The 56240-nt window shown below is 66.3% G+C and carries 57 protein-coding genes and 1 tRNA gene (1 of these 58 running past the window's edge); 32 read left to right on the top strand and 26 right to left on the bottom strand.

Annotated features, from left to right (window positions below):
- The 4 genes from MJ603_RS18830 to MJ603_RS17815 form a co-directional block, all read right to left on the bottom strand.
- Nucleotides 1-560 carry the start of a beta-galactosidase trimerization domain-containing protein gene (locus tag MJ603_RS18830; RefSeq protein WP_243065110.1) on the bottom strand. The gene continues 1534 nt to the left of window position 1, outside the view, so 560 of the gene's 2094 nt are visible here — the first part of the coding sequence; it begins with the start codon at nt 558-560; the stop codon falls past the left edge of the window.
- Nucleotides 557-1375 carry an alpha/beta hydrolase gene (locus MJ603_RS17825; protein ID WP_243065109.1) on the bottom strand — a complete coding sequence of 273 codons (819 nt, stop codon included), beginning with the start codon at nt 1373-1375 and terminating at the stop codon, nt 557-559. The genes MJ603_RS18830 and MJ603_RS17825 overlap by 4 nt, the downstream gene beginning before the upstream one ends.
- Nucleotides 1372-2421: a hydroxyacid dehydrogenase gene (locus MJ603_RS17820; RefSeq protein WP_243065108.1), complete on the bottom strand. Its 1050-nt coding sequence runs from the start codon at nt 2419-2421 to the stop codon at nt 1372-1374. Before MJ603_RS17820 ends, MJ603_RS17825 begins: the two co-directional genes overlap by 4 nt.
- A 148-nt stretch (nt 2422-2569) precedes the next feature.
- Nucleotides 2570-3658 (bottom strand): LacI family DNA-binding transcriptional regulator, encoded by a 1089-nt coding sequence (locus MJ603_RS17815; protein WP_243065107.1) that lies wholly within the window; start codon nt 3656-3658, stop codon nt 2570-2572.
- Nucleotides 3659-3808: 150 nt separating this feature from the next.
- Here MJ603_RS17815 and MJ603_RS17810 point away from each other — a divergent pair, with 150 nt between their 5' ends.
- The 5 genes from MJ603_RS17810 (at nt 3809) to MJ603_RS17790 (ending at nt 13449) form a co-directional block, all read left to right on the top strand.
- A complete protein-coding gene (locus tag MJ603_RS17810; protein WP_243065106.1) occupies nt 3809-4813 on the top strand; it encodes an ABC transporter permease subunit in 1005 nt (334 codons plus the stop codon).
- Nucleotides 4810-5787: a carbohydrate ABC transporter permease gene (locus MJ603_RS17805; RefSeq protein ID WP_243065105.1), complete on the top strand. Its 978-nt coding sequence runs from the start codon at nt 4810-4812 to the stop codon at nt 5785-5787. Before MJ603_RS17810 ends, MJ603_RS17805 begins: the two co-directional genes overlap by 4 nt.
- An 81-nt stretch (nt 5788-5868) precedes the next feature.
- Entirely contained in the window at nt 5869-7437 is a 1569-nt protein-coding gene (locus tag MJ603_RS17800) for a DUF3502 domain-containing protein (RefSeq protein WP_243065104.1), read from the top strand.
- 7 nt (nt 7438-7444) lie between these two features.
- On the top strand, nt 7445-9070 hold the full coding sequence (locus MJ603_RS18825) for a family 43 glycosylhydrolase (RefSeq protein ID WP_243065103.1): 1626 nt from the start codon (nt 7445-7447) through the stop codon (nt 9068-9070).
- Nucleotides 9071-9204: 134 nt separating this feature from the next.
- Nucleotides 9205-13449: a discoidin domain-containing protein gene (locus tag MJ603_RS17790; RefSeq protein WP_243065102.1), complete on the top strand. Its 4245-nt coding sequence runs from the start codon at nt 9205-9207 to the stop codon at nt 13447-13449.
- A gap of 87 nt (nt 13450-13536) precedes the next feature.
- Here the strand turns inward: MJ603_RS17790 and MJ603_RS17785 are convergent, their stop codons facing one another.
- Entirely contained in the window at nt 13537-14583 is a 1047-nt protein-coding gene (locus tag MJ603_RS17785; RefSeq protein ID WP_243065101.1) for a sigma-70 family RNA polymerase sigma factor, read from the bottom strand.
- A 27-nt stretch (nt 14584-14610) separates the two neighbouring features.
- On the opposite strand from MJ603_RS17785, the gene MJ603_RS17780 reads away from it, so the two are divergent.
- The gene (locus tag MJ603_RS17780; RefSeq protein ID WP_243065100.1) at nt 14611-15300 is read left to right on the top strand and encodes a dihydrofolate reductase family protein; all 690 of its coding nucleotides are present in this window, start codon (nt 14611-14613) and stop codon (nt 15298-15300) included.
- Nucleotides 15301-15330: 30 nt separating this feature from the next.
- Here MJ603_RS17780 and MJ603_RS17775 read toward each other — a convergent pair whose 3' ends face one another.
- From MJ603_RS17775 to MJ603_RS17760, 4 genes are all read right to left on the bottom strand, one after another.
- Nucleotides 15331-15717, bottom strand: a complete 387-nt coding sequence (locus MJ603_RS17775; RefSeq protein ID WP_243065099.1) for a group 1 truncated hemoglobin — start codon at nt 15715-15717, stop codon at nt 15331-15333.
- On the bottom strand, nt 15710-16429 hold the full coding sequence (locus MJ603_RS17770; RefSeq protein ID WP_243065098.1) for a hypothetical protein: 720 nt from the start codon (nt 16427-16429) through the stop codon (nt 15710-15712). The genes MJ603_RS17775 and MJ603_RS17770 overlap by 8 nt, the downstream gene beginning before the upstream one ends.
- A gap of 14 nt (nt 16430-16443) precedes the next feature.
- Nucleotides 16444-17646, bottom strand: a complete 1203-nt coding sequence (locus MJ603_RS18820) for a globin domain-containing protein (protein ID WP_243065097.1) — start codon at nt 17644-17646, stop codon at nt 16444-16446.
- 101 nt (nt 17647-17747) lie between these two features.
- Entirely contained in the window at nt 17748-18209 is a 462-nt protein-coding gene (locus MJ603_RS17760) for a MarR family winged helix-turn-helix transcriptional regulator (protein ID WP_243065096.1), read from the bottom strand.
- A 136-nt stretch (nt 18210-18345) separates the two neighbouring features.
- On the opposite strand from MJ603_RS17760, the gene MJ603_RS17755 reads away from it, so the two are divergent.
- On the top strand, nt 18346-19257 hold the full coding sequence (locus tag MJ603_RS17755; protein ID WP_243065095.1) for an alpha/beta hydrolase: 912 nt from the start codon (nt 18346-18348) through the stop codon (nt 19255-19257).
- 6 nt (nt 19258-19263) lie between these two features.
- Here MJ603_RS17755 and MJ603_RS17750 read toward each other — a convergent pair whose 3' ends face one another.
- Together MJ603_RS17750 and MJ603_RS17745 are read right to left on the bottom strand one after the other, a co-directional pair.
- On the bottom strand, nt 19264-19590 hold the full coding sequence (locus tag MJ603_RS17750) for a CHY zinc finger protein (protein WP_243065094.1): 327 nt from the start codon (nt 19588-19590) through the stop codon (nt 19264-19266).
- Entirely contained in the window at nt 19587-20051 is a 465-nt protein-coding gene (locus tag MJ603_RS17745) for a MarR family winged helix-turn-helix transcriptional regulator (protein ID WP_243065093.1), read from the bottom strand. Before MJ603_RS17745 ends, MJ603_RS17750 begins: the two co-directional genes overlap by 4 nt.
- Nucleotides 20052-20148: 97 nt before the next feature.
- Here MJ603_RS17745 and MJ603_RS17740 point away from each other — a divergent pair, with 97 nt between their 5' ends.
- The 4 genes from MJ603_RS17740 to MJ603_RS17725 all read left to right on the top strand — a co-directional run bounded on the left by MJ603_RS17740 (nt 20149) and on the right by MJ603_RS17725 (nt 23323).
- The gene (locus MJ603_RS17740) at nt 20149-20562 is read left to right on the top strand and encodes a hypothetical protein (protein ID WP_243065092.1); all 414 of its coding nucleotides are present in this window, start codon (nt 20149-20151) and stop codon (nt 20560-20562) included.
- Entirely contained in the window at nt 20559-22154 is a 1596-nt protein-coding gene (locus tag MJ603_RS17735) for a multicopper oxidase family protein (protein ID WP_243065091.1), read from the top strand. Before MJ603_RS17740 ends, MJ603_RS17735 begins: the two co-directional genes overlap by 4 nt.
- 84 nt (nt 22155-22238) lie before the next feature.
- A complete protein-coding gene (locus MJ603_RS17730; protein WP_243065090.1) occupies nt 22239-22676 on the top strand; it encodes a VOC family protein in 438 nt (145 codons plus the stop codon).
- 5 nt (nt 22677-22681) lie between these two features.
- Entirely contained in the window at nt 22682-23323 is a 642-nt protein-coding gene (locus MJ603_RS17725) for a helix-turn-helix domain-containing protein (RefSeq protein WP_243065089.1), read from the top strand.
- A 43-nt stretch (nt 23324-23366) separates the two neighbouring features.
- Here the strand turns inward: MJ603_RS17725 and MJ603_RS17720 are convergent, their stop codons facing one another.
- The gene (locus MJ603_RS17720) at nt 23367-24152 is read right to left on the bottom strand and encodes a metalloregulator ArsR/SmtB family transcription factor (protein WP_243065088.1); all 786 of its coding nucleotides are present in this window, start codon (nt 24150-24152) and stop codon (nt 23367-23369) included.
- Nucleotides 24153-24177: 25 nt separating this feature from the next.
- Nucleotides 24178-24645 carry an SRPBCC domain-containing protein gene (locus MJ603_RS17715; protein WP_243065087.1) on the bottom strand — a complete coding sequence of 156 codons (468 nt, stop codon included), beginning with the start codon at nt 24643-24645 and terminating at the stop codon, nt 24178-24180.
- 157 nt (nt 24646-24802) lie between these two features.
- Here MJ603_RS17715 and MJ603_RS17710 point away from each other — a divergent pair, with 157 nt between their 5' ends.
- Nucleotides 24803-26512, top strand: coding sequence for a DapH/DapD/GlmU-related protein (locus tag MJ603_RS17710; RefSeq protein ID WP_243065086.1), 1710 nt, complete (start codon nt 24803-24805; stop codon nt 26510-26512).
- 7 nt (nt 26513-26519) lie between these two features.
- Here MJ603_RS17710 and MJ603_RS17705 read toward each other — a convergent pair whose 3' ends face one another.
- Nucleotides 26520-27104, bottom strand: a complete 585-nt coding sequence (locus tag MJ603_RS17705; protein ID WP_243065085.1) for a TetR/AcrR family transcriptional regulator — start codon at nt 27102-27104, stop codon at nt 26520-26522.
- Nucleotides 27105-27173: 69 nt separating this feature from the next.
- Between MJ603_RS17705 and MJ603_RS17700 the strand changes: the two genes are divergently transcribed.
- The 3 genes from MJ603_RS17700 (at nt 27174) to MJ603_RS17690 (ending at nt 30539) form a co-directional block, all read left to right on the top strand.
- Nucleotides 27174-28106: an alpha/beta fold hydrolase gene (locus MJ603_RS17700; RefSeq protein ID WP_243065084.1), complete on the top strand. Its 933-nt coding sequence runs from the start codon at nt 27174-27176 to the stop codon at nt 28104-28106.
- Between the two features lie 117 nt (nt 28107-28223).
- Nucleotides 28224-28793 (top strand): PadR family transcriptional regulator, encoded by a 570-nt coding sequence (locus MJ603_RS17695; RefSeq protein ID WP_243065083.1) that lies wholly within the window; start codon nt 28224-28226, stop codon nt 28791-28793.
- 3 nt (nt 28794-28796) lie between these two features.
- Nucleotides 28797-30539 carry an ABC1 kinase family protein gene (locus tag MJ603_RS17690; protein ID WP_374230961.1) on the top strand — a complete coding sequence of 581 codons (1743 nt, stop codon included), beginning with the start codon at nt 28797-28799 and terminating at the stop codon, nt 30537-30539.
- Nucleotides 30540-30598: 59 nt separating this feature from the next.
- Here MJ603_RS17690 and MJ603_RS17685 read toward each other — a convergent pair whose 3' ends face one another.
- On the bottom strand, nt 30599-31822 hold the full coding sequence (locus MJ603_RS17685) for a DNA polymerase domain-containing protein (RefSeq protein ID WP_243065082.1): 1224 nt from the start codon (nt 31820-31822) through the stop codon (nt 30599-30601).
- A 171-nt stretch (nt 31823-31993) separates the two neighbouring features.
- Between MJ603_RS17685 and MJ603_RS17680 the strand changes: the two genes are divergently transcribed.
- Together MJ603_RS17680 and MJ603_RS17675 are read left to right on the top strand one after the other, a co-directional pair.
- Nucleotides 31994-33412 carry an HNH endonuclease signature motif containing protein gene (locus MJ603_RS17680; protein WP_243065081.1) on the top strand — a complete coding sequence of 473 codons (1419 nt, stop codon included), beginning with the start codon at nt 31994-31996 and terminating at the stop codon, nt 33410-33412.
- 4 nt (nt 33413-33416) lie between these two features.
- Nucleotides 33417-33812, top strand: a complete 396-nt coding sequence (locus tag MJ603_RS17675; protein ID WP_243065080.1) for an SRPBCC family protein — start codon at nt 33417-33419, stop codon at nt 33810-33812.
- On the opposite strand, the gene MJ603_RS17670 is transcribed toward MJ603_RS17675, so the two are convergent.
- Together MJ603_RS17670 and MJ603_RS17665 are read right to left on the bottom strand one after the other, a co-directional pair.
- Nucleotides 33784-34968, bottom strand: coding sequence for an MFS transporter (locus MJ603_RS17670; RefSeq protein ID WP_243065079.1), 1185 nt, complete (start codon nt 34966-34968; stop codon nt 33784-33786). The two genes, MJ603_RS17675 and MJ603_RS17670, sit on opposite strands and share 29 nt — an antisense overlap.
- A 103-nt stretch (nt 34969-35071) precedes the next feature.
- Complete coding sequence (locus MJ603_RS17665) at nt 35072-35422, bottom strand: UBP-type zinc finger domain-containing protein (RefSeq protein WP_243065078.1); 351 nt, start codon at nt 35420-35422, stop codon at nt 35072-35074.
- A gap of 107 nt (nt 35423-35529) precedes the next feature.
- Between MJ603_RS17665 and MJ603_RS17660 the strand changes: the two genes are divergently transcribed.
- Complete coding sequence (locus tag MJ603_RS17660) at nt 35530-36087, top strand: hypothetical protein (protein ID WP_243065077.1); 558 nt, start codon at nt 35530-35532, stop codon at nt 36085-36087.
- 13 nt (nt 36088-36100) lie between these two features.
- Here MJ603_RS17660 and MJ603_RS17655 read toward each other — a convergent pair whose 3' ends face one another.
- Both MJ603_RS17655 and map read right to left on the bottom strand, forming a co-directional pair.
- A complete protein-coding gene (locus MJ603_RS17655; protein ID WP_243065076.1) occupies nt 36101-37306 on the bottom strand; it encodes a hypothetical protein in 1206 nt (401 codons plus the stop codon).
- 46 nt (nt 37307-37352) lie between these two features.
- The gene (map, locus tag MJ603_RS17650) at nt 37353-38117 is read right to left on the bottom strand and encodes a type I methionyl aminopeptidase (protein WP_243065075.1); all 765 of its coding nucleotides are present in this window, start codon (nt 38115-38117) and stop codon (nt 37353-37355) included.
- A 66-nt stretch (nt 38118-38183) separates the two neighbouring features.
- Between map and MJ603_RS17645 the strand changes: the two genes are divergently transcribed.
- The 4 genes from MJ603_RS17645 (at nt 38184) to MJ603_RS17630 (ending at nt 41188) form a co-directional block, all read left to right on the top strand.
- On the top strand, nt 38184-38480 hold the full coding sequence (locus MJ603_RS17645) for a helix-turn-helix transcriptional regulator (protein ID WP_243065074.1): 297 nt from the start codon (nt 38184-38186) through the stop codon (nt 38478-38480).
- A 20-nt stretch (nt 38481-38500) separates the two neighbouring features.
- The gene (locus MJ603_RS17640) at nt 38501-38950 is read left to right on the top strand and encodes a hypothetical protein (protein WP_243065073.1); all 450 of its coding nucleotides are present in this window, start codon (nt 38501-38503) and stop codon (nt 38948-38950) included.
- Between the two features lie 76 nt (nt 38951-39026).
- On the top strand, nt 39027-40427 hold the full coding sequence (locus MJ603_RS17635) for an LCP family protein (RefSeq protein ID WP_243065072.1): 1401 nt from the start codon (nt 39027-39029) through the stop codon (nt 40425-40427).
- A 122-nt stretch (nt 40428-40549) separates the two neighbouring features.
- Nucleotides 40550-41188, top strand: coding sequence for an FMN-dependent NADH-azoreductase (locus MJ603_RS17630; protein ID WP_243065071.1), 639 nt, complete (start codon nt 40550-40552; stop codon nt 41186-41188).
- Nucleotides 41189-41222: 34 nt separating this feature from the next.
- Here MJ603_RS17630 and MJ603_RS17625 read toward each other — a convergent pair whose 3' ends face one another.
- The 4 genes from MJ603_RS17625 to MJ603_RS17610 all read right to left on the bottom strand — a co-directional run bounded on the left by MJ603_RS17625 (nt 41223) and on the right by MJ603_RS17610 (nt 44857).
- The gene (locus MJ603_RS17625) at nt 41223-43031 is read right to left on the bottom strand and encodes an MFS transporter (protein ID WP_243065070.1); all 1809 of its coding nucleotides are present in this window, start codon (nt 43029-43031) and stop codon (nt 41223-41225) included.
- Between the two features lie 256 nt (nt 43032-43287).
- Entirely contained in the window at nt 43288-43815 is a 528-nt protein-coding gene (locus MJ603_RS17620) for a methylated-DNA--[protein]-cysteine S-methyltransferase (protein WP_243065069.1), read from the bottom strand.
- An 80-nt stretch (nt 43816-43895) separates the two neighbouring features.
- Nucleotides 43896-44417 carry a hypothetical protein gene (locus MJ603_RS17615; protein ID WP_243065068.1) on the bottom strand — a complete coding sequence of 174 codons (522 nt, stop codon included), beginning with the start codon at nt 44415-44417 and terminating at the stop codon, nt 43896-43898.
- A gap of 26 nt (nt 44418-44443) precedes the next feature.
- Nucleotides 44444-44857, bottom strand: coding sequence for a DUF4383 domain-containing protein (locus MJ603_RS17610; protein WP_243065067.1), 414 nt, complete (start codon nt 44855-44857; stop codon nt 44444-44446).
- 135 nt (nt 44858-44992) lie between these two features.
- Here MJ603_RS17610 and sigK point away from each other — a divergent pair, with 135 nt between their 5' ends.
- Complete coding sequence (sigK, locus tag MJ603_RS17605; RefSeq protein WP_243065066.1) at nt 44993-45583, top strand: ECF RNA polymerase sigma factor SigK; 591 nt, start codon at nt 44993-44995, stop codon at nt 45581-45583.
- Nucleotides 45580-46386 carry an anti-sigma factor domain-containing protein gene (locus tag MJ603_RS17600; RefSeq protein ID WP_243065065.1) on the top strand — a complete coding sequence of 269 codons (807 nt, stop codon included), beginning with the start codon at nt 45580-45582 and terminating at the stop codon, nt 46384-46386. Before sigK ends, MJ603_RS17600 begins: the two co-directional genes overlap by 4 nt.
- Nucleotides 46387-46417: 31 nt before the next feature.
- Here MJ603_RS17600 and MJ603_RS17595 read toward each other — a convergent pair whose 3' ends face one another.
- A complete protein-coding gene (locus tag MJ603_RS17595) occupies nt 46418-48127 on the bottom strand; it encodes a cytochrome c biogenesis protein DipZ (RefSeq protein WP_308220616.1) in 1710 nt (569 codons plus the stop codon).
- A gap of 219 nt (nt 48128-48346) precedes the next feature.
- On the opposite strand from MJ603_RS17595, the gene MJ603_RS17590 reads away from it, so the two are divergent.
- The 4 genes from MJ603_RS17590 to MJ603_RS17575 all read left to right on the top strand — a co-directional run bounded on the left by MJ603_RS17590 (nt 48347) and on the right by MJ603_RS17575 (nt 52278).
- Entirely contained in the window at nt 48347-49000 is a 654-nt protein-coding gene (locus MJ603_RS17590) for a fasciclin domain-containing protein (RefSeq protein WP_243065064.1), read from the top strand.
- Between the two features lie 216 nt (nt 49001-49216).
- Entirely contained in the window at nt 49217-50605 is a 1389-nt protein-coding gene (locus MJ603_RS17585) for an FAD-binding oxidoreductase (RefSeq protein ID WP_243065063.1), read from the top strand.
- 101 nt (nt 50606-50706) lie between these two features.
- The gene (locus MJ603_RS17580) at nt 50707-51228 is read left to right on the top strand and encodes a DinB family protein (RefSeq protein ID WP_243065062.1); all 522 of its coding nucleotides are present in this window, start codon (nt 50707-50709) and stop codon (nt 51226-51228) included.
- 9 nt (nt 51229-51237) lie between these two features.
- Nucleotides 51238-52278, top strand: a complete 1041-nt coding sequence (locus MJ603_RS17575; protein ID WP_243065061.1) for a serine hydrolase — start codon at nt 51238-51240, stop codon at nt 52276-52278.
- A gap of 41 nt (nt 52279-52319) precedes the next feature.
- Here the strand turns inward: MJ603_RS17575 and MJ603_RS17570 are convergent, their stop codons facing one another.
- A complete protein-coding gene (locus MJ603_RS17570) occupies nt 52320-53504 on the bottom strand; it encodes an acetyl-CoA C-acyltransferase (RefSeq protein WP_243065060.1) in 1185 nt (394 codons plus the stop codon).
- A gap of 70 nt (nt 53505-53574) precedes the next feature.
- Between MJ603_RS17570 and MJ603_RS17565 the strand changes: the two genes are divergently transcribed.
- The gene (locus MJ603_RS17565) at nt 53575-54258 is read left to right on the top strand and encodes a hypothetical protein (protein WP_243065059.1); all 684 of its coding nucleotides are present in this window, start codon (nt 53575-53577) and stop codon (nt 54256-54258) included.
- A gap of 9 nt (nt 54259-54267) precedes the next feature.
- Here MJ603_RS17565 and MJ603_RS17560 read toward each other — a convergent pair whose 3' ends face one another.
- On the bottom strand, nt 54268-54642 hold the full coding sequence (locus tag MJ603_RS17560; RefSeq protein WP_374230960.1) for a GNAT family N-acetyltransferase: 375 nt from the start codon (nt 54640-54642) through the stop codon (nt 54268-54270).
- 2 nt (nt 54643-54644) lie between these two features.
- Between MJ603_RS17560 and MJ603_RS17555 the strand changes: the two genes are divergently transcribed.
- The 3 genes from MJ603_RS17555 (at nt 54645) to MJ603_RS17545 (ending at nt 56174) form a co-directional block, all read left to right on the top strand.
- Nucleotides 54645-55403 (top strand): dienelactone hydrolase family protein, encoded by a 759-nt coding sequence (locus tag MJ603_RS17555; RefSeq protein WP_243065057.1) that lies wholly within the window; start codon nt 54645-54647, stop codon nt 55401-55403.
- Between the two features lie 11 nt (nt 55404-55414).
- Nucleotides 55415-55873, top strand: coding sequence for an HIT family protein (locus MJ603_RS17550; protein WP_243065056.1), 459 nt, complete (start codon nt 55415-55417; stop codon nt 55871-55873).
- Nucleotides 55874-56101: 228 nt separating this feature from the next.
- Nucleotides 56102-56174, top strand: a tRNA-Arg gene (locus MJ603_RS17545).
- The last annotated feature ends 66 nt before the right edge of the window (nt 56175-56240 follow it).

The raw sequence follows: 56240 nt of genomic DNA, 5'->3' as shown, positions 1-56240 counted from the left end.
AACCACCAGAGGTAGTGCGAGCGTCCCTCGGCATCGAAGCTGGGCTTCGGGATCGGATCGAACATCGTCTGCATGATGACGCGTCCATCGGGGGAGCGCCGCATGCCGTCGCCATAGAGGCGCAGCAGACCCCGAACGTGCTCGACCATCGTCGCCTGCGCAACCGGCGACCAGTACTTGTACGTGCCCATCGGTGTGCCATCTGGCCGCACGGACTGCTCGCCGCGCACCGGCGGCACGTCGCGGATGCCCGGGTACAGATTGTCTCCACAGAGGTACAGCGCGAGACACGTGTAGTCCATGCCGTGGCGGGCGGCCTCGGCCATCATCAGTTCCTGCATACCGACGTACTGGCTCGCGGTCTCGCCGCGGTAGCGGGCGAAGAGGTCCTCCCACGGTTTGGAATCCAGGTTGATGGAGGTGAACCCCAGGCCGGCGATGTCGCGGATGCCGCGGCGCACGGCATCCGCGTCGGAATAGAACGGCTCGAAGAAGTTGCCGAACCACATGCTGATGAACGGACGCTCGGCGTGCTCCGACGTCGACTCGCTCGCGTTCACGGCGCCGGCACCACACGGTCGAAAAAGTCGTTCGCGATCGTGTGGAACCGGTCGCGGGCATCCCGGCGGATGAAGTGCGACGCGCCATCGACCACGGTGACGTCGGCGCCGAGCGAGCGCGCGATGGCGCGGTGGTCGGCCGTGATGCCGATGGCGAGCGTTCCGGTCACGATGCGCACCGGCACGGATGCCTCGGCCAGGTCAGAAAGGAGGGTCGTCCAGGCGCGCGTCGGGATGACGTCGCCGTTCAGCACGAGCGAGACATCCATGCGTTGCTTCGCCAGAGACCACTCCTCGAGCTCATCGAGCGGCCATCTCGGGAACCGGGCCGTGATCTCGGCGCGGCGCTCGGCATCCGTCATCGCCTGTTGCCGTTCGAGTGATGCGGCCGCGTCGACCGCGACCTGCCTGTCTTGGTGCGGTGTCACGGGAAGGCGCCAGAACGGATCTTCCAGCAGCACCCCGGCGAGGCCCGACGGCTCAGCGGCGGCGGCCGCGGCCGCCACGGAGCCGCCCGCGGAGTGGCCGAAGAAGACGAGCGGATCGCCCTCGAGCAGAGGGGTGAGCGTGTCGATCAGGTCGTCGACGATCACGTCGCCCGGATGCCGCAATAGCAGCTCGGGCGTCCACCGGGGCGAGAGCCCGTGGCCACGCGGGTCGACCGACAGTACGCGGAACCCGCTTTCGGCCCAGTGCTGTGCCGTGATGCGCAGGGTGCCGGCCGACTCGGCGAGGCCCGGCACGGCGATGATCGTGCCACGCCGTCCACCAATGGGAGCGTGCTCCTCGACGTACAACTCGGGCGACTCGGTCACGGAAGAACCTCGGGAAAGGCGAGCGGTCGGCCCTGCACGATGCGCTCCAGCTCCGTGGCAACGTGGTCGCCGAGCCGACGAATCTCCGTGCCCATCGAGCCGGAGATGTGCGGAGTGAGAAAGACGTTGGGCATGGTGAAGAGTTCGTGGTCGTGTGGCAGCACCTCGGGGGTGGTGACATCGAGGATCGCCTCGATGCGACCGGTGCGCAACTGGGCGAGCAGTGCATCCTGGTCGACGATTCCACCGCGCGAGGTGTTGATCAGCGTTGCGCCGTCGCGCAGCTGTGCCAACAGCTTGGCGGTGATCATGCCTTCGGTCGACGCATTGAGCGGTGGATGCAGCGTGACGACATCGCTCGTGCGCATCAGTTCGTCGAGGCCGACGCGTTGCACCCCCAGGCGCTGCGCGTCGGTGGCCGACAAGTACGGGTCGTACACCTGCACGCGGAGATCGAGGTCTCTGAGTCGTTCGATCACGATGCGGCCGATGCGCGAGGCGGCTACGACGCCGACGACCTTCTCGCGGTTGCCCGCGTGCGGGAACTCGAGTTCTCGGTCGATCGGCGCCCGGCGGTCGCGATAGAGGTGGCGCGCCCCGAAGGTCTGTTTGTTCGCGAGCACGATCATCGCGACGGTGAATTCCGCGACAGGGATCGCGTTCAACCATCCGGCATTCGAGACTTGGATGCCTCGCTCGCGTGCGCTCTGAGGCAGCAGTGTCGACCCTTGACCGCCTGCGTAGAGCAGGTAGCGCAAGCGTGGCGCGTGATCGAGGTCGGCGTCGCTGAGGCCAGGTGCCCCCCACGCAGCGATCAGCACCTCGGCGTGTTCGAGCGCGTGGCGGGCGTCCGGGTGGTCGAGACCGGTGAACGGGATCGTCTGCAACGGCCTCACCCCGTCGATGCGCAACGCCTCGAGACCGTTGCCGAAGAGGTGTTCAGCGAGCTCAGGCGGGCTCATGGTCATGGCGAAGTCGATCGTCGACCTTGGTGCGCCGGCGAAGGCGGATGCCGCCGACGTCGTGCTTCCCGGAGCGCTCGTCATTGAAACCTCATCGATCGGTGTTGTCGTCTGCGGAGTTGTACCCGCCGCATTGAAACTAGTTACAAATGCAATGGAGCGCAACTGAGCGACCCGATCCGAGCGATCTCTCGACGACGCGCCCTCCGTGGGTGGCGAGACCGCGAGGTCGCTAGGCCTGCGCTGGGGACGTCGTCGAGCCTCTGCGCACGAACGACGGCTGCAGGAGCACGTTCTCGGCCGGTTCCAGTCCGAGCGCGATGCGTGCTGCTCGCACTCCGACCTCGAAGAACGGCGGATGCACCGTGGTGAGTCCTGGGGTGAGGTCGCCCACGATGGGCACGTCGTCGAATCCGACGATCGAGAGGTCCTCGGGAATGCGCAGACCGAGCGACCGTGCCGCGCGATAGGTGCCGACCGCGATGTTGTCCGTCATCGCGACGATCGCCGTAGGCCGGATCGGCAGGGATAGGAGTTCACGCGCGGCCGCCTCGCCGGCATCTTCGTTATTTGCGGCATCGTGAACGAGGTTCGTTGGATGCGGCAGATGGTTGCGTTTCATAGCCGCGCGGTAGCCGTCGATCCGAAGCTCGGCGGTGGTCATGCCTTTGCCCTCGCCCAGATAGCCGATGCGGGTGTGGCCGAGCCGCACCAGCTCGTCCACACCGGTTCCGACGCCGGCGCGATGGTCGTAGTCGACGCTGACGATGCCCGGCGCGGTCGCCACTGGTGGCCGACCGCAGAGCACAAGCGAAGCATCCACGTCGGCGAGGTCCTTCGCATAGCCGGAGACCCGCGCGTCGAACTCCGCGTTGGATTCCGTCGAACCCACGTATAGAACGGCGCGCGTGCGTTGTTCCCGCAGGGTCGCGATGAGATCGCTCTCGCGTTGTCGATCTCCTTCGGTCGTCGAGATCAGCAGTAGGTGGCCGTTCGCGGTGGCGACGCTTTCGGCACCCGCCGCGAGTGATGCGAAGGTCGGGCCGATCATGGAGCGAACGACGAAGGCCACGGTTCCCGGGCCACGGCCGGTCATCGCTCTGGCGAGTCCGTTCACCACGTAGCCGAGCTCGTCGGCCGCGGCAAGCACCTTCGCTCGGGTGTCGGCGTGCACGCTGCTGCTGCCGCCGAACACACGTGATGCGGTCGCGGGGGAGACCCCCGCTCGCGCGGCGACGTCGCGCAGATTCGCGCTGCCTACGCGGGCCGGTCCTCGGGATCCGCCCTGACGCGTGCCGCGCGGCGTGTCGGTTGTGGGCATGGTGGGGATCGTACTCGGCCCCTCGATGCTCGGCGTGCACATTCGAGACTGGCCCTGACCGATGGCTTGACATGCGGCGTGGGGTGGTCTAACTTCGCCGTTGTGAAACTAGTTCCACGATGAACTGGTCAGGACACGAGGAGTCATCAAGTGCAACGAGGCACCGCAGTCGCGGACGCTGGGCCCGCCGATGTCATGGCAAGTAGGCCCGCTCCCCATGCGACTCGCACGGCACGACGTCGCAAGCCGACGAGTCGCGGCACACTCGGCCTTCTGCTGCTGGCACTGCCCGGCGTCATCTGGTTCCTGGTGTTCGCCTACGGCCCGATGGCCGGTCTGGTCGTCGCCTTCAAAGACTTCAACGTCAGCGACGGAATCTTCGGCAGTCCCTGGAACGGTCTGCAGAACTTCGCCTACTTCTTCTCCAGCGGTGATGCGCCGCGCATCGTGATCAACACGATCTTCTTGAATGCGCTCTTCCTGGCGGCGTCGCTCGGCGCCGGTCTGCTGCTGGCGTTGATGCTGAACGAGATCAAGGGCCACTTCACGAGGAGGTTCGGGCAGTCGATCATCTTCTTCCCGTACTTCGTGTCACCGATCGTGATCAGCATCATTCTGCAGGCGGTTCTGGCGGGAGTCGGTGGTCGCGGCGGCATGGTCAACAACGTGCTGAACGTGTTCGACCTGCCTCAGGTGAACTGGTACACGGAGCCAGGGGCATGGCCGTGGATCCTCACCATCGTGAAGGTCTGGCAACTCGGCGGGTACACGTCGGTGATCTTCCTCGCAGCCATCACCTCGATCCCGGAAGAGGTCTACGAGGCGGCGGCCATCGATGGCGCGAGCCGGGCGAGAATGGCACGCTCGGTCACGACGCCACTGCTGCTGCCCACCCTCGGCATCCTCATCGTGCTCGGGGTCGGCAGGATCTTCTTCGGCGACTTCGCGACGATCTACGCGATCGTCGGCGACAACGGCACGCTCTTCCCCACCACCGACGTCATCGACACGTACGTGTTCCGGTCTCTGCGAACGGTCGGTGATTTCGGCACCACGGCCGCAATCGGGCTGTTCCAGTCCGTCGTCGGGTTCGTCTTCGTCTCCGTCGCGGTGCTCGTCCAGCGTCGCGTCGACAAGGAAAGCAGCATCCTGTGAGCCTCATCGCATCCGGTCGCACCCAGACCATCACCGACATCGAAGCCGAGACGGTCCTCAACGACGCCCCGCCGAAAAAGACGCCCTCGAAGACCCGTGTGCCGGGCCGCACCCGATTCGAACCGTTCACGGTCGTCAGCTATGTCTGCGTCTCGGTCTTCGGGCTGTTCTGCCTGATTCCGCTCTGGATGATTCTGGCCGGCTCGTTCACGGACGAGTCCGTTCTCGCCGCCAACGGGTACAGCTTCTGGCCAGCGCCGTTCTCGCTGGCCGCGTACCAGCTCCTGTTCACGGGGCAGTCGCTCATCAACGGATACATCGCATCGCTGTTCATCACCGTCGTCGGCACGGCTTTGTCGCTGTCGTGCACCGCGTCGCTCGCCTGGGTGATCGCCAGGCGACTGCCTCGCATCAGCAGACCGCTGACGATCTTCGCCTACATCCCCATGCTGTTCACCGGCGGCCTCGTGCCCCTTTACCTGCTGGTGACGCAGGTGCTGAACCTCTCCAACAGCTGGTTCTCGGTGATCCTGCCGGTCATGCTGGCGCCGTTCCTCATCTTCGTCGCCGTCAGCTTCTTCCGGCAGTTGCCGGAAGAGATCCTCGACTCGGCTCGTATCGACGGTGCCGGTGAGCTGCGGGTCTTCTTCCAGATCGTGATTCCGCTCTCGAAGCCCATCCTCGCCGTGCTCGGGCTGTTCTACGCCGTCACGTATTGGAACGAGTGGTTCATGGCGCTGCTGTTCATCTCAGACCCCGACAAGTTCCCGTTGCAGCTGATCCTTCAGAACCTGATCTCGAACGTCACGAACGCGGCAACGCTGCCCGGTGCATCCGCGTCACAAGCGGCCGCACCGGTCTACCAGCTCCGGTTCGCGATGACCGTCATGACCATCGCGCCCATCCTCTTCGCCTACCCGTTCGCTCAGCGCTTCTTCGTCAAGGGCCTCACCCTCGGGGCGACGAAGGGCTGACACCAGCGCACCACCCACCTTGCACCAACTCACCTTGCACCAACCCACCCTCGCAATCTGTTCACAAAGGAGTACACGGATATGTCCACGACAATCAGCCGTCGCGGCTTCCTCGCGCTCGGCGGCGCTGCCGCCATCGGCATCGGGCTCACCGGCTCACTGGCCGGGTGCACGCCATCGGGCTCGAGCGCGGGAGCACTCTCAGGCACCTCGCTGGCCATTCTGCCCAGCACGGCTCCGTCCAACTGGAAGACCGTGCTGGCCAAGTTCAATGCGGGCCTGAAGAAGGAGCACGGCTTCGAGCTCGATGCCCAGTTCATCAACTGGACCAACTATGCGCAGCAGGCGCTGCTGAAGTTCACCGCCGGCGCGAAGTTCGACACCGCGTTGCAGGCGCTCTGGCTGAACATGGCCCAGCTGCAGCAGGATAAGTCGCTGGTGGACCTCACCAAAGAGATCTCCAAGTGGCCGAACCTGTCGAAACAGCTCTCACCGGAGCTGATCACGTCGAACAAGTGGAGCGGACACCTGTGGGGCATCCCTCAGGTCAACAGCGCCGGTCGCGTGCAGCACTTCAGCATCCGCAAGGACCTGGCCGACAAGTACGGGTACGACGCCATCCAGGACTACGACACTCTTGAGAAGTTCTTCTACACGGTCAAGCAGAAGGCATCAGGAGTCACCCCATTCGCCGTCTCGTCCAACGAGACCTTCGAGCTCGCCATCGGCCCTCAGGGGCCGGTCGGACTCTTTGATCAGGCGGGCTGGGAGAACCCGACGAAGTATTTCAACACGATCTTCGCCGGCTCGGGACTCTACTTCAGCTTCGAAGAGAAGAAGCTCGCCGCCGGGTCGGCAGACCCGATCCCGTTCTGGGAGAACGATCAGATCGTCGACACGCTGCGTCGCATCCGCAAGTACTACCAAGACGGCATCATCAACGCGAACGGCCTCAATGCCGACAGCGCGACTACCACGGCACAGTTTGAGGCGGGCAAGTTCGCCGGGCAGTGGGCGATCACCGACGGCACTGCGAGCAATGCACTCGTGGCGCTGCGCAAGGCCGTGCCGGACGCCGACCTCGAAGAGGTGCTGCCCTTCGGCGGCCCCTTGACCTCTGCCAAGCCGCTTCAGACATTCCAGGCCGACAACCTGGTCGTCGTCAACGCCAACGGCGGCGATGTCGACCGCGCACTCGCGCTGCAGGATTACGTGTCGATCCAGGAGAATCACGACCTGCTGGAATACGGCGTCAAGGGGACCGACTGGGAGCCGGTCGGTAGTGACGGTGTCAAGCAGCTCAGCGCGTACGCCTTCCCCGGCTTCGCGCTGCTCTGGCGCACCAAGCTCGAACGCCGCTCGTCGTTCATGACCGACTCGGAGTCGAAGGTCTTCGACTGGGCGCAGGACTACGGCAACTTCACCAAGGCCACGCTCGCGTCCTTCATCGCCGACGTCACCCCGGTGAAGCAGGCTGCCGCCGCGATGAACAATGTGATCACCCAGTACGCGAACCCGCTCTACTACGGAGCAGTGGATGTCGACAGCCAGCTCGACAAGCTCAAGTCGGCCGCCGAGTCGGCGGGTCTCAGCAAGCTGCAGAACGAGATGCAGAAGCAGGTGGGCGACTATCTGAAGGCGCAGAAGTAGATACGCCGTGACGACCATCGCCACCAATCCGGTCGTGCGCGGATTCGCTCCAGACCCCTCGATCATCCGGGTCGGCGAGTGGTTCTACCTCGCAACGAGCTCGTTCGAGTGGTATCCCACCATCCCCATCCGCAGGTCGCGTGACCTGGTCGAATGGGAGTACATCGGATCAGTCGAAGGAGCCGTTCCGCAGGGCGATTTGCACGGCGTGCCCGACTCCGCAGGCATCTGGGCGCCCTCGCTCAGCCATGACGGCGAGCGGTTCTGGATGACGTACTCGATCGTGCGCACGTTTCTGGGCCGCCAGCTCGACGTCGAGACCTATATCTCGACGTCGAGTGCGGCCGAGGGCCGGTGGTTCACTCCGAGTCGGGTCAGCGGGCACGGGTTCGATCCGTCGATCTTCCATCACGACGGCTCGCACTACCTTCTGAACCTGCAATGCGACTCGCGGCCGGGCGGAAGCCGATTCTCGGGCATCCTGATCGTTCGGCTGGATGCTGACGGAACGCGCACCATCGGGTCACCGACCCTGCTGTTGCAGCATCCGACCCTCGTGGAAGGACCGAAGCTGTTCGAGCACGACGGATGGTTCCATCTCGTTCTCGCCCAGGGCGGCACCGGTGTCGAGCACGGCGTGCTGATGGCGAGGAGCCGCGAACTACTCGGTCCGTACGAGCTCGACGATCGCCCGTTGCTGACCTCGCGTGACGACACGACGTTGCGTCTGCAGAAGGCCGGGCACGCTGAGTTCGTGCAGGATGCCGACGGCACGTGGTACATCGGTCACCTCGCGTCCCGCTGGCTCGACACCGTGCAAGGACGCCAGTTTCCGTATGGTCGTGAGACCTGCGTGCAGGAGATCGTATGGATCGACGGGTGGCCGCGATTGAAGGCGGGGGGATGGCATCCTGCCGACACGTTCGCGGCGCCGACTGGCGATCCGATTCCTGAAGTGCACGGTGAAGGTAGCGTCGGCGCGACCATAACGACGGACGACGCGCTCGGCGTCGAGAGAGAAGCCGAGTCGTCCTTCGGCTGGCCGTGGCGCAGTCTTCGTGAGCCGGTGGATGAGTGGGCTACACGGCACGGCGACGGCGTGCGCATCCGCGGGCGTCACGGACTCGAATCGATGTTCGGCACGAGCCTGCTCGCGCAGCCTCTCCGCGAGTCGCGGATGCGTTTCAGTACCACCGTTGACACGGCACCCTCGACCTACACCGAGGGTGCCGGGATCGTGCTCTGGTACAACTCGACGTCCTATTACTCACTCGCCGTCACGTGGGTCGAAGCGTATGGCGAGCGTCAGCACGGTCAGCAGTGGACCGGCGGCGGGCACAGGGCCGTCGTCGTCACGGCTAGCGATCGCGGGGGAGCGCGTGTCGTCGCGACGCGCATCCTCGATCATGACCGCCCGATCGAGCTGGAGACCCACCTGAACGGCGCGGTCGCCGGATTCAACGTGGACGGCGCCGAGATCGGGCCGGTGTTCGACATCGGCATCCTGTCCGACGACTACGGCGACGCCCTTCGATTCACCGGCGCGATGGTCGGCATCTACGCCTTCGACGTCGTCAACGCCTCATTCGCAGCGACCTTCAACGCGCTGTGCATCGACCAGTTCAAAGGGTGAACCCGAACACCCGACCGCAAGGGATCCCCGGCGTACGAGGAGGCGCCACCCGCTCGAGTTCCGTGCGGACACCGTCCGCAGCACGACGCATCACAACGAAGTACCGCGAAATCTGCAACGGAGGAGAAAGACGAATGTTCGGGTTGAGTAGACGCCGAGGGGGATGGGCGGCAGCCGCTGCGACGGCCGCGGTCATCGCAGCGAGCCTTGTGCCGGCGCACGCAGCGCTGGCCGACACGACAAGCACGACGCCAACCGTGACCAAGGCGGTCGCCATCGACAAGACCACGACCTCAGGATTCATCCACCCCGGGGTCGGCGTCGACGCGGGAAGCCTGGAGACCACGCGCAACGAGCTCGTCGCCGGCGCGGAGCCGTGGACGAGCTACTACCAGGGAATGCTCGCGACGAGCTACGCGAGCACCACACTCGGCTCCGCGAATCAGGGCTCGGGCGACGGCGTGCCCGCGGAGAATGAGTTCAACAGCGTCGACGAGAGCAACAAGCTCGGCCAGGACTCCGAAGGTGCGTACACGCAGGCGATTCTCTATTACCTGACGGGCAACCCGGTCTACCGCGAGAACGCGATGAAGATCATCCGCATCTGGAGCCACATGGACCCGGCCGGATACAAGTTCTTCGCGGACGCCGAGATCAAGACGGGCCCGTTCGTCTACCGGATCATGGCGGCGGCAGAACTGCTTCGCTACACCTCGGTGGTGCCGAGCACCGACGGGTACCCGCTCGTGTGGACGGCGCAGGACACCGCCGACTTCACCAACAACTTCGCCGTTCCCATGGTCGACACCATGGACTACGGCAACGCCTGGTACATGAACCAGGGCACACTGCCGCTCGAGGGTGCGATGGCCAGCTATATCTTCACCAACAACACGACGCGATATGACCAGGCCGTCGAGTGGTTCACGATGAACTCGACCGCGCCCGATCAGGATGTCAACGGCGCACTCGGCGCCATGTATCGGCTGATCGATAAGAAGAGCCCGGACAATCCCTACGGCTACTCGTTCGTGGACCATCTGGAGATGGGGCGGGACCAGGCCCACGCGGGTGACGACGTGCTCACGTTGACCACGCTCGCTCGCCTCGTGAACACTCAGGGCACCAAGCTCGACCCGAAGGCGGGCACGGTCTCGACGAAGAGGAACGCCGTCGACCCGTACACGTTCCTGGGTGACCGGTTGCTCGCCGGAACGAACGCTTTCTTCGGTTTCATGGCCGGCTACTCGATCCCGTGGGTCGACATCACGCAGCAGGGCGGCAAGCTCGCCCAGGCGTATCGAGGCAGGTGGAACGAAACTCTCAACGAGGTCTACTACATCTACAAGTATCAGGAGCACGTCGACGTGGCGAAGGCTGCGCCCGCTGTGCAACAGGAGTTCGAACAGCGCGATGGCGCCCTCTACTACAACCTCAACGTCAACGAGATCGGCACGAAGATCGGTTCGGATGGACTGCAGAGTTTCTGGGGCGGCACGCTGACCGGTGACGATTACTGGCTCTCGATTCCGGCAGCGGCCAAGGGCGAGAAGGTTCCGCAGCCCGACCCGAACGTGTCCTTCGCGCAGAAGGCATCCGTCATCAGCGGCAGCGCTAAGACGACCTCCGATGGCAACGCGACGATCCTGCGTGCCAGCGACGGCAAGAAGGGTACGACCCTCGCCGTTCGCACCATGCAGTACGGCGCACTCGCAAGCTACAGTCCGGTGGCGATCCGGGTGCGAACGACCTCGGTATCGACCTTGTCGGTCACGGCGCAGCCCGGCGCGAAGCCGTACCAGACCGTCACCGTTCCCGACACCGGCGGGCAGTGGCGCATGATCACCTACGACCTGGACGCGAGCGTCGTTTCGGCCTGGGCGAACGGCGGCAACAACATCGTCTATTACACGTTCTCGGGCGGTCGCGGCACGATCGACCTCGACTACGTGGTGCCGAACGCAGCGTCGGCCGTCACCCCTCCGCTGTTCCAGCAGGGAGCGAGCACGACGATCGTCGGCATCGCCGGCGTCCCGCTCGACGCGAGCCTTGCGGCGACCGACTCCAACACGAACGACACGGTCGCGTACACGGCAACGGGGACTCCCCGCGGCGCGAGCGTCGGGGCATCCGACGGTGAACTGAGCTGGAGTCCGACGAAGCACGATGTGGGCGATCACACCCTCATCGTGCAGGCCGACGATGGCACGACGGCGACCGCGCTCAAGGTCACTCTGCGCATCGCGAAGAACCGCGCGGATGCCGTGAAGCTGGCGGAGGCGGGATACGACTCGTCCATGACGTACACGAACGACACTGAACCGGCGTTCGATGCGGCGGTCGCCGCGGCGAAAGCCGTTCTGAAGACGGCGAGCGATTCCGACTTCGCGGCAGCGCTCGCGGCAGTTCAGAAGGCGGTCGCGGGACTGCGGCTGCTCACTCCGCGGTCGAGCGACGGAACCTTGGACTACGTCGGGATCGCGACATCAACGCTGCCGGCCGGAACGCTGGGGTATCTGACGGATGACGACAACTACACCTTCCCCGGCGACCTCTCGGTCAACTCGTTCACCGTCGACTTCGGCAGGGGATACCGTGTCGCGAGCACGGCGTTCGACCTGCAGGCACGGCAGACGTTCGGCAACAGGTCTCAGGGAGCGAACGTCTACGGGTCGAATGACGACAGCTCGTGGACCAAGCTCACGACAAAGGAGACGACGGACACCAACAGGCTCGAGACGCTGCCGGTCGCCTCATCGCTGACCGGCAAGGCTTTCCGGTTCCTGAAGGTGCAGGTCGACGACCCCGGTGTTCCTACGGATCCGAACTTCCCCGGAATCTTCGATCTTGCGGAGTTCCATGTGCACGGTTCGCGTCAAGAGGCGGTCGACAGCATCGCGACGGCGAGCATCAGCTCCAACGATGCCGAGCCGGGGATCGCCGGCAACGGCGACACCGTGAAAGTCGCGTTCACCAGCGACGGAGCGCTCAGCGACGTAGTCGGCGCGATCGCAGGTGTTCGGGCGACGATCACGGGTTCGGGGACCACATGGACGGCATCCGCAATTCTGCCGGACACGATCACGTCGGGTGTCATTGCGACATTCGCGATCGACTACACCACCGCTGATGGAAAGACCGCCGATCCGCTAGAGGTGACGACCGACGGGTCGAAGGTCTTCCTGTCGAACTCCGACGGACTGATCACGAACGTGCCGAGCATCGCCACGCCGGTCTCGCCGACCGGGGATGTGGAGACGTCCAAGACGCCGTATTTCGCGAAGATGTTCGACGATGATCCGACGACGTTCTCCGACGTCGGACCCGTGAACGGGCAGTACTACATCACGCTGGACTTCGGGGACGGAGGATCGGTGGCGCTCTCCCGGGCGGAGTTGCTCGTGCGACAGGACAGCAACGGCACCGGCCGCGCCGGCGGGCTGAACATCCAGGGATCCAACGATCAATCCACATGGACGACCATCACGAACAACGCGCAGGGCACGCTGGACTGGCAGACCCTCACGTTGCGTCCCGGCACCTCGCCCGTGGCGTACCGCTATCTGAAGATCGCGAACAACAACTGGATCAACATCGCCGAACTCAGGCTGTTCGGCAACCGGGTGGCGCCGCCTCAGGACTCCGTCATCTCGGCACATCTCGGATCCACCGATGCGGAGCCCGGAATCGTTGTCGGCGGCGACACGGTGAACCTCGATTTCACCACGTCCGAGGCGATCACGGATGTCGATGCGACGATCGACGGCTCTGCTGCGACGGTCATCGGAAGCGGCACGTCATGGCGCGCCTCGTTGCAGGAACCGTCGGACGCTGCCACCGGTCGGCTTCTGACGTTCCGGATCACCTACGCAGGCCCGAACGGCGAGGAGCGTCAGGCACTCACCCGCACGACCGACGCATCGAGCGTCTTCCTCACGACCAACAACGAGTTGATCGCCAACCCCGGCAGCCTGCTGACTGCGGTGACCTCGTCCGGGCAGCCGGACACGGCGAACCAGAAGTACGTCAGCAGCATGTTCGACGGCAGCGCAGCGACCTTCTCGGACATCGGACCGGTGAGCGGCCAGTACTACGAGATTCTGGATGCCGGAGCTGGTCGCAGCATCAGCCTCGACCACGCAGAGCTGTTGGTGCGTCAGGATGCCAACGGCTTGAACAGGGCAGCGGGACTCCAGGTCCAGGGTTCGAACGACCTCACGACGTGGACGCAGGTGACGAGCAATGCTGTTGGGACCCTGGGATGGCAGACGTGGGAACGACGCAGCGGGACTGCCGTGACCGCGTATCGCTATCTGCGGATCGCGAACAACAACTGGATCAATATCGCCGAGCTACGGCTGTTCGGCAGCATCTCGTAGCAACCAAGCGTGCGCCGGACTCCGGAAGGAGCCGGCGCACGCTCGGGGAGGGTGAGCAACACCGCCATGCCGACGCGGAAGCCGGTCCTACTGTTCGGGGAGCGATTCCGGCAGGTCGAACCAGGGGAACACGGTGTTCTCGAACCGCGTCATTGCGCGGATTCTGTCACCGGCCAGGGTGATCGCGATCAGGCCGGTTCCACGCTTCGTGCCATCCGACGAGCGGGTGTAGAGGCCGAATGCGGGTTGGCCGTTTGCTCGGGTCGGCAGAAGGTCGAATGTGCGGCCGGACCGGAAGAGCAGGGCACAGAAGGCGGATACGCGTTCGCGGCCCTCATATTCGAGCGGCATCGGCGGCATCGACATGAAGACGTCGTCGGTGAGCAGGCTCACCAAGGCGCTTATGTCACCGGCTTCGTACGCGTTCACGAACTTCGCCACGGTGATGGCTTCGGACGACGAGGTGGGAGTCGGCGGCGAGTCGTCGGCGTTTCGTGGAAGTCGGTCGCGCAGGCTGGTGCGGGCTCGTTTGAGGGCGCTGGTGACCGACTCGACGGTCGATTCGAGCATATCGGCGACCTCGCTTGCGTGGAACCCGAGTACATCGCGCAGGATCAGGACCGCGAGCTGGCGAGGTGGCAGCAGCTGCAGTGCCGTTACGAAGGCGATCGATATGGATTCCGATTGCTCGAAACGTGCCTCGGGGCCGAGCGGCGCCGCATAGTCGACAAGCGCGTCGGGGTACGGCTCGAGCCACGGGACTTCACCGAGCCGGCTCGGCGCTGGGGGCTGAGCGCCTGGGATGTTCCATTCCTTCGCCTGTCGTCGACTGGCTGAGCGCCGCAGGTTGAGGCATTGGTTCGTGGCGATCCGATACAGCCAGGTGCGCAACGAGGCGCGACCCTCGAATGCTTGAAGGCCTTGCCACGCCGCGAGCAACGTGTCTTGCACAGCGTCTTCGGCGTCGTGAAGAGATCCGAGCATCCGGTAGCAGTGCACCTTCAATTCGCGAAGATGCGGCTCGGCCAGCTCGTTGAACGCTTTGTCGTCTCCCGCACGCGCTCGCGCGAGCAGCTCATCCGTCAGCAGTGTCATTCTTGCGTCCTCGTTGTCGTCGCCTTGTTTCTTAGGCACACCCTCAGTACACGACCCTCAGTACACGTGTTGACACCCGTCGATGGCGGAACTGGGCTGTGGCAGGCCGCCCAATTCCTGAAGCCAGTGGTGTCTTCCCTTTTCGACAGTGTTAGTCAACGAGATGCGGAGAACAAAATGGCAAAGCTGGTAGTCAGCGAAAACCTCTCGCTCGATGGAGTGGTCGAAGACCCAACCGGCGAGCAGGGATTCTTACACGGCGGCTGGTTCGACCAGTCCGTTGGCGGTGATCGTGAGGCGTGGGCGAAAGTCGAGTACGCCGAGGCGTTGAGAGCCGCAGCTCTCCTGATCGGCCGGCGGACCGACGAATACTTCGGCTCGCGATGGAATTCCAGAAGCGGCGACTGGCCGGACAGGTTGAACGGTCTTCCGAAATATGTCGTGTCCACCACGCTCGAAGACCCGGTGTGGGTCAACTCGACGGTGCTGAGCGGTGACATCGTGGCGCAGATCACCAAGCTGAAGCGAGAGATCGACGGTGAGATCGTCGTCTACGCCAGCCGCCAACTCGTGCACACACTGATGGAGCATGACCTCGTCGACGAGCTGCGCCTGATCGTCTTCCCCGTTGTACTTGGATCCGGTGAGCGCCTTTTCGGTGACACCGAAGACAAGAAGCCACTCCATCTCTGCAGCGTTCAAGCCGTCGGAGATGGCCTGATGCTCCTCACCTACGGGATCATCAGAGAGGTTTGACCTCGCGGGACACGGGCGTCCCCAGACGCGCTACAGAACAGAGGATGCTGTGACGACCTGGGCCCGGAGCGGCATGAGCGCACCGGCCACCGTGCTGATGGTCTCGGAGTCGACTCCGGCTTCGGAGAGTGCGGTGGCGGCGTGCGCGATGACCTTGTCGAAGTCGGCGTCGGTGATGCCTCGGCCGGCGTGCGCGGCATCCAGATTCAGACCCTTGTAGCCGTTCGGGCCGCCGGTTGCCGCGGCGAGGAAGAGCGCCATGTGACGCTTCTGCTCGACGAGGCGAGTCGTGGCGAAGTACGGCGCAAGACTCTCGTCGTCCATGATCAGCCGATACAAGGTGTCGACCACCGCGGCGATGCCGGCGCCTTCGCCAAGCTGCTGGTACAGGGTTGCGGAAGTGCTCGTGTCAGTCATTTCGTTGTCCCATTCGCGATCGTGTGTTTGTCCATGACAGCCTCCGACGTGCCGGAGCTTCGTCGAGCGATTCGTCGTCGTCCTGAGACGGCGTCAGGTCTTGTTGGTCGGCAGGCGCTTGCTGGTTCTCCTGGGCGGGCGTCGCACCGAGGCGCCCCAACTCGCGCTCGATGGATTCGAGCAGCGAGTGTGCTTGGGCGGCAGCCATTCTGGTGAACTGGCGCGCCCGAACCACGTCGTCTAAGGAGGCCGGCCCCGCCGCAGGAAGATCATCGGTCGCGAATGCGGGAGTAGGGGTTTGCTCCGCACCCCATGGCGGTGTGATGAGGTGTGGCTCGGTGGCGTCTCGTGGTGTGCCCGACTGCTTCTCGATCTCGTGGGCGGCTTGCTGAGCCCGCTCGATGATCTCTCGATATTGCACCCTGGCGGTGTCGACCAGATCTTTCGAGTAGGACTCGGCCTCGGCGACCGCTTCGTCGGCGATTCGCTGAGCGCTGCTGAGCAGCAGGACGGCGCGACTCGAGATGGCGTCGTCTCCCGAGCTGAGTCCCGCCATCAGATCGTGCTTCTCGCGCCAGGCGAGTTCGAGAGCGTCGGCTGCAGCAGCAAGGAGCGATCGCAGCGCGGCGCGGTCGTCGTCATTGCTCTCGCCGGCGAGTGATGCTTCCCGCAGCTGTTCCGGTGTGATGGATGCGGATGTGGTCCCAGTCATGATCGTGCCGTCCTCTACTGGATGCCCAGCCCTGCGCCCAGTCGGGCGACTGTCGGAGCGCCTGCCCGGCTGCCTGTTTCGCCGGTCGGTTGAGTGAATGGGTCGTCGTACTTCTCGCTGCGGATCCACTCGGAGGCGATGCCCGAATGGAGCAGCGCGGCGGTGGTGTGGCCGACCATGCGTGGCGAGCCGCACACCATTGCGAGAAATCCATCCCACGGACCATCCGCGGCAGCGACGTCGCCGATCAGGCCGCGCGGCCCGGGGAACGATGGGTCGTCGGAAACCGCGAATCCGGTCTGCAGCCAGGGCGCACCGGCGTACCGATCGAGTTCGGGGTTGGCGTAGAACCCCCAGGAATGCCGCACACCGTGATACAGCGCGACCCGCGGGCCGGTCCCGCTCGAACGGTGTCGCTCGGCGACTTCGTCCAGCACGGCCAGCAGTGGAGCGATGCCCGTTCCGCCACCGACGAGGAGGAGGTCCGGCCAGTCGCCGTCGGAGGGCAGGGTCAGCAGATCACCGACCGGCGGGCCGAGCCGAACCCGGTCACCCGCCTTGACATCGCGAAGCAGGGCTCCGCTGACCTGACCGCCCGGTACGAGTTGAACATGGAACGTGATCGTGGAGTCAGCCCGTTGCGGATGCGTGGGCGACAGGTAGCGCCACTGGCGGGGCCGCTGAGGAACTTCGACCGCGAGTGACTGCCCGGCCCGGTACGCGTACGGTTCGTCGGTCCGGATCGTCACCGTGCCGACATCCATTCCACGCCGCTCGGTCGCCACCACCTCTGCGACCCAGGTTGCGGGTTCCGACTCAGCGCCCTCGGCGGCGGTGATCATCGTCGTGGCGATCAGCCCGTATGCCTCGGCCCAGTCGGAGGCCAGCTCGGCCGTCCACGTGTCGCCGAGGAAGTGCTTGAGCGTCGCCAGGAGGGATGCCCCGACCGCCGGATAGTGACCGGCGATCGTTCCGAACTTTCGGTGATCGCGGCCGAGGTCTTCGATGTAACCGACGACTTCGCCGATGTCGTCGACGTTGCTGACCATGCGGCCGAGTGCTTTCACGAGCCGGTCACGCTGCGTCGCCATCGTGACCGGGAACAGATCCCGTACCTCGGGGTGCGTGAGAAAGAGATGCGCGTAGAAATACCCTGGGACGGCATCACCGTGAGCTGCCACCTGAGCCCAGGTCCGCTTGAGCGCAACCGCATCCACCTATGTTGTGTCCCATCCGCTACCGTGCAGTGTCGAAGGTCGACGCTAGCGCGAGACCCGGGTTGTCCCCAAATCGGGGGACAGGGATCCCTCGGATCCGATCAGCGCGCAGACGGGATGCCGGTCGCAGCGCGGGCGATGGCAGTCCTGCGGAGCGTGCCGAGGGCTTCACCGAGCCGCTTGACGGCGTCGTCGGAGAGTGGTTCTTGCACGAGGCGGCGTAGCTCACCGTCGAACGCCGGGAGCGCGCGTTCGAGGAGGGCTTCACCCTCCGACGTCAGCTCGAGAATCGACGAGCGGCGGTCGGCCGGGTTGGCTCGGCGGGCACAGTGGCCGGCGGCTTCAAGCCGATCGACCGCCTGACTGGTGCCTCCGACCGTGATCGCAAGGGCCTGGGCGATGTCGAGAACGCGACACTGCGGTGCCGCATCGATGACCATCATGAGGTTCAAGTTGGCCAAGGTCAGGTCGCATTCCTTTCGGAGCCGGTCGTCTACCGCTCCCCACAGCACCGTTTCGAACCGCACAAGGTCGTCGAACACCTGTCGCACGTCGGTCACCATCGCCAAGCCTCCTCGGATCGACCTCACACTATCTTAGATACAAGCAGGTTGTTGCTAAGCTAATTAGTGCTAATCTAAATCACGGTCGATCCACGACCGGCCCACCGTGCGGGCAACGGCACGACAGGAGATCTTCATGACTGCACAACAGCGCGACCTGGTTCACCAGATCCTCCGGGACGCACCCTTCGACCTCGGCGGCGATGTCGCCATCCACCGTCCCCTTCTGGAGCAGATGCTCACCGCGCAGCCCCTTCCCGAGGATGTGCGGACGACGTCAGGCGAGCTCGGTGGCGTCCCGGCGATCTTCATCGACATCGCCGGAGTGGAACCGAAGGGGACCATCTTCCACATGCACGGAGGGGGCTTCGCCCTCGGCTCAGCACGCGGCTCCATCGGGCTGGCGTCGGACCTGGCCCGTAGGACGGGCATGCGCGCCGTCTCGATCGACTATCGGCTGGCGCCGGAGGCTCCGTATCCCGCGGCTCTTCACGACGTCACCGCCGCATACCGGGCATTGCTCGAGCAGCTCGGCGGCGCGGGCGGCGTTGTCGTGACAGGCGAATCCGCCGGCGGAAACCTTGCGGTCGAACTTCTCGTCGCTGGCAGAGCCGAAGCTCTGCCGATGCCGGCCGCCGTGGCGGTGTTCTCGCCGATGACCGACCTCACCGTCTCCGGCGACAGCTTCACGAGCAAGGCGCAGGTCGACCCGAACATCAGCGCCGACGCCATCCGCACGCGCGTCGCCGAGTACCTGGGTGGCACCACCGACGCGACGGACCCGTTGGTCAGCCCGGTTTTCGCCGACCTCACCGGGTTGCCGCCCTTGCTGATCCAGGCAGGTTCGCACGAAGTGCTTCTCGACGACGCCACGCGCCTCGCCGTCAAGGCGGCTGCCGACGACGTTCCCGTCATCCTCGACGTCACTCCGGATGTTTCCCACGTCTTCCAGGCGTTCGCCGCCATTCTCGAGGAGGGCGACGCTGCGCTGAACAGGGCCGCATCCTTCGTGGAGAGCCATGTCAAGGAACCGGCCCTCGTCGTTTGACCCGCTTCAGACCTCGAAGTAGAACTCGGTGTGCAGTCTGCAGCCCGGGTTGAACGGTGCGGCGCACGCGGGGCATCCATCGACAGCGAGGTACTCCGTGATCGTCAGCAGGTTGCCGCACACCCCGCAGAGCACGGCCGGTTCGGCCCGGGAGGCGACTGGCCACTGCCGCGCGGGGTGGCCGGCCGTCTCTGCATGACACAGATGGCAGGGATAGAACTCGCGGCAGCACGCGAACTCGATCGCGATCACATCCTGCGGCGACCGATAGTGGATGCAGCGAGTCTCGTCGTCCACGACGGGACCGAGAACGCGCGGCCGGGTTTCGCTCACGCCGGTCCGTCCTGGTCGGACGTGGGCGTCGAGGGCGCGGATTCGTCGACGAACCGGGTCAACAGTTCCTCGAGCGTCGACAGTTCCGCTGGGGCGAACGACTCGAACAGTTCCTCTGCCGCCCCGGACGCGAGCCGTTGGGCCGTCGCGAAATCTTCGACGCCCTTCTCCGTCAGGGTGAGCTCGGCGACGCGCTTGTCGTTCGCCGACTGGGTTCTGCGCAGATAGCCGAGGCGCTCCAGGTCCTCGACCGTTCGGGTCATGCCCGCCTTGTCGCTTCCCGTGAGCCGGATCAGATCGCGCTGCGTTGACACACCCTCTCGTCGGAGCAGGAGCAGCACGCCGAAGTGGCGACCGGTCAATCCCAGCGGAAGAAGCGCTCTGTTCAGCGAGCGAGCGGCTCGCTCGTGCGACTGACGCAGCAGCAGACCGAGCTGCAGATTCACACGAGGCCTTGCCATCTCACCATCCTATGTTAGATTCAAGTGAATCGGATTCAAATGGATCAGATTCAGTTGAAACTTACTCATCGAATCCTACTCATCGAAAGAGGAACGGATGACGGTCACGTCGACTCCCGAATCGGTGTCGCGACCTCGGCTCGGACCACGCTGGCCCCGCTGGATCTTCCGCATCACGAGCACGATCGCGGCGATCATGTTGTTCGATCAGGCGATCTTCGCGGGTCAGTTCCTCGGTGGCACATACGGCTCGCTCCACGTGCACCGCGAGAACGCCACCTATGCGGGCATCGCGATGCTCGTTTGTGTAGCTTCTGCGGTTCTGCTGCGCTGGCCTGGCCGCGGACCGTGGTGGCCGATGCTCGCCGGTCTCGGAATCTTCGGCCTGATCGCTCTGCAGATCGTCCTCGGCTTCACTCGGGTGCTGACCCTGCACGTGCCGCTGGGCGTCGCGATCATCCTGGTCGCCGCGGCGCTCGCCGTGTGGGCATGGATGCGGCTGGGCCGATGAGCGGGAACGACCGCCGCAGGCTCGGTATCGACCGTCGGACCTTCATCGGCGCCGGACTCGCCGCGGGCGTCGGCCTAGGTGTGGGCATCCCGTTGCTCCAGGGCCTCGGCGGATCGACGTCCACCGGCAATCTGCTGAAAAGTGAACGACCGCTGCCGCAACCGTTCACCCTTCCCTTCCGAGTGCCTCCAACGCTGAAACCGACGCGAACGGATGCCGACGCCGACTACTACGAGATCGTCCAGGCACAAGCGAGCGCGGCGATCCTGCCCGGCGTGAAGACTCCGATCTGGGGATACAACGGCATCTTCCCCGGACCGATCATCGAGAGTCGGCGTGCCAGAACGACGGTCGTCACCCACACCAACAAGTTGCCGGTGCCCACGGTGGTGCACTTGCACGCCGGCCGCACGCCGCACACCAGCGACGGTTATCCCATCGACTACGTGTATCCGACCGATCGGTCGTACATGAACCAGCACTCCGGCATGACCGGCATGGGCGGCGATCCGGCTATGACCGGTGACGTGAGCAACGGCCACCGCACGTACACCTACCCCCTCGATCAGCGCGCCGCGATGCTCTGGTACCACGACCACCGCATGGACTTCACCGGGCCGAGCGTCTGGCGCGGACTGGCCGGCATGCACCTCGTGCGTGATGACGAAGAGGATGCGCTCCGGCTTCCCTCCGGAACACGCGAGTTGCCGATCATGATCACCGATCGCAGTTTCGCCGCTGACGGCTCGCTGCACTACCCGAGCGTCGACGCGAGCCTGCTCGGGCATCCGGGCGTCACACCGGACTACGTCGCCGGCGTGCTCGGCGACGTCATGCTGGTCAACGGAACGCCGTGGCCGGTGGCGCACGTCGACGGGGCGAAGTATCGGCTGCGCATCCTGAACGCGTGCAACGCTCGGCGGCTCGACCTGCGCCTCGACCCTCAGCCCGATGGCGCGATGATTCAGATAGGCACGGATGGCGGACTGCTCGCCTCGCCCCTGCAGCATGAGCACTTCGAACTGGCTCCCGCCCAACGCACCGACCTGATCATCGACTTCTCCGGCTTCGCGCCGAACACCGCTGTGACACTGTTCAACGACTTCGGCGACGGCAACATGTCGCAGGTCATGCGCTTCATCGTCGGGGACAAGATGGCCGACGGCTTCACCGTTCCGAACACCCTCTCCGCGATCGAGAAACTGGCAGCGAGCCAGTCCGTCGTCACTCGCACGTTCCGGTTCAAGACGGGATCGGTCGACCACATGAACGGATGGCTCATCGATGGGCGGCCGTTCAGCCCAGACGACATCGCGGCCTCCGCGGGTCTCGGCACGGTGGAGGTCTGGCGCCTCCTGGCCGATTTCCACCACCCGGTGCACATCCACCTCAACCCGTTTCAAGTGCTCTCGCGCGGAATCGACGGGCCGGGGGAATTCGACGCCGGCTGGAAGGACACCATCGATCTGCGCCCGGCCGAAGAGGCGGCGATCGCCATCAAGTTCGATGGGTACGCAGGCAAGTACGTCTTCCACTGCCACAACCTCGAACACGAGGACATGGCGATGATGGCGAACTTCACCACGCACTGATCCTTCAGCGACCCCTTGACGACACACTTGTTTTTTGCAAGTGTTAACGCATCAGCACACCGACCTCAAGAGAGTGAGACTGCAATGACCGCGATGTTCGTCAATCTGCCGGTGACCGACCTGGAGCGCGCCAAGGCGTTCTACACGGCGATCGGAGGCACGATCAATCCGCTGTTCACCGATCACAACGCAGCCTGCGTCGTGGTGGATGAAGACCACAACTACTTCATGCTCCTCACCCGCGACTTCTTCCAGACGTTCACCGACCTGCCGATCGGCGACCCTGCGACGAACCCGTCGGTCACAGTCGCCATGTTCCTCGACAGTCGCGACGCGGTGGATGCGACGGTCGCCGACGGCCTTGCCGCTGGCGGCTCCGAGGCGCGTCCTGCCGCCGACTACGGGTTCATGTACCAGCGCCAGCTCACCGATCCCGACGGCAACCTGCTCGAGTTCGGCTGGATGGATCCGGTCGCTGCCCAGCAGGGTCCAGAAGCCGCAGCTGCGCAACAGCAGGCCTGAGGTCCATGGCCGCGCGCGACTACGGGCAATACGGCGGCATCACGCAGGCCCTGGAGCTTGTGGGTGAGCGGTGGGCCCTGCTCATCGTTCGCGACTTGCTCGTCGGGCCGCGCCGCTACGGCGAGCTCGCGGCCGGGCTTCCCCGGATTCCGAGCAACATCCTGGCGGCGCGGCTCAAGGAGTTGCAGGCGGCCGGCGTCATCCGTCGGGCGCCGCGTTCCCGGATCATCGTCTACGAGCTGACTCCCTACGGTCGTGAGCTCGAGCCGGTGGTGCTCGCGCTCGGGGCGTGGGGCTTCAAGGCCATGGGCGATCCGCGCGAGGAGCAGATCATCACGCCGGACTCCATGACCATCGACCTGCGCACCGCGTTTCAGCCGCAGGTGGCGGCTCAGCTGCCCATGACTTCCTACGGTGCGCGTTTCGGTCCAGCCGAGCTGCTCATCCGCGTCGATGGCACTGCGCTCGATGTGGTGCGCGGGGACGGGCCGACCGATCTCGCCTTCGCGGCCGGTGCGGGCATCCGTCGCCTCATCTCCGGCGAGCTGGACCCGGATCGCGCGATCGCCAGCGGCGTGGTCGAGGTGTTGCACGGACGCCACGATCTTCTCGATCGCTTCGCTCGCACGTTCCATCTGGCTGCTTGACGAGCCGGCCCGTACGCGTCGCCGAGTGGGGGCGCGACTGGATTCACGTCCGAAGCAGTGCGTCCAGTGCGTCGAGCAATTGCCGCCAGCCCGGTTCCAGCCCGGCCACGGCGGGGGCCGCCGCGGGTGTCACGTCGGTCACCTCGATGACCAGGGCGACGGATGCCTCGTCGTCGCCTTCGATGGTCAGCGTGTGTCGTGCGCGGAACAGCGGAGCACCGTTCCCGTCCACGGGAGCCAGGTCGAAGACGAGCCGCCGATTCGGCACGACTTCGTCGACCCGGCCACTCGACTCGTATTCTGCGGTGTCGCCCTCGCGCAACACGATGCGGATCCGCCCGCCCTGAACGGGCGTCAACTCGAACGCGGCGACGGAGAAGTGTCGCGGCGCCCACCACGTCGCGGCACGTTCCGGGTCGGTCCAGGCATCCCACACCCGAGCGGCGGATGCCGGCAGGTCACGCTCGAAACGAAGGACGCGGGACCCGTCGTCATCGACCGGCCGTCTCGTCTCCGTGTCGATCGCGCTCTCGTAGGCATCCAGCTCGGCGTCGTCCGGGCCGGCTGCGGAGAGCCCCACGAAGTACTCGGCCAACTGGGCGAACGCGCCGCGGTCGAGCCGGGCGACGCGGCGGCGTCCGAGCCTGTGCACTCGGATCACTCCCAGCGCCTCCAGCGCCTGCAAGTGCTTCGTGGTCTGGGGCTGCAGAGCGCCCAGCGCCTCGGCCACTTCGCCGACCGTGCGCGGCTTCTCGGCGAGCAACTCGATGATGCGAAAGCGCGTCGGCTCGCCGAGCGTCGCGAGCGCTCGCTGCACATCGAGTGGCATGGGTCAATGAAAGCAGGCGGAGCGCCTACTCGGCCGAGACGAGAGCGGCGAGGTTGTCGAGTTCGTTCGCGCGACCTGCGAGCAGACGGCCGGTCCACACCTCGTCGTGCAGCGGCTCGACATCCATCACGATGCGCGTGCCATCGGCCACCGGCTCCAACGTGATCTCGGTGAGCTGCTCGTAGGGCTCGTGATCGGGCACGAAGTCGATCACGGAGCGGTAGGCGAGGCGGGTCGGCTCAGCGATCTCGGTGAAGTACTTGCGCGACTCGGTGGCCAGGGGCATCCCGTTCTGCTCCATGAAGGCCACCTGCTGTTGGCCGACGGCCGTCATCGTGTAGTCGAGTTCGCCGCCCGGCTGCAGCTCGAGCCGCGTGACGTCGGTGCGGAAGCCCTCGGGCGCCCACCATTTCGAGATGCCGTCGGCAGTGGTCCAGAGCTCCCAGACCCGGGTGGGCGGTGCGGTCACGATGCGTTCGATGCGTTCTGTCATGACAGCACCATATATTCGTCTAGACGAATATGTCAAGATCTGAAGACGTCCGACCTTCGGATGTCGAACGAGGTCTCAGGTGAAGAGTCGCGTGCTACCGTCGAGGCGGAAAGCGCTATCCCTGACAAGCTCGAGCCGGCTGCAATTGCGAGTTCACATGACATCCCCCTTCGACCGCCACCACTTCGATTTCTCCCCCTGGTCGTTCTGGCGCGAGGCGTCGGAGGAGGAACGCGACCGGCAGCGAGGCCTGCAAGCCGAGTTTCTGAGCAGCCGCGACGATCACCGACTCGGCGAGGACTGCTTCATCTCCGAGCTGGCTGCAGTGCAGACCGATGCGCTCGAGCTCGGTGACCGTACCTACATCGCCGCGAACGCCTACCTCACGGGGCGGGTGAAGCTGGGGCGAGACTGCTCGATCAATTCCTTCGCCGTCGTGCGCGGCGACATCCAGATCGGCGATGCCGTCAGGATCGGTGCCTACACCTCGATCATCGGCTTCAATCACGGCTTCGACGACGTCGAGACCGAGATCTTCCGTCAGCCGCACACGAGCAAGGGCGTCGTCATCGGCGACGACGTCTGGATCGGATCGCAGGTGACGATTCTCGACGGCATCACGGTGGGGGAGAAGGCTGTTCTCGCCGCCGGCGCCGTCGTGACGAAAGACGTTCCCGCCGGCGCGGTCGTCGGGGGCAATCCGGCACGAGTGATCAAGTCGCGCTTCGCGTCGTCGACGAGCACGGTGTCGAAGGAAGGCGGCGCGCTATCGGAGCGGGTCACGGCGTTCGCGGAGCGTGCGCGCGCCCAGGCTCCGGCGGTGCTCGCGCGGTCGTGGCCCGCGGAGATCTCCGGCGGGTTGTTCGTCGACAAGCCGGGCGCGGATCCAACGGTTCGAGCGCAGTGCGACGCGGTTGAGATCGGGGTGCTCCTGCTCGGCTCTCCGCCAGAGCAGCTGCCGGCCGACGAACAGCGGCTGCGGCTGCTCTCGTTTCAGGATCCGGCGACAGGACTCGTGCCGTCGATGGATGCGACGGGCCGGCTTGTCGGGCATCCGCTCGGTCTCGACGACGGCGACGCGGCGTACCACGTCGAATGCGTCGGATACGCCCTCGATCTTCTTGGGACGCGGTTCGGTCATCCGATCCGTGCGATCGCCGACCTCACTGCCGCGGACGTCGTGGAGTTCATGAACAGCCGGTCCTGGACCACCCGGGCCTGGGGAGCCGGGCACGATGTCGACGCGCTCGGCACCGGCCTGCTCTGGAACCTCGAGCAGGGCGTTGCGAGTCGGCCGGGTGTGCTCGAGGCCTACTTCGGCTGGCTCTTCACCCACGTCGACCCGTCCACCGGAATGTGGGGAACTCCTCGAGCCGAGGACGGGCTTCTGCAGATCGTGAACGGCTACTACCGGGCGACGCGGGGCAGCTTCGCGCAGTTCGGGGTGCCGCTGCCGTACCCCGAGCGCGCCGTCGACACGGTGCTGGCGCACAGCCGAGACGCCCGGTTCTTCGACCGCCATCGCTTGAACGCGTGCAACGTGCTCGACGTCGTGCATCCGCTCTGGATGCTCCGTTCCCAGGTCGGCGACTATCGGTCTGGCGAGATCCGGGTGCTCGCGACCCGGCTTCTCGACGACGTGCTGCGCAACTGGGTCGACGACCGCGGCTTCGGATTCCAGGCGCCCGCCGTCGACGGCGGTCCCACCGGGGACTCGGTTCCCGGCCTCCAAGGCACGGAGATGTGGCTCGCCACGATCTGGTTGCTGTCCGATCTGGTGGGGGTGTCGGCGAGCCTCGGGTACCGGCCTCGGGGCATCCACCGGCCGGAGCCCGCGAGGCCGCTGGACCTGACCACCGGGGCCTGAACCGGACTCAAGCCGCCAAGACCGTCGCCAGCGCGTCGAGCGTGACGTTCACGATGGAATGCAGTTGAGACTCGTTTGCGCCCGCGCGACTCATGACGGCGAGCGAGTGGTTCACCGCCGTGATGTGCACGGCAAGTTCGTCCGCCGCCGTCTCGGGCAATCCGGCGCGTCTCAGGGCCGCACGCACCCTGGTCAACTGAATGTTCACAGCCTCGTGCACACGTTCAACGGCCTTCGGCGTCAAGACGGGGATCGCCATGGCGGATTGAACGACCAGGCATCCGTCGGGCACGTCGGGATCCGCGATTCGATCCATCGTGACGGCGAAGAACGATCGGGCGGCGTCGAGAGGCGGAGCGTCCGCGTTCGCCAACGCCTCATCGAAGCGCTTGCCGTACCGGGCGACATAACGCTGCAGGCAGCGCACGAAGAGCGAGTTCTTGTCTCCGAACGACGAGTACAGGGAACTCCGGTTGAGTCCCGTGGCGCGTGTCAGGTCGTCGATCGAGGTCTCGGCGTATCCGCGGCTCCAGAACTGGATCATCGCCGCATCGAGCGCCGCTTCGACGTCGAACTGCTTTCTGCCAGCCATGGATGCCTTCCGTTCCCCTTGAAGATTCCATCTTGGAATGATCGGTCCAGGATGTCTAGAGTGTAGGTCATGACCGAACTCGCGCTCGATCTCCCCACCGCGCTGAACCCTGTGCCCGAGCTGCCACTTCAGCAGATGGCGGGCTTCGCTCATCGCTGGGTGGATGCGAAGGGCATCCCACTGCACGCGGTCGAGGGCGGCATCGCGACGGCGCCGACCGTCGTGCTGCTTGCCGGATTTCCCCAAACCTGGTGGGCGTGGCGCAACGTGATGCCGACTCTGGCCGAGCGCTTTCACGTGATCGCCATCGACCTCCCAGGTCAAGGTCATTCAGGGCGATCCGGTGCCGGCTACGACACCCACACCGTCGCCGACCAGGTTCACGCTGCGGTCAACGCACTCGGGTCGTCGAAGTACTGGTTGATCGGTCACGACATCGGTGCGTGGGTTGCCTTCTCGCTCGCGCTGACCCATGAAGATGATCTCGCGGGCCTCGTGCTGTTGGACGCCGGAATCCCGGGCATCACGCTCCCCGACTCGATTCCGACCGACCCGGAACGCGCGTGGAAGACCTGGCACTTCGCCTTCCATCTCGTGCCGGAGCTGCCCGAGGTCTTGCTGGCGGGCAGGGAGGCGGAGTACGTCCGCTGGTTCCTGAAAGCCAAGACGCTCTCACCCGACACCTTCGATGAGAGCGAGATCGAGCACTATGCCGCATCGCTCGCCGCCGAGGGGGCCCTCGGCGCTTCGTTGGCGTTCTACCGACACGCGGCGGAGTCGGCTCGCAAGAACATCGATGCACTGGATGCCCGGCACCTGTCACTGCCGGTGCTCGGCATCTCGAGCAGTCACGGCTCGATCCCCGACATGGGAGCATCCCTCGCTCCCTGGGCCGATCATGCGTCGGGCATTCGGGTATCGCGGGCCGGACACTTCATTCCCGACGAACAACCTGATGAGGTCGCTGCCGCGCTCATCGCCTTCATCGATCGAGTCGGATGACCCTGCCGGCTCCCGAACCGCTGTGAGCATGGATATCCCCTACCCAACTCCGGCCCAGCGATATATCGTGATGCATCGTCGGGACTCGGTAGAGCCTCAGAGACCTGGGAGGTCATCATGAGCGGTTCATCCACAGGCGGGGGCTTCGGAGCCCGAGGGTTCGAGGGCGGTCGCGGGGGTTACGGCCCGCACCTCGGGGAGGCGATAGACCAGCTTCGATCGATGTTCGAGCAGCGCGTCGGACAGCGCGTCGCGCGCGGCGACGTGCGTGCCGCGGTGCTCGCGCTGCTGGCAGAGAAGCCGATGCACGGCTACCAGATCATCGCCGAGATCGAGCAGCGCAGCGGCGGCGCTTGGAAGCCGAGCGCCGGGTCCGTGTATCCGACGCTGCAGCTTCTGGCCGACGAAGGACTGATCAGTGCCGAAGCGGCCGACGGCCGCAAGACGTACTCGTTGACCGAAGCGGGACAGGCCGAAGCAGATGCCGCCGCCGGCCGCGCAGCGCCGTGGGAGGCATCCGGTCAGGGCGACATGCTGGGCATGGGGCCTCTGCCGAAGGCGGGCGTCGCGCTGGCGCAGGCCGCCGCGCAGGTCAGGCGCACCGGTACTCCCGAGCAGGTGGACGAGGCGGTGACGGTGCTCGACGACGCCCGCCGCAAGATCTACACCATCCTCGCTCAGGACTGACGGATGCCGTCTGCCCCCGCCACTCGAGAACGATCGATCCCCGAAGCGCCCGCGACGGCCCAAAGCGGAGACACCCGCGCCCGCTACCGCCGCATCATGCGGTTCGCGCTGCGCTACCTCGTGCAGACGTGGTGGTTCGAGATCCTCCTGCCGGGCGTGGGACTCGCGCGTGTGGCCGAGCGCGGGAGGGCCGCGCGGTTGACGCGCATCGCGCAGCGCTTCCACAAGCTGGCCGTCGAGCTCGGCGGACTGATGATCAAGGTCGGCCAGTTCCTGTCGTCGCGGCTCGATGTTCTGCCGCCGGAGATCACCACGGAGCTTGCGGGGCTGCAGGACGAGGTGCCGCCGGCGTCGTTCGCGTCGATCCGTCAGCTCGCGGAGGCGGAGCTCGGGGTGCCGCTGGATCAGGCGTTCTCGTCGTTCGATGAGTCTCCGGTGGCCGCCGCATCGCTCGGACAGGCGCACCGGGCACGGCTCGCCGCGTTGGATGCCGCCGACAGCGGTTTCGAACAGGTGGTCGTCAAGGTACAGCGGCCGGGCATCCAGGCGATCGTCGACGTCGATCTCTCCGCCCTGCGCCGGGTCGCGGGCTGGCTCAGCCACCTGCGGATCGTCTCGGATCACGTCGACACCCGCGCCCTGGTGGCGGAGTTCGCGAAGACGAGTCTCGAGGAGATCGACTACCTGCACGAGGCGACCGGCGCCGAACGGTTCGGTGAGATGTTCGTGGGCGACCAGCGAGTGGCCGTGCCGGAGGTCGTGTGGGAGCGCACGTCCAGACGTGTGCTCACACTGTCGGATGTGACGGCCATCAAGATCAACGACGTCGACGGACTGCGCGCGGCGGGCATCGACCCGACCGAGGTCGCATCGGTCTTCGCCGAGGTGATGTTCGAGCAGCTGTTCGGCAACGGATACTTCCACGCCGACCCGCATCCCGGCAACATCTTCGTGACGCCGATCGCCGGCGCATCAGGTGACCCCGGTGGCCCGGCGTGGCGGCTCACTTTCGTCGACTTCGGCATGATGGGCGAGGTCACTGACGAGCTGCGCGACGGCCTGCGCAACCTGCTCGTCGCGGTGGCGGCGCGCGACGGGCGGCGTCTGGTCGAAAGCATTCAGGATGTCGGCATCCTGTTGCCCACCACCGACACGGCCGAGCTCGAACGGGCCATGTCGCAGCTCTTCGATCGCTTCGGCGGCATGGGCTTCGCGCAGCTGCGCAAGGTCGATCAGCGCGAGTTCCGCGACTTCGGCAAGGAGTTCGGTGCCGTGGTTCGCTCGCTGCCGCTGCAGCTGCCGGAGAACTTCTTGCTCGTCATCCGTTCGATGTCACTCACGTCGGGTGTCTGCAGCTCACTGGACCCCGAGTTCAACGTCTGGGATGCGATCGAGCCCTACGCGTCCCGGCTGCTGCGCGAGCAGAGCGGCAACGTCATCGCGTCGGTCGCCAAAGAAGCGGTCTCGATCGCGGGCATCGCCGTGCGTCTGCCCGGACGCATCGATGCGCTCATCACGCGCATCAACGAGGGCACCGTCACGGTGGCGACGCCGGCGATCGATCGCCGTCTCAGCCGTCTCGAGCGCCTCGTCCGTCGGGCGGTCGGCGCAGTGCTGTTCGCGGGACTCCTGATCGGCGGCGTGCTGCTGCTTCCACACGTTCTGCCGCTCGGCATCGTGCTGATGTGCGTTTCGGCGCTGCCGCTGGGTTACGCCGTCGTCGGGGGCGTGGGCCGAGGTCGCTGACGCCACTCTGCCGGTCGAGTAACGCCCGCGCAGCGGACGCGTATCGAGACCCGCCCCACCTACGCTCTCCCCGCCCACGGGTCGTAGTCGGCGATCAGCGCTTCTTGCTCGGGGCGCTCCGCCTCGGCCACGTGCTGCAGGTTGATCCGCACGCGATACCACTGCGAACTGGAGCCGCGCATCCCATCGACGAGTTCGTCGGCAGGATGCAGGTCGGCCGCGGCATCCGGATGCTCCGCCTTCCACCGCTCGAGTGCCGCCAGCGCCTCCGGCTTCGTCTTCGTGCGTGCGACCTCGATGAGCGGCATCGTCGACGCGCGACGCCCAGCGCCGTCTCCCGTCGGCGGCGGCTTCTCCGCAGGTCCGAGCCGGTCGGCGAGGGCGAGAAGTGCGTCGAGCGAGCCGATCGCGTCGTCGATGCCCTCATGCAGGTCGCCGCGTTCGGCGAACCGATGGAGCACCGTCGGCACGGTGAACTCGTCGGGGCGACGCGTGCGCACCTCGTTCCAGTCGAGAGGCGTCGATACGCGGGCATCCGGCAACGGCCTGACCGAGTAGGCGGATGCCACCGTTCGATCCTTCGCGTTCTGGTTGAAGTCGACGAACACGCTCTCGCCTCGCTCCTCCTTCCACCAGCGGGCGGTCGCGAGGCCCGGTGCGCGGTTCTCGATCTCGCGGGCGAGAGTCTCGGCTGCGAGGCGCACGTCGGTGAAACTCCACCGGGGTGCGATGCGGACGAGGATGTGCAGACCCCGAGATCCGCTCGTCTTCGGCCAGCCGACGAGGCCGTGGTCGTCGAGCACATCGCGGACCACGAATGCGACGTCGACGATCTGCGACCAATCGACGCCGGGCATGGGGTCGAGGTCGACCCTGAGCTCATCGGGATGTTCGAGGTCTTCGGCGCGAACCGCGTGGGGGTTGAGGTCGAGGCATCCGAGATTCGAGACCCAGGCCAGGCCGGCGGCGTTGCGCAGCACGGCCTCCTCGGCCGAGGTGCCGCTCGCGTAGTGCAGCGTCGCGGTGTCGATGTAGTCCGGATGCCCGTCGGGCACGCGCTTCTGAAAGAACGGCTCCTGGGACAGACCCTTCACGAAGCGCTTCAGCACCATCGGCCGCCCGCCGGCACCTCGCAGCGCGCCGTCCGCGACGGCGACGTAGTAGTGCGCGAGATCGAGCTTGGTCAGCCCTGGCTCAGGGAACACGATCTTGTCCGGATGGGAGATGCGCACCTCGTGCCCGTCGACCTCGAGGAACGTCTCCGACTTCGACGACGTGGCCATGGGGTCACGGTAATCGCGGGGAGCGGGGTTCGGAGGGAATGTGGGGGGATTGATGAGAAAGCAGGGCACCTTGTCCTCCACATGAGACCGGTCCGTGAGGTTCTCCACAGGGTTAATAACCAGGTCAGAGGCCAGTTCGGAGTGTCGGTGGGTGCTGCTTGACTTGCTTGCATGACCACCCCGACCGCACCCATCACCGAGACATCGGTGAGCGCGACCGCGGGTGTGGAAGCGGTGGTGGATGGGTTGGCGCGCCTCGCGGAGGAGCTCGCCCGGTGGGTGTCGCCGGCGGAGATTCCGGGCATGGTCGATGACGCGCTGCTCACAGTGACGGGTGCGGTCGAAGCGTTGGGGCGCAGGGTGGATGCACTTCGCATACGCTGCGCGACGGAGATCGCGGAGCGCTCCCCGAAGGGTGCGGGGTCTGAGCGGTTGTCCGCGCAGATGGGATGCCGAACACCGGTCGAGTTGATCGCCCGCGTGACGGGCGTGTCTGAGGCGACAGCATCCCGACGGGTGAGCTTGGGCGCTGCTGTGCTGCCGGGTGCTGCGCTGACCGGAGAGGTCCTGCCGCCGAAGTTTCCGGCGGTTGCAGAAGCCATCGATGCTGGAGCGCTCGGCGACGACGCTGCCCGTGCGATCGTGTTCGCACTAGGAGGCGGCGTGCGGGATCGCGCGAACCCGGAGGATTGGGCCGCAGCCGAGGCAGCGCTGGTGGCGGATGCCATCGGTGGGTTCACCGCAGACCAGACGAGAGTGCAGGCGGCCGTGTGGAGAGTCGCGCTGGACCCGGACGGAGTCGATCCGGACGCGCAGGAGGCGATGCGTCGGCGGGGCTTGGTACGCCTGGGTACTCGAGACGGTCTGGTGCGTTACCGCATGGAACTGATGCCGGAGATCTCCGGCAAGCTCGAGACGGCTTTGGCTGCGGTCGTGTCGCCGAAGACGTCGCCGGTGTTCCTCAACGACGAGGATGCGTTGGAGCAGGACGCGCATGATGATCGCACGTCGCCGCAGAAGCGGCACGACGCGTTCGCGTCCCTGATCGATGCTGCGGCCCGATCGGCTGATGTGGCATCGATGGGCGGTGCTGCCCCGACAGTGCTGGTGCGGGTCGATGAGTCCGACCTCGTGTCGGGCCGTGGCGCGGGGTGGATCGACGGCGTGGACGACCCGATCCCGATGGCGGCGATCACGCAGTTCGCGTGCGCGGGTGGCATCCAGAAGGTGCTCATGAACAGCGAGGGAAAAATCCTCTCGTTGTGGTCACCCGACCGGTGTTTCACACCCCAGCAACGCCGTGCGATCGCCGTGCGCGACGGCGGGTGCGTGATCCCCGGGTGTCGTGTGCCGGCCGGGTGGTGCGAGGTGCACCACGTGCAGGAGCACGCCCGAGGCGGGCCGACGCACACCGACAACGGTGTCACGCTGTGCTGGTTCCACCACCGGTCGATCGACTCGGGCGGCTGGAGAGTGCGGATGCGTGACGGCGTCCCGCAGGTCCGCGCACCGGGATGGATCGATCCGAGTGGAATATGGCGAACCGTCGGCGTTCAGAGACGGAAGCCTCGGATGACCCCGGTAGCGTGACCGCATGACGTGGCCGGCCCTGCACATCTCCCAGTCCATCCAGCGCTCGCCCGAGGCGGTCGCGGCGTTCGCCGGGAATCCCGCGAACCTCCCGCTGTGGGCCGCTGGCCTGAGCGCCGGCATCCGCCAGGACGGTGAGCGCTGGGTGACGGACTCACCGATGGGAGAGGTCGAGGTCGCGTTCGTCGGCCCCGTAGAGCTCGGGGTGCTCGATCACGACGTCACCCTGCCCGACGGGTCAGTCGTGCACAACCCGCTTCGCGTGCTCGGCAATGACGAGGGCAGCGAGGTCGTCTTCACGCTGTACCGACTGCCGGGTGTCTCCGACGAGGACTTCGAGCGAGACGCCGCACTCGTCGGTGAGGACCTCGTCAGGCTGCGCGACGTGCTGGACGCGTAGGCGAGGGCTGCGCACGCCGCGAGATGCGTCGTGCGATCTCGGCGATGAGGAGCGCTACCACTGTGAGTGCCGCACACACCGCGAAGATGCCCTGGTAGCCGAACGCGGTCGCGGACCCGAATCCGATGATCGGACCGGACACGATCGCGCCGACGCGGCGGGTGTTGGTGAAGAGTCCGGATGCCAGCCCCGGACGCGGGATGATCTGCTGGAACATGGTCAACCCCACACCGGCGACAACGGCGAAGAACCAGGCGTTGAGCACCTGCAGTGCGATCAGCGTGATGGGGTCGCGGACGAAGGTCATGGCCGTGTAGTACAGGATGCCGGCCAGGCATCCTGTGATGACCAGCGCGTTCCCGGAGAACCTGCGGCTGAGGCGGCCGATCGCGAGAAGCGCGGGGATCTCGAGGAGTGCCGAGACACCGAGCGCGATACCGGACCAGATGAGCGGCAGCCCGAGCCGGTCGGTGACGAACAGGCTCATCACCGAGACCGCCGCGCTGTTGGTGGCCTGCAGTGCGATGAACGCGATCACGATGGCGATGACCGCGGCACGCGGCACGGGTCGGTCGTCCTCAGGCTGTGCCTGGCGTGAACTGCGTGCTTCGCCGTCGTCGCGCTGCGCAGCCATCGTGACCAGGGCAGTCGCGACGTTGAGCACGGCCACCACCGCGAGAGCGATCAAGATCGACCGGTTGCCCAGCGCGCCCATGATCACCGTCGCCAGCGGAGGACCCGCCACCCAGGCGAACGACACGACCGCACGGGTGTTCACCACATCGGACGGTCGGGCGCCGGATGCCTTCAGATGCGCGAACAGCAGAGACGAGCCTACTCCGGCCGGCCCGCCGAGCACGACGAGTGCCACCACTGCCACCGGCAGCGACGTGGTCACCGCCAGCGCACCGGCGAGCACCAGCGTGAACACGCCGCACAGCAGCATCGGGCGCAGGTATTCGCCCCGTCGGTCCGCCCATGCAGGGATCAGCAGGGATGCCAGGAAGCCGCTCGCGTTGTAGATCGCGAGAGACCAGCCGACCTGCGCGGCGGACGCGTCGAAGAGTGATACGAGCAGCAGAGCGAGCACCGGGTTGAGGAAAGCGAACTGCAGCCCCCAGAACAGTGCCGAGGTCGGGACGAGCAGGCGCTTCATGCCGCGTCAGGGCGGGTGTTCATGCGGTGCGGTGCGCGGTGCATCCGGTCCTTTCGGTCAGGTTCCATCCTGGCCCAGGCCGCAGAGGGCGACGAACATGCGCCTATGCGTGCAGGTGACGCTGCCAATCCGGCGGCACACGGCCCTCCGGTCCGGGCGCGGGCTGATCGTCGGGATGGCTCGTCGGATCGGCGAGTCTCGGTCCGTCGACCATCTCTTCCGTCTGGTAGTCCCAGAACCAGTCCTCACCTGGCTCGTAGCTCTGCATGAAGCGGTGGCCGGTCTCGCGGTAGTGCGCTGTTGCGTGCTGCGAGGGAGACGAGTCACAGCATCCGACATGCCCGCACTCTGCGCACCTGCGCAGGTGGAACCACCAGCCGTCGTCCTCGCCGCACTCCAGGCATCCTGCGCCGCTCGGGCGCGCCGCCGTATCGATTCCCGTTGCTTCGCTCATGGGTTCAGGATGCCACCGGAGCGCGCTCGCGGCATCCGGCACAACGGTGCGCGCGCTCGGTGCAGAACGCGGGGTGGAGAATGGGGCGAACGTGAGAGGGGAACGCGATGGGCGACTTCACTGCCTTCTATGCGGCGATCGCCGGGGCATCCGGAGCGCTCGTCGGGCTGCTCTTCGTCGCCGCGTCGGTCTCGCGTGAGGACATGTTCGGCGAGAACGCGAGCGTGCGCAACCGAGCTCGGTCGTCGCTCGCGCTGACGGCCCTCGTCACACCCCTGATCGTCGCGCTGTTCGCGCTGATTCCCGGCATCGGCCTGCGCGTTCCACTCCTCGTCGCAGGAATCGGCGGCATCCTCTTCACGGCCGCGGCGATCCGTCGTGTCGTCTCCAGCCGCGATTCGCGGCACGGATGGCGGCAACTCGCCTTCGTCGTCGGCTTCGGCGTCATCTCGATCGTGGAGGTGGTGATCGGGGTGTGGTTGCAGATCGACCCGAACCTACCGAACGGCGCCGCCGTCGCGGCGGCGATGCTCGTGGCGCTCGTGGGCGTCGGCGTCGACCGAGCATGGGAACTGATCGGCGGAAGAGCGACCAGCTTCGTGAGCTCGATCACGGATGTCGTCTACGGCGAGCACGAGCGACCGGCTTCGCCAGACGGCGAGTAGTCGACAAGCGGCATCAGTCGCTCGCGCGCCGCTCCCACAGTCGGCTTCCACCCGACCCGGTAGTCGTCAGCACGACGCCGTCGCCGAACGCGCCGATCGCTGCGGCTTCGACGTCGACCGGGAGCGGAAGACTCGTCCAGCCGCTGCAGTCCGTTCCCACGGTGAAGAGCCGCGCAACGTGGTCGACGTCGGCGACGATCCAGGTGCGGTCGGCGATGAGCGCGGCATCCGTCACCTGCACGAGTCCCTGGCCGGGGCCATCCGTCGCCGGGGTGGCACGACCGTCTGTGCTCATGCTCCAGCAGAGCAGGTGCTGGCTCGAGGCGAGCGTGCTGCCGATGATCGTGCAGGCGGAGCCGCCGCAGGCCACGGCCGTCGCCTCCGAGTTCTCCGTGGTCGGGAGCCCGACGCGATCCCAGCTGTGCCCGGTCGCCGAGAGCCAGGCCAGCGGTGTGCTGGGCGGCCCCGACTGTTCGTAGTGTGCAGATGCCCCGACCAGCACGTACCCGCCCGTCCGTCCCGCCGCGGCGAGGGCGCTCGTCTGCTCGCCAGGGTCTGAGGCGAGCCCCGGCAGATCCGCATAGCGCGTCCACATCCCACCGGATGCCGACAACCAGACCGTCGCACCGTACCGTCCGCTCGCGCCGAGCCACGAGCCGGCGAGCAGCGCGGTGCTGCCGTGCGCCGCCTCAGCACTGACCGCGAGGGCATCCTCGCCGCCGAACATCGTGAACGGCTGCTCATGCTCCGTCAGCGATCGGATGCCTCCGCCCCACATGGTCGGGCGCGGATTGCTGTGCGCCCCGCCGAAGGCCTGGCCGTAGGCGAAGACTCGTCCGCCGGCGGAAGCGGCCATCACGAACTCGGCGACGTGTCCGTATCCGGTGACAGCGTGCACGGACAACGGCGTCCACGTTCGCAGATCGGTGGTGGACCAGGCGGCAGGCGTGCGGCCGGATGTTCCTGGTCTCGAGCCGAGCGCGAGCATCCGCTTGCCGACGCGCACGAAGACCGCCACTCGTGCGTCTTTCGCAGGCGGTGAGAGTTCGGTCCAGCCGTTCGCGACCGTGCTCGCAGTGGCTGCCGAAGCGGATGGCGCGCCGGGTATCGGGTCGGCCGCCGTGCAGCCGGTCACGGTGAGCAGGACCGCCGCCAGCAGTGCGAGGGCGACCCGTCGCGGTGCCGGCATCGAGGCATCCCGTCGTCGGGAGGTGCGCATGCGGTCACGGTACCGCGGCGAGTGGGAGAGCGGCGATCGGCAGAGGTCAGGCGGTCAGTATGACCGGGCCGTTCTTCGTGACGGCGATCGTGTGCTCGCTGTGCGCGGTGCGGGCTCCCGTCGCGCTGCGCAGCGTCCAGCCATCGGCATCCGTGACGAGGGTGGCGGTGTCGGCCATCACCCACGGCTCGATGGCGAGCAGCAGTCCCTCGCGAAGCCGGAAGCCGCGCCCTGGGCGACCGGCGTTCGGGATGTGCGGGTCCTGATGCATGGTCGAACCGACCCCGTGACCACCGAACTCGAGATTGATCGGATAGCCGTCGCCGCTCAGCACCGTCTCGATCGCACGGGAGATGTCCCCGATCTTGGCGCCAGGAACGGCCTGCGCGATGCCGGCGGCGAGTGCGCGCTGCGTCGACTCGATCATGCGCAGATCGGCGGGGTCGACCGTGTTGCCGACGACGAAGCTGACGGCGGAATCGGCCACGATGCCGCCCAGCGATGCGGCGAAGTCGAGCGTGAGCAGATCGCCGTCGCGCAACGCGTAGTCGTGAGGGAGACCGTGCAGCACGGCGTCGTTGACCGAGGTGCAGATGAAATGCCCGAACGGACCGCTGCCGAACGATGGCGCATAGTCGACGTAGCACGACTCGGCGCCGGCATCCCTGATCAGCTGTGCGGTCCACTCGTCGATCTCGAGCAGGTTCGTGCCGACTGCGGTCCTCTCCCGCAGCGTCCGCAGGACGTCCGCCACGAATCGGCCGCTGTCGTGGGCGCGAACAACTTCTTGCTCGCTCAATATCTCGATCACGCCGGTCGCCCTTTCAGATCTGCGATGCGTACGCCGGTAATACTATCCCGGTATTATCATTGGGTCATGGTCCGCTTGCCGCTGTCGCCCTCCGAACTCGAACGAGGCAAGCGTCTCGGTGCGCTGCTGCGCGGTGCACGGGCCGAGCGGTCGATGGTTGACGTGGCGGTCGAGGCGGGCATCTCGCCCGAGACGCTGCGAAAGATCGAGACGGGACGTGTCGCGACTCCGTCGTTCTCCACGATCGCTGCCATCGTGACGGTGCTCGGCCTCTCGCTCGACGAGGTGTGGGTGTCGGTCGTCGACCCGACGCAGCCGGTGCGGCTCGCAGCGACCTCCGCGAGTCGCCGCCGGATTGCGTGACGGCGACCTACCGTGACCCCATGGACGAGGAATTCGACGCGACACCCGAGCAGCTCCTCGCTGCGCTGGATGCCAGCGAGCTCGTCGAACGCGTCTCGGCGCTGACCGAGTCGCAACGCGGCGATCTGCTGGAACGCATGGCACTGCTGGTGGGGGCCAACCACGCCGTCACGGTGGAGGAGTTCAGGAGCGAGTTGTCGGACATCCTCGACTCCGGACCGACCTTTCATGCCGTGCTGCACGGCGGGCGCTTCGATGGCCAGGTGATGGAGCTGGACCCGGAGGAGTTCGACGCGAGCGTGATCTGCGCGGCGGTCGACGGAGAGGATGCCGTGCAGCAGGCATCCGACGAGCCCAACTCCGTGTACCGGCTCAGCGAGGGGTCGCCTGCACCAGGATCGACGGTGCACTACCGGTTCGACAGGCTCATCGATGCGCACAGCACGTCGCTGGAGCAGCCGGGAAGCTGACGCACGGTCAGCACCTGGCCGAAAGTATCAGACACCCCTTGCCGTTCATGGGCTCGGCGGACACTAAGGTGGTCCGGTGGCACCATCCCTTAACCCACGTCGAGGCAACGTTCCCGGGCCGCGCAGGGGAAGCACCGAGGCGCAGCGCGCGGCATCGGATGCCACGGCGCGGGCATCTCTTCCGGCCGAGCCGGCCACAACTAGACCACGCCGTGCTCGCGGTCGAGAGCTGCGGAGCATCGCCCGTCACGGCAGGCTGCAGCGCAAGCCGTGGATGACGTTCGGCAAGGTCGTGGCGTGCGTCGCGTCTGTCGCGGTGGCCAGCGTCGTCGGCATCGGCGGTGTCGCCGCAGTGAACCTGGTGAGCGATGCGAAACCGTCGGTGCATCTGGTCGGCCACAACGACGTCGCGTCGGTTCCCGACATCGGCGCGATCGACGGTGGCGTGAACATCCTGGTCGCGGCATCCGACACCCGGTCCGGCCAGGGCGACGCGTGGGGCACCACCGAGGACAGCTCGGGTGCGGGGCTCAACGACGTCACGATGCTCGTCCACCTCTCACAGGATCACACGCACGCGGTCGTCGTCAGCTTTCCGCGCGACCTGATGACGCCGATACCGAAGTGTCCGGACGGGCAGGGCGGATGGAACAGCGCGATGTCGTTCCAGCCCATCAACACGACGCTGTCCGACGGCGGGCTGGCGTGCACCGTGCTGACGGTCGAGCAGATCACGGGCGTCGACATCCCTTTCGCAGCTCTGGTCGACTTCAACGGCGTCGTCGCAATGTCGAATGCCGTCGGCGGCGTGCCGGTGTGCATCACGAACGGCGGCATCCATGACGAGCACACCGACCTCGACCTGCCGGACGGCACGTCCACCCTCGAAGGCAAAGAGGCCGCGGAGTTCCTTCGCACGCGCTACGGCGTGGGCGACGGGTCGGACCTCGGCCGCATCAGCAACACACAGGTCTTCCTCTCCTCGCTGGTGCGCACGGTGCTCACCAAGAGCACGCTGACCAACCCGGCCAAGGTCTGGGGCCTCGCGAAGGCGACGTTGCAGAACGTGCATCCCTCCGACACGTTGAACCTCACAACGCTGTACCAGATCGCGATGGCGGCGAAGGATCTCAGCTTCGACAACATCGTCTTCGTGCAGTATCCGGTGGGCACCGACGCCGACTACCCGGGAAAGGTGGTCGCCGACCAGAACTCGGCCGACGCGCTGACCGCCGCCATCAAGAACGATCTGCCGATCCAGCTCACCGGCGGCACCGGTCTGGGAGCTGTCACATCGACGGATGCCCCGGTACCGCCCGCCGTGACCGTCGACCCGAACTCGTCGAGCGGGTCGAGCACCTCCGGTACGAAGTCCACGCCGAAGCCGACGAAGTCGGCAGCACCGCCCGCCGTGCTCCCGGAGGACGTGACGGGTCAGACCGCCGCAGCCCAGACCTGTTCGAAAGGAAACAACTGAGCGAAGCGAGAGCCGAGCGAGCTTGCTCTGCCGAGCCGAGCGAAAGTTGTTGAGCAGCGAAGCCGCGAACACAACTGACGGGCTCCCGCTGACGGGGACACGCGGTGCCATAGCGTTGGATCATGCCCCTCTTGCTGCATCTGGACTCATCGATCGACCCGAGCGATTCCGTGTCGCGCGCGCTCACCTCGCGGTTCGCCGCCGCCTGGCGTGCTCGCGGCGGCGACTATTCGGTCGTCGTGCACGACCTCGTCGCCGACCCCGTTCCTCACCTTCCGCACCACTCGCTGCACTGGCCAGCGCGGCTGCGCGAGGGCGGGTCCCCGGTCTTCCCGGAGGCCGAGGCGCTGCAGAACCGGCTCATCGATGAGCTGCTCGGTGCGGATGCCGTGGTTGTCGGTGCGCCGATGTACAACTACTCGATCCCCTCGACCTTGAAGACCTGGCTCGACGATATCCATGTGCCGGGTCGTACCGCGCTGTTCGACGGGGACACCCAGCCGATGAAGGGCCGCCACGCGGTGATCATCTCGTCGCGCGGAGCCACCTACGACGAGGGGACTCCGACCGCCGAATGGGATCACACCGTCGCGCCGATCGAGATCATTCTGGGCACGGCACTCGGCATGGACGTCGACGTGGTGACGGTCAGCCGTACGCTCTCCAGAACGCTTGCGGGAATGGCCGATGAGCGCGACCGGTTCGAGGCGGAGCTGTCGGCCGCTCAGCAGAGGGTCGACGAGCTCGCCGCCTCGATCTGATCCGGCGATCGATCGAGCCGGCGAGCAAGCAGGGTCAGACGTCGCTGAGCTCGATCGCGCCGGTCGCGGGGGCGTCGTAGCCGGCATCCGTCGAGGCGGTGTTGCTCGAGCCCGCACCGGCCGGAACCGTCACCGGCTCGTCCACGTGCACGTACTTGCCGCCCATCGCCAGCGAGGCGATGGCCCCGACCACCGACAGGATCGCGGCGGTCACGAACACGATGATCAGTCCGGCGTGGAACGGGCCGGAGATGAGCTGGGGGAAGAACTCCTTGCCCGTCAGCGTCGAGACCTGCGACGACGAGAGCGTGTCGAGCGCGCCCGTCGGCTTCAGCAGCGACGCGATCGGGTTGTAGCCGAGGAAGGCAGCGAACAGGCTTCCGACCGGCGGGGTGTTCGCGATCTGCCCGGCGACCGCGTGGCTGACACCGTGCGCCGTGAGGCCGTCCCGCATCGTCTGCGGCAACGTGTTCGCGAGGCCGGCGATCATCAGGGAGAAGAACACGCCGATCGAGAGCGAGTTGCCCGCGTTCTGGAACGTGCCTGTCATACCGGATGCCGCGCCTCGCTGATTCGCGGGCACTGAGTTCATGATCGCCGTTCTGTTCGGCGCGGCGAACATGCCCGAGCCGACGCCGTTCAGGAACGTGACGACGGCGAACGTCCAGTACTCGAAGTTGACGGGCAAGAACAAGAGGCCGACGAACGTGACGGCGACCAGCAGCAGGCCGACGAACGACAGCATGCGCGCGCCGATGCGGTCGGAGATGATGCCGGCGAGCGGGCCGGACGCGAGGAATCCGATCGTCAGCGGGAGCATGTAGATGCCCGCCCAGAACGGTGTCGACTCGAACGAGTAGCCGTGTAGCGGCAGCCAGATGCCCTGCAGCCAGATGATCAGCATGAACTGAAGGCCGCCTCGGCCGATCGAGGCGAGCAGGCCGGCCAGGTTTCCCCACGCGAACGTGCGGATGCTGAACAGCCGCACGTTGAACAGCGGATCCTTGACCCTGAGCTCGACGAACACGAAGACGACGAGCACGATCACACCGCCGATGATCGCCGAGAGAACGAGCGGGTTGAACCATCCCGTCGAGCTGTTGCCATAAGGCTGGATGCCATAGGTCACGCCGGTCAGCACCGAGATGAGCCCGACCGCGAACAGCACGTTGCCCCACCAGTCGATGCGTCCCTTGTTGGTGGCTCCCACCTCGTGCAGCGACCTGTACGACCAGATCGTGCCGACGATGCCGACGGGGATGCTCACGGCGAAGACCGCGTGCCAGTCGACGGATGCCAGCACGCCACCGAGGATCAGGCCGAGGAACGTTCCTGCGATGGCGGCGATCTGGTTGATGCCGATCGCCATGCCGCGCTTGTCGGAGGGGAAGGCATCCGTCAAGATCGCCGTCGAGTTGGCGAAGATCATCGAGCCGCCGACGGCCTGCACGATGCGCCAGACGACGAGCCACATCGCCCCGGCGCCGGACGTGAACGGGTCGAACACGAGAGCGATCGCGGCCAGCGTGAAGATGATGAAGCCGATGTTGTAGATGCGCACCCTGCCGTACATGTCGCCGAGGCGACCGAACGTCATCACCAGCACGGCCGTGACGAGGATGTAGCCCATCAGGATCCACAGCAGGTAGCTCACGTTGCCCGGTTCGAGCGGGTTGAGCTTGATGCCGGTGAAGATGGCGGGCAGCGAGATCAGCACGATCGAACCGTTGATCGTGGCCATCAGCATGCCAAGGGTGGTGTTGCTGAGGACGATCCAGCGGTAGTGCGGGTGGTCCTTGTTGAACATTCCGGTTCGAACCGGCGGTGTCTGTGCCTTGCTCACTCTTCGTCTCCCTCATCCGCGCTCGCGCGCGAGAGAACGCGAGCACGGCAACCGGGCAGGCGCGTTGCGCTGCCCGAACGTCGATCGCGACTCTGCGATGTCTTCCATCGCGTCTCGAGGCGGCCAGCGAACGCGGCCGTCATCACGAGATGCAGGTAGATGCTAGCGGCAAGACGCGAACATTGTTCAAACGGCATCGAACAGAGTGAGGCCGCGTGCGCGCCTGAGCGACGGGTGCGCGCTGGCGGGAGTGAGGTCAGAACAGCGGCGGCGGGGCATCCGGCAGCGCGCCCTCGAGCCCGAGCAGGAACTCCTTGCGCCGCAGCCCGCCGGCGTAGCCGGTGAGGCTCCCGGTCGCACCGACCACGCGATGGCACGCCACCACGATCGACAGGGGATTGTGCCCGACAGCCTGGCCGACGATGCGAGCGAGCGACCGGTCACCGAGCTGCTCGGCGATCTCGCCGTACGTGACGGTCTCGCCGTACGGAATCTCACGCAGAACCTTCCACACGCTCTGCTCGAAGTCGCTGCCCTCTGCATGTGTCGCGAAGTCCAACGACGTGCGCTCGCCGTTCAGGTAGTCCCGCAACTGCAGCACGGCCTCGGCGATCGCCGGGTCGGATGCAGCGTCCACCTCGTCCCCGAACGCCGAGCGATCCGGTTTGGTCCAGTGCCCCGGATAGTAGATGCCCGTGACGGCGTCGCCGTCGGCGACGATCGTGAGCTCGCCGATCTCTTCGGCGATCTGCGGTGCAGTGACGGTGGCGTGACGGATGCCCATGGCCGACTCCTCTATTAGTGGTGCGTCTTCATTGTGTAGACGTTCGGGAGCGGGGGAACGTGAGATTCGCAGTGTGACGGTCACATCGTCATGTGCATGCTCGCTTTGTGTCCGACATCGGTGGATCCCAGTGCCGGCACCGTGATGAGGGCGACGAGCGCTGCACCGAGGAGAATGCCTGTGATCGCCCGTACGGGGCCCGGTTGGTGTATCGGCGCCGGCGCCGCGGTGCGGTTCCTGCGCAGGTGCACGGCGCAGGAACCGGCCACGACGAGATCGAGCACCGTCGCCGCGGTGAACGAGAGGACCGGCACGGTCAGTGCTGCTGTGATCCCGGTGTGCATCGTCATCGCAGACGCGTGTTGCGTCATGAGACCGACTACGACCAACGATCCGAGCACGGCGACCGGCGACAGCGAGACGGCGAGCATGCCACGTGGCATGACGGGCGTGCCTCGGATCAGATACATCAGCGACCACGCCACCTCGAGGGCACCGATCGAGATCAACGCCAAGGACCACCACCATGGCGACGAAGCTGAGATCGCGAGGTGAACGAGGCCGGCGCCGAGCGCGCAGAGCGCCGGCCACGTTCGGGTCATGTCCCGCATGTCCGTCACGCCGTCGGTCAAGCCACGGCCGCGCTGCGGCTCTGCGAGCGGTCGGTGCTCAGCCCCACGGCAAGCAGCACGAGCGCGCTTGCGAGATGGAGGAAGTGGTCGGGTGTGTTCAGCGCGAGCACGTTGGCCGGGGTGTTGGCAATGAAGAAGCCCACGATCCCGAGCAGAAGATAGGCCGCGCCGATCACGATGTCCACTGTCTTCGCGGCAATGACGGATGTCAGACCTGCGATGAGTAGAGCGGCGCCGATGATCAGGTGGGCGACGTTGTGCAGCGGGTTCACCTCGAAGATGCCCAGCAGCAGGCCGCCGTGGGTCGCGACGAAGCCGACGCCGGATGTCACGAAGAAACCGAGCAGACCCACCAGCAGGTAGACGGCGCCGAATATCGTCGCGACGATGCGATTCGGGGATGACTTCATGGGGATGCCTCCTAGCAATCGGTGGCGAAGATGTTCGCCTGTGCAGATGATTCGGAGAACGGGCGAAGACGGATTTGGCTCATCTGGATTCCGGCGAACGAATGTCCGCCGGCCCCGGGAGTCTGGTCACCTGCGATGCTTGAACTTGTGCATTCCGACCCGACCGACGAGACGTCCGACTCCGTCGACGCCGTCCAGACTCTTCTGCTGCGTGTCGCAGCGGGAGACCAGGCGGCTTTCGGCGAGCTCTACGACGCCGTCGCATCGAGGGTGCTGGGGAGTATTCAGCGATTGCTGATCGACAGGGCGCAGTCGGAAGAGGTCATGCAAGACGTGCTCCTCGAGGTATGGCAATCCGCGCCGACGTTCGATCCGAATAAAGGTCGAGCGATCGGATGGATCATGACGATGGCGAAGCGGCGAGCGATCGACCGCATTCGGTCAGCGCAGGCGGCCCGCGACCGGGATCTGCGGATAGGCATTCGCGACTATCGGGTGGAAGACGATGTCGCCGATATCGCAGAGATCTCGGTGGAGCGAGAGCGAGTGTCGCGCGCGATGGAACGACTGACCGACGTGCAACGTCAAGCGATCGCGTTGGCCTACGACGGCGGGTACACGCATACGGAAGTCGCGGAGTTGCTCGCGGTTCCCGTCGGCACGGTCAAGACTCGGTTACGCGATGGCATGATTCGGCTGAGAGATGAGTTGGGGGTGAGGACATGAGCGAGCAGAAGGATCTCCGTCGAGATGGCGCGGGAGATGTGCGTGATCTGGCCGCGGGGTACGCACTCGGTTCACTCACGCCCGACGAGCGTGCTCGTTACGAGCGTCTCGCCCATGGTTCGCAAGATGCCGCTCGCGAGCGGGAGGAATTCGGCGACGTCGCTGCCGCCCTCAACGCAGCACCGCCTACGGCAGAGCCGTCGCCCGATCTCAAAGCGCGGCTCATGGAGCAGATAGCCATCACGCCGCAGAAGGCGCCATCGGCAGTGGACCGGACGGATACCGCTCACGCCTTCGACACTCCTTCCAGCCCAGACGCTTCTCCTCGGACTCCCGCCGAGCGACGTGCAGGTGTGCGCTGGTCTCGGCGAGGTGTTGTCATCGCCGCTGCAGCCGCCGCGGCAGTCGTGATCTTCGCCGGCGGTTCGATCGTCGGCTTCAACGTCTCGCAGCATTCCGTCGTGAGCACGCAGGCCGATGCACTCGCGAACATCACGTCGGCGCCTGATGCGCAGCGTGCCACGAGCACTGTCCGAGGCGGTGGAACAGCAACGCTCGTCTGGTCGGAATCGCTCGACAGATCCGCCATGATCGTCAGCGGCGTGAAGCCCGCGCCCGCTGGTCGCACCTATCAGCTCTGGTACATCCGCGATGGCGCCGCCACGTCGGCCGGCTTGATGTCCGGCGAATGGCAGGTACTGAAGGGCTCCCTGCAGAAGGGCGACACCATCGGCTTGACCGTCGAACCCGCCGGCGGTTCGCGGCAGCCGACGACCGAACCGGTCGTCACGATCGTCAGCTGAAGCCTCGCCCGCGGAGCCGGTCGAGCCCTCGTCATCCGAACGTGAAGGAGTACACCTCGACGCCCGGTGAGACCGAGGCGATGAGCGTGCCGCTCGATGAGGTCCCCTGCGCGTGAGCCGTGTACTCCCTCGGCACCCCTGACACGTGGACGGTCCTGGTGCTGGCGCCGTCTCGCACGGTCACCGTGCCGCTACCCCCGAGCACCATCTGCACACGCGAGGCGGTGTATGCCAGACGGATGCGCGCATCGTCGGCGCGAGGCTGCGCGTACTGGTCGTGCAGGGACCACCGACCGTCGAGGGCGAAGGTGTTCTTCGGCTGGGACGACGGCAGCGTGAATGCGGTGGTCTTGGCCGAGTACGCCTGCTGACCGCTGTAGTTCACCTGCTTGGTCGTGCCGAGATAGGTCTCGGCCGTTGTCGATGTCGTGGGGGTGGTGTCCTTGACGTTGGTGGCCGGCGGCAGATGTACCCCGGGATGGGCGTCCTTCAGCAGTGTGCGGATCATCGCCTCGGTCGACGCGTAGTCTCCTTCTCCGAACTGCACATTGCGCACGACGCCCTTCGCGTCGATGAGATAGTGCGCCGGCCAGTAGCGGTTGCGATAGTTGGTCCAGGTGGAAAGGTTGTTGTCGATCGCTACCGGGTATGTGATGCCGAGTCGGTTCGCTCCCGCTTTCACATCGCCGACCACCTTCTCGAACGCGTACTCGGGCGAGTGGATGCCGATCACTTGCAGACCGTCTTTCGCGTAGGCCTTGTTCCATGCGACGACGTGCGGCACCGAACGTTGGCAGTTGATGCAGGAGTACGCCCAGAAGTCGACCAGCACGACCTTTCCACGCAGGCTCTTCAACGTGACGGCCCGATCGCCCGGCGTGTTGAACCACTGCTGGATGCCGGTGATGTCAGGCGCCGTGCCGCACGACTCCAACGAGGTCGCATCATTGCGACACTTCGAGAGATTCTTGTTCTGGTCGTTGACGATGCCGCCCAGATCGAGAGCCTTCGACACCTGTTTCGAGTTGGAGAAGCCGTTCTGCAGGCTTGCGGTGTAGTCGGGCACGAGCGTCTGAAGCAGTTGCGGGAGATTGAGGGCGAGCGCTACCGCGAGCGCGATCATCAGAACACCGCCGGTCAGACGGATGCCCTTCTGGTATTTGCGGAACGACCGCACCCGATTCGCAACTCCGCGCCCGGCCAGAGCGAAGATCAGCAGCGGGATGGCGGCCCCGATCGCGAACGTCAACGTGAGCACGATGGTCTCCGGGCCGATCCTCCCGGTCGAGCCCGCAACCGTGATCGCCGCCAGAACGGGGCCGGCACAGGGAACGTACACGGCACCGAGAGCGATCCCGAGCACGAATCCACCCCGGTTCGTTCCGACGTTGCGCTGCGGAATCCACGAGAACGGCTTTTCCAGAATCGCCTCGAACCTGGGAACGATCAGGCCGACGCCGATCAGCAGGAGCACGGCGATGCCGGCGTAGCGCAACACATCCTGCGGCAGGTGCAGCAGTGCGAGCAGCAGGGATCCGAGAAGCGTGAACACGCTGAAGCTGACCACGAGGCCGAGGATCACCTGGTAGGGCCGCCACCGCGAAACGGGGGCGGCGATCGCGGCCGTCGACGACTGCACGCCGCCTGAGAAGAAGATCACTGGCAAGACGGGCAGGATGCAGGGCGAGATGCCGGTGATCAGGCCGCCGAGGAATCCTATGAGCGCGAGCGTCAGGTACAAGTCGGCCTCCTGCGTGTCGATGTCTGTGTCGATGTCGGCCGGTATTCGGTGCGGACGGCTTCAACGGATTGAGCTGGGCCGAATGCCCGTCATAGACGCGTCGATCGCGCCAGACGAATCTCCATCGGATCCAAACCGGATGCGCGGACGCTCCGAACAAGTGTGTGAGGGCCGCAGAGCCGTGGCCCGGCAGAAGTCCAGCGGATGAAGGAGATTCCGATGCGAATCATGAAGCACACCACCGTAGCCGTCGGTATCGCGGCGATCGCGGTACTCGGGTTGGCCGGATGTACCGGCAGCGGGACCGGTTCCGCCCAGGGAAGCACGACCAAGGACGCCAAACCCAGCGCGTCGGCATCCGCGAACCCGGCGGCCGATCTGGTGGGACCAGGATGTGCCGCGTACGCCAAGCAGGTACCGAGCGGCGCCGGTTCGATCAAGGGAATGTCTCAAGATCCGGTTGCGGTCGCGGCATCCAACAATCCGATGCTCACCACCCTGGTGAAGGCAGTCTCCGGCAAGCTGAACAGCGATGTGAACCTTGTCGACACCCTCGACGGAAGCCAGTTCACGGTTTTCGCTCCGGTCGACTCGGCGTTCGCCAAGCTTGACGCCGCGACGGTCGCCACGCTGGGCACCCCGGCGGGAGCTGCCACCCTGAAGAAGGTGCTGACCTATCACGTGGTGCCGGGCCAGATCGCTCCCGATGCCATCGACGGCACTCATGCCACGGTGGAGGGTCAGGACCTCACGGTCAGCGGTAGCGGTAGCGACATGAAGGTGAACAACGCGGCCGTCGTGTGCGGTGGCGTGCACACCGCGAACGCAACCGTCTATCTCATCGACACCGTGCTCATGCCGCCGGCCAGCTGATTCGACGAGAAGATCCCGCGACGACTGAACTTCTCGGAATCAGCCCCACGCCGCGTCTTTCACGATGTGCCATACGGAAACCACAGTCTCCGTATGGCACATCTTCGCGTGCGTGGTCCGGGTGAAATCGTCTGAAAGCACCGCGCCCGTCGCCAACGCGTGCGGACTTGCCTCGGTCCGGGAAGCGCGGCGCGTGGCCGTCGCTAGTCTGCGACTGTGTCGCACGCATCCGTCTCGTTCTGGTACTCGCAGATACCGGCGCCTGAGCCGCTCCCCTCCCTCAAGGGCGACATCCGAGCGGATGTCTGCATCGTCGGCGCCGGATTCACCGGTCTCTGGACCGCCTACTACCTGAAGAAGGCGCAACCGTCGCTACGGGTCGTGGTGCTGGAGCAGCGGTTCGCCGGGTTCGGGGCATCCGGTCGCAATGGCGGATGGCTGACCAACTCCGTCACGGGCGGTCGCGAGCAGTACCTCGCGACGCACGGTCGCGAGGGCGCGCAGGCGATGCAGTCGGCGATGACCGCGTCGGTGCACGAGGTCGTGCGCGTCGCCGAGGCGGAAGGCATCGACGCCGACATCGTGCTCGGCGGGGAGCTGAACGTGGCGCGCAACGCGGCCCAGCTCGGCCGGTTGAACGAGTGGGCGGAGAGCGAAGCCGGCTGGACGGATGTCGGCGCCGAACTGCTCGACGCTGCGCAGGCATCCGCTCGCATCGCCGTGTCGAACACGGTCGGTGGGCTGTGGCAGCCGCACTGCGCGCGCATCCAGCCGGCGAAGCTCGTGCGCGGACTCGCGGCCGTCGTCGAAGCGCTCGGCGTCGAGGTCTACGAGGGAACGAAGGTCAGCGACATCGAGCCGCGCAGCGACGGCCGCGCGGCGCGCGCCGTCACCGCGCACGGATCCGTCGACGCCGACGTCGTCGTGCGCGCTACGGAAGGGTTCACGGCGCGAATGCCCGGCGCACACCGCTCGTGGGTCCCGTTGAACTCGTCGCTGATCGTCACCGAGCCGCTGTCCGACGGCCAGTGGGATGCCATCGGCTGGGCGAATCGCGACACCCTCGGCGACCTCGCTCACGTCTACATGTACGCGCAGCGCACGGCCGATGGCCGCATCGCGTTCGGCGGGCGGGGCGTGCCGTACCACTGGGGATCCCGATTCGACGAGGACGGCACCACGCCGGATGTGACGGTACGGTCGCTGCGCGAACTGCTCGTGCGGTTCTTCCCCGTGCTGGGCGACGTACGCGTCGAACGGGCGTGGTCGGGCGTGCTCGGGGTGCCGCGGGACTGGTCGGCGACCGTGGGACTCGATCGGGCATCCGGACTGGCATGGGCCGGCGGATACGTCGGCACCGGCGTCACTGCCACCAACCTCGCCGGCCGCACGCTGGCCGACCTCATCGTGGAGCGCGATACCGCGATCACCGATCTGCCGTGGGTGGGACACCGGGTACGCAACTGGGAGATCGAACCGCTGCGCTTCATCGCGGTGAACGGGCTGTACAAGGCGTACGGGTTCGCCGACCGTGCGGAGGATCGCGGCAGCACGGGCACCTCGCCGATCGCGCGCCTGGCCGACGCGGTATCCGGCCACAAGTAGACCCCCGGCCTCCTCGCTGCTCGACCAGCGGGTTCGGGTCTCGCTGCGCGTGCCCTCGCGTTCTTCTCGATCGGCGGCAGCGACGGAATACGCTGGTCGGCATGGGCGATCGGGTGCACAAGCCGGGCCGTGAGCTCGCCGACGAGAAGGACATTCTCGTCGGATTCCTCGCGTACGACCGCGGAGTGGTGGAGCGAAAGCTCCGAGGGCTTTCGGAGGCGGATGCGCGGGCATCCGTGGTCCCGTCCGGCTGGTCGATGCTCGAACTCGCGTGGCACCTGTCGTCGATGGAACGCCGCTGGCTGCAGTGGGGGTTCCTCGGTGACGAGCTCGAGGATCCGTATCGCGACTCGGACGACACCGAGTCATGGCGAGTGGATGCCTCGGCCACCGTCGAGAGCGTGCTCGCAGCTCTGCAGGTGGCCGGTGACACCACCGCCGGCATCGTGAACGCGCACGACCTGAATGAACGGTCCAGTGTCGGTGGCCGATTCGCCGCCGGGGGCGACAGCCCGGTGCCGACGCTCCGCTGGATCTTGGTCTACGTGCTGCAGGAGTACTCGCGGCATCTCGGTCATCTCGACATCGCCCGCGAACTCACCGACGGCGAGACCGGGGAATAGTGTGCCGGTGTGGGATTCGAAGCAGCACTCGACGTCGTGACCGAATGGGTGGATGCCGGCCGCATCCCGGGAGCCGTGCTCGGCGTCGACGACAAGACTTCCGCGAGACTGCATGCCAGCGGCGAGACTGCGGGTAGTACCCGCGGCTTCGCCGCTGGCATGCAGTCTCGCGCGGTGGGGCTCGCGCAACGCGAGCCCGTCGAGCGGCCGATGACGATCGACACGTGGTTCGACCTCGCGTCGCTGACGAAGGTGATCTTCACGACGCCGCGCATTCTGGATGCCGCGAGCTCGGGCATCCTCGACCTCGACGCCCCGATCATCGCGGTGCTGCCCGAGCTGCGGCAGTTCGATCCGGATGCCTGGCAACGCCGCATCACGCTGCGCGACTGCCTCACACACGGCAGCGGTCTGCCCGCGACGTGGCCGATCTACACGTACGGAACCGACCCGGATCAGCTGCGCGCATTCGTGATCCAGCGCGACTGGCCGCACGGCGACCCGGTGTACTCCGACCTCAACTTCATGCTGCTCGGATTCGTGCTCGAGCGACTGGCCGGCGCGCACATCCGCGAGCTGGATGCCGGCGAGGGGTTCGCCTGGTCAGCCGATCCCGAGCAGGCAGCCGCGACCGAGTACTGCCCGTGGCGCAGACGGATGCTCGTCGGCACCGTCCACGACGAGAACGCGGCCGCGCTGCAGGGCGCCGGGCACGCCGGGCTGTTCGGCACGGCGGCATCCGTGCTGGGCTACGCGCGCGGGCTGCTCGACGGGACCGCGGCGTCCGCGGAATCGATAGCACTGATGCGCACGGCGGTGGATGCCCAGCGCACCTATGGCTGGGAGCACCGCTACGAGGGGTGGTCGGGCGGGGATGCCTGCAGCCCCGAGACGATCGGCCACACCGGCTTCACCGGGACGGGCGTCTGGATCGACTTCGCCGCCGGCCGGGCATGGACGCTGCTGACGAACCGCGTGCATCCGTCCCGCTGGTTCGATAGCGGCGTTCCCGAGCTACGCCGCCGGGTCGGCGACGCGCTCGCCGCCTGACCTCCCGAGTTCCCTGAGCGAGCGAAGCGAGTCGAAGGCGGCTACACCGCCTCGAGCACGATCGCGGCGCCCTGGCCGCCGCCTCCGCAGAGACCGGCCGCTCCGACGCTGCCCGAGCCTGCAGCCTGCAGCCGCCGCGCGAGCGTGCCGACGATGCGCGCACCTGATGCCCCGAGCGGATGCCCCAGCGCGATCGCCCCTCCGTGCTCGTTCACGATCGAGGGCTCGACGCCCAGCTCTCGCGTCGAGTGCACTGCGACGGCGGCGAACGCCTCGTTGATCTCGACCGCGGCCAGAGCGGATGCCTCGATCCCCGCCTTCTTCAGCGCCGCGGCGATCGCGTGCGATGGCTGAGAGTGCAGCGAGGTGTCCGGTCCGGCGACGAACGACTGCGAGACGATGCGCGCGAGCGGTGTCACGGACAGCTCGACGTCGTCCCCGACGATCACGAGCGCGGCCGCGCCGTCGGTGATCTGCGACGAGTTGCCCGCGGTGATCGTGCCGTCGCTCGCAAACGCGGGGCGCAGCGTCGACAAGGATTCCGCCGTCGTGTCGGCGCGCACGCCGTCGTCGGCCGAGTAGGTGGTCGAACCCTTGCGCCCCGGAACGTCGAACGGCGCGATCTCGCCGGCCAGAAAGTCGACGGATGCCGCCACCCGCTGGTGCGAGGTGGCCGCGTAGGCATCCTGTTCCTCGCGCGTGATGCCGAGGATGCCGTTGTACTTCTCCGTCGAGGCGCCCATCGAGATGTGTTCGAAGGCGTCCGACAGCCCGTCGCGTTCGAGCGTGTCGACGAATTCGATGGCGCCGTATTTGGCACCGGCGCGCGATCCGGACCAGGCGTGCGGGGCCAGCGACATGGACTCCTGCCCGACGACCACGACGATGTCGGCATCGCCGTCCTCGATCAACCTCGCGGCGGCGGCGACGGCCAGCGTTCCGGAGAGGCACACGGCGTTCAGGGTGATGGCCGGAACTGTCAGCGGGATGCCCGCTCCCGCCGCCGACTGCCGCGCCGGGTTCTGCCCGGCCGCGGCCTGCACCACCTGTGCGCCCTGCACGATGTCGACGCGATCGGGGGCGATGCCCGCCCGGTCGAGTGCTGCGCGCACCGCTGCGGCACCGAGGTCGACGGCGGGAACCGCGGCGAATCCGCCGTTGAACTTGAGGAACGGGGTGCGAGCGTAGCTCGCGATGAGCGCCTGGCGCCCTGACGTGTTCGACATGGTCGTACTCCTTCGTCGTGCCGTTCCGAGAATAGCCGCGCGGTCGCTGGTCGAGCGCGATACTCGAGACGTGGACACGTCCGGCGAGAGCCTGCTCAGCATCATCTGCGACCTGGTGGTGCTCGCCCTGTTCGTGAACACGGGCATCCGGATGCTCCCCGCCACCCGCCCGTTCCCCTGGCTCGCGCTTGTGGTCACAGTGGTCGTCGGCGTGCCGTCGTTGCTGCAGCCGGTCTTCCCTCAGCTCACGGATGCCCTCGCCCGCGACCCCCACGCGACACTCGCCCAGGGTCAGTGGTGGCGCATCCTGACCGCGTTGCTCGCTCAAGACGGGGGAGAGGTCGCCGCGGTCTTCAACCTCATCGTCGTCACGCTCGTGCTCGTCTTCGGCTCGTGGATCTGGGGTGGACGGGTCTGGGGGCAGTGGCTCACCCTCGCACTGTTCCTGGTGCCGTCCATCGTTCTCAATCTGCTGGCGGTCGCGTGGGGACAGACCGGAGGCGGGTCATCCTTCGCCTCCGACGGGCTGATCTTCAGCGTCTTCGGCGTGGCACTGCTGATCGGCACGCGCGATGCGGCGGCACCATCACGGGTCGGAACGATCGTGGTGCGGGTGAGTGCAGCACTGGCATCCGCGATCGGAATCGTGCTCGTCATCGCGGGTGACGCTCACGGCGTCTCGATGCTGCTGGGCCTCGCGCTCGGTCTCATCGCCAATCAGCTCCCTGAGCGAGCGAAGCGAGTCCAAGGATGAACCCGTCGCCTAGCTCGCGGATGCCTGACGCGGCTTCAGCAGATCGGCCCGCTCCGGATGCTCGTCGAACCATTGCGCCACGTACCAGCACATCGGAACGACGTGGTATTTCGTGTTCTTCTCCACGTCGTCGACTGCGAATTGCACGATCTTGGCGGCAAGGCCGCGTCCGCGCAGGTTCGGATTCGTGAACGTGCGGGTCATCGAGATCGAGTCGCCGAGCACGGTGTAGTCGACCACGCTCGCGATCTGACCGGCGGAGCGCAGCACGTAGCGGTGGGCATCCGGTTCGTGTGCGTATTCCTCGGCCATGGTTTCAGGGTAGGCGGGTTGCCCCGAGCGCTCCGGCGTAACGTGAGCGTCGACCCCGATCCGAAGGAGCACCGATGCCCGAATTCTCTGCCGCCCACGATGAGCTCCTTGCCCACGTGCCGCTTCCGCATGGCGCGAAGATCGAGAGCTCGCCCATCACCTACGGTCACGACGGCACGGAGCTCGAGGGATACGTCTCGCACGACGCGGCGGCGAACGAGCCGCGGCCGGGCATCCTGATCGTGCACGACTGGCTGGGAGTCGGACCGAACGTCGAGGTGCGCGCCCAGATGCTCGCGCGGCTCGGATACGTCGCGTTCGCCGCCGACATCTACGGCGCGGCCGAGCGGCCGACGCCTGAGACCGCATCGACGCTCGTCGGCAAGTACTACGGTGATCTTCCCCTGATGCGCGCCCGCGTGCAGGCCGCGTACGACACGCTGATCGAGCTGCCGCAGGTGGACGAGACCCGCATCGCCGTCATCGGGTACTGCTTCGGCGGATCGGCAGCGCTCGAGTTCGCGCGAACGGGGGCCGACATCCGCGGCGTCGTCTCGTTCCACGGCCGCCTGATCACGCACGACCCGAGCGATGCGGATGCCATCCGCGCCAAGCTGCTCATCCTCACCGGCGGCGTCGACCCGGTGGTGAGCGACGACGACCTCCACGCCTTCCAGGACGAACTGCGCGCCGTACCCGGCCTCGACTGGCAGACCGTCATCTACAGCGGTGCGCCTCATGCGTTCACGGTGCCAGGCGAGAAGTATCGTCCGCTGGCGGATGCCCGCAGCTGGCGTGCGCAACTCGACTTCTTCGACGAGATCTTCGCGTAAGGCGCTCGTCGATGGCCGAGTCGAGGGCGGCATATTCGCCGCGAGGCACTGTTGCAAAATGCGTATTTTGCGACATCGTCACCGGCGCGACACCCGCCCGCGAAGTCTTCAGATCGGATGACTTCGTCGCGTTCCTCGACGCGCATCCGGTGTTCCCCGGACACGTGCTGATGGTGCCGACGGTTCACGTGCAGACGTACGACGAGCTGCCGGTCGAGCTCGCCGACCCGTGGGTGCGCACGTCGCAGGCGCTGCAGCGTGCGGTCGAGGCGGCGACGGATGCCGACGGCAGCCTTCTCATCGTCAACAACGTCGTCTCGCAGTCGGTGCCGCATCTGCATCTGCACCTCATACCGCGGCACCGAGACGACGGCCTGCGCTTCTGGCTGGGCCCGCGCCACGCCTACGCGTCCCCCGAGGAGGCGGATGCCGTCGCCGCCCGCATCCGTGCCGCCCTCGCTGTCGGTTGAGAGGTATCTTGTCGCGTGCCGGATCTCGGAGATTTGCGTCGCCACGCCGCCCCAGCAGGCGGACGCGCCGGGGATCGCTGTGAATCTCCGAAATCCAACACGGTCGTTCGCCTTGAGCGCGCGGACGGGCAGGCGTTGCGAGGAACCGGCCGATTTCAAAGGGCGCCGCGCGGCCTGATATAGTCGTCAGGTTGATCACTGAGCCCTGGCTCGAGAGCAACAGCAGTCGCGCCCGTAGCTCAACGGATAGAGCATCTGACTACGGATCAGAAGGTTGGGGGTTCGAATCCCTTCGGGCGCACACTGTCTTGAGTCGCGACATAGGTGACATCTGAGTCGCGACATGGGAGACGTTCATGAGCGAGAG

Origin of the sequence: Humibacter sp. RRB41 (genome assembly GCF_022761015.1) — a bacterium.
In the GTDB taxonomy this organism is placed as follows: domain Bacteria; phylum Actinomycetota; class Actinomycetes; order Actinomycetales; family Microbacteriaceae; genus Humibacter.
The sequence above is the reverse complement of the archived record's forward strand: the minus strand, read 5'-3'. Positions and strand labels throughout refer to the sequence as shown.

Coding starts and splice junctions, on each gene's coding strand:
- MJ603_RS17820 (WP_243065108.1), bottom strand. CDS start 2,421: ATGACGAGCGCTCCGGGAAGCACGACGTCGGCGGCATCCGCCTTCGCC.
- MJ603_RS17815 (WP_243065107.1), bottom strand. CDS start 3,658: ATGCCCACAACCGACACGCCGCGCGGCACGCGTCAGGGCGGATCCCGA.
- MJ603_RS17800 (WP_243065104.1), top strand. CDS start 5,869: ATGTCCACGACAATCAGCCGTCGCGGCTTCCTCGCGCTCGGCGGCGCT.
- MJ603_RS17790 (WP_243065102.1), top strand. CDS start 9,205: ATGTTCGGGTTGAGTAGACGCCGAGGGGGATGGGCGGCAGCCGCTGCG.
- MJ603_RS17775 (WP_243065099.1), bottom strand. CDS start 15,717: ATGACTGACACGAGCACTTCCGCAACCCTGTACCAGCAGCTTGGCGAA.
- MJ603_RS17770 (WP_243065098.1), bottom strand. CDS start 16,429: ATGACTGGGACCACATCCGCATCCATCACACCGGAACAGCTGCGGGAA.
- MJ603_RS17760 (WP_243065096.1), bottom strand. CDS start 18,209: ATGGTGACCGACGTGCGACAGGTGTTCGACGACCTTGTGCGGTTCGAA.
- MJ603_RS17755 (WP_243065095.1), top strand. CDS start 18,346: ATGACTGCACAACAGCGCGACCTGGTTCACCAGATCCTCCGGGACGCA.
- MJ603_RS17745 (WP_243065093.1), bottom strand. CDS start 20,051: ATGGCAAGGCCTCGTGTGAATCTGCAGCTCGGTCTGCTGCTGCGTCAG.
- MJ603_RS17740 (WP_243065092.1), top strand. CDS start 20,149: ATGACGGTCACGTCGACTCCCGAATCGGTGTCGCGACCTCGGCTCGGA.
- MJ603_RS17735 (WP_243065091.1), top strand. CDS start 20,559: ATGAGCGGGAACGACCGCCGCAGGCTCGGTATCGACCGTCGGACCTTC.
- MJ603_RS17730 (WP_243065090.1), top strand. CDS start 22,239: ATGACCGCGATGTTCGTCAATCTGCCGGTGACCGACCTGGAGCGCGCC.
- MJ603_RS17725 (WP_243065089.1), top strand. CDS start 22,682: ATGGCCGCGCGCGACTACGGGCAATACGGCGGCATCACGCAGGCCCTG.
- MJ603_RS17720 (WP_243065088.1), bottom strand. CDS start 24,152: ATGCCACTCGATGTGCAGCGAGCGCTCGCGACGCTCGGCGAGCCGACG.
- MJ603_RS17715 (WP_243065087.1), bottom strand. CDS start 24,645: ATGACAGAACGCATCGAACGCATCGTGACCGCACCGCCCACCCGGGTC.
- MJ603_RS17710 (WP_243065086.1), top strand. CDS start 24,803: ATGACATCCCCCTTCGACCGCCACCACTTCGATTTCTCCCCCTGGTCG.
- MJ603_RS17705 (WP_243065085.1), bottom strand. CDS start 27,104: ATGGCTGGCAGAAAGCAGTTCGACGTCGAAGCGGCGCTCGATGCGGCG.
- MJ603_RS17700 (WP_243065084.1), top strand. CDS start 27,174: ATGACCGAACTCGCGCTCGATCTCCCCACCGCGCTGAACCCTGTGCCC.
- MJ603_RS17695 (WP_243065083.1), top strand. CDS start 28,224: ATGAGCGGTTCATCCACAGGCGGGGGCTTCGGAGCCCGAGGGTTCGAG.
- MJ603_RS17690 (WP_374230961.1), top strand. CDS start 28,797: ATGCCGTCTGCCCCCGCCACTCGAGAACGATCGATCCCCGAAGCGCCC.
- MJ603_RS17685 (WP_243065082.1), bottom strand. CDS start 31,822: ATGGCCACGTCGTCGAAGTCGGAGACGTTCCTCGAGGTCGACGGGCAC.
- MJ603_RS17680 (WP_243065081.1), top strand. CDS start 31,994: ATGACCACCCCGACCGCACCCATCACCGAGACATCGGTGAGCGCGACC.
- MJ603_RS17675 (WP_243065080.1), top strand. CDS start 33,417: ATGACGTGGCCGGCCCTGCACATCTCCCAGTCCATCCAGCGCTCGCCC.
- MJ603_RS17670 (WP_243065079.1), bottom strand. CDS start 34,968: ATGAAGCGCCTGCTCGTCCCGACCTCGGCACTGTTCTGGGGGCTGCAG.
- MJ603_RS17665 (WP_243065078.1), bottom strand. CDS start 35,422: ATGAGCGAAGCAACGGGAATCGATACGGCGGCGCGCCCGAGCGGCGCA.
- MJ603_RS17660 (WP_243065077.1), top strand. CDS start 35,530: ATGGGCGACTTCACTGCCTTCTATGCGGCGATCGCCGGGGCATCCGGA.
- MJ603_RS17655 (WP_243065076.1), bottom strand. CDS start 37,306: ATGCGCACCTCCCGACGACGGGATGCCTCGATGCCGGCACCGCGACGG.
- MJ603_RS17645 (WP_243065074.1), top strand. CDS start 38,184: ATGGTCCGCTTGCCGCTGTCGCCCTCCGAACTCGAACGAGGCAAGCGT.
- MJ603_RS17640 (WP_243065073.1), top strand. CDS start 38,501: ATGGACGAGGAATTCGACGCGACACCCGAGCAGCTCCTCGCTGCGCTG.
- MJ603_RS17630 (WP_243065071.1), top strand. CDS start 40,550: ATGCCCCTCTTGCTGCATCTGGACTCATCGATCGACCCGAGCGATTCC.
- MJ603_RS17620 (WP_243065069.1), bottom strand. CDS start 43,815: ATGGGCATCCGTCACGCCACCGTCACTGCACCGCAGATCGCCGAAGAG.
- MJ603_RS17615 (WP_243065068.1), bottom strand. CDS start 44,417: ATGACCCGAACGTGGCCGGCGCTCTGCGCGCTCGGCGCCGGCCTCGTT.
- MJ603_RS17610 (WP_243065067.1), bottom strand. CDS start 44,857: ATGAAGTCATCCCCGAATCGCATCGTCGCGACGATATTCGGCGCCGTC.
- sigK (WP_243065066.1), top strand. CDS start 44,993: ATGCTTGAACTTGTGCATTCCGACCCGACCGACGAGACGTCCGACTCC.
- MJ603_RS17600 (WP_243065065.1), top strand. CDS start 45,580: ATGAGCGAGCAGAAGGATCTCCGTCGAGATGGCGCGGGAGATGTGCGT.
- MJ603_RS17590 (WP_243065064.1), top strand. CDS start 48,347: ATGCGAATCATGAAGCACACCACCGTAGCCGTCGGTATCGCGGCGATC.
- MJ603_RS17580 (WP_243065062.1), top strand. CDS start 50,707: ATGGGCGATCGGGTGCACAAGCCGGGCCGTGAGCTCGCCGACGAGAAG.
- MJ603_RS17570 (WP_243065060.1), bottom strand. CDS start 53,504: ATGTCGAACACGTCAGGGCGCCAGGCGCTCATCGCGAGCTACGCTCGC.
- MJ603_RS17555 (WP_243065057.1), top strand. CDS start 54,645: ATGCCCGAATTCTCTGCCGCCCACGATGAGCTCCTTGCCCACGTGCCG.
- MJ603_RS17550 (WP_243065056.1), top strand. CDS start 55,415: ATGGCCGAGTCGAGGGCGGCATATTCGCCGCGAGGCACTGTTGCAAAA.